Genomic DNA, 57,671 nt, shown 5'->3' with positions numbered 1-57,671 from the left:
AATACACGCACAGTGCCAGCAGCCGGGTATCGATGATTTGGCCGAATACGCTGCGTGGCGGCACTGATAGCCGCATCACCATGGTGCCCAGCCAGGTAAACCGCTCGCCGCGGAGTATGACCCGCGATGGCGCCTGGGCCTGGTTCCGGCTGTTGGAAGAGGCAAACATCACCAGCGTTAATGAGCGTGAGTTAGAGCTACGTTTTAATGTTGACGGTGGGGCTATGCGTTATCGCCTATTTACCGATAGCGCCCCCAACCCCTTTACCCGTTCGCCCGCCGCAGGCTTCCAGTTACCGTCGGCACTCTATGCAGAACGAGGGCCCTATGCTGACGAAACTTAAGCAGTGGCTCTCCCCCTCAGCTAGCACGACCCATGACCACCCAGGTGGTCATGTGGATAGCGACCCTGATGTTAATGGCCAAGCATCTTCCCGCGCGCTTGAAAGCGCCCGCGAGGGGGATATCGATAGTTTTATCGAAGCCGTCCAGCGTGCCGATGCAAAAGGGCATTCGCCCTGGGTGCTGCGTGACAAGGCCTACCTGGATACGCTGCGCCGTGCTCTGGAATTTACCTTGCATCGCCAGGTGTGGTTGCAGCGCGAGCAAGAGCACGTTGAGCACTGGCAGGGGCGTTTACTCGCCCTGCGCCATGGGGATGGCCCGCCCCTGGGGATGGTGTTGGCGTGCCGACCCGATGACGAAGCCGCCTGGCAACTGCGCTTCTTCTTTATCAGCCAAGAGTGGAAAGGCAGCGGCCATGGCGCACGCCTGCTGACCGCTGCGCGGCTGAGTCTAAGCGGTGTGCCGCTACAAACGCGGCTACCGCTCGCGTGCCACACGGCGATTCAAAGCCTGGAAGCGGCGGGGTTTCAGCGCATGTACGTCGATGCTTTTGAGGTGGCGAGCTACGAAGCGCCAGCGCAGTGGGATGAATAAAACAGCAGCGGAGGAACAGTAATGGGGCGAAATAGGGGAGTGGAGAGTCGCTTAATCATCACCCGGGACACTAAGCCGGTTGTATTGACCGATCAGGCAACGGTCTGCGGTGATCTTTTAACGAGCAGTGGCAGCAGAGAGGGATCTTACAATGGCTGATAATACGGGTCTTCAGTTTACCCTGACCCTTCCCGGGGCTTCTGACACGGCGGTGGTGAGCTTTACCCACCGCGAAGCGCTGTCGGAGACGTTTGCGCTCACCGTTGAGTTCGCCAGCCGCACCCACGACCTGTCGCCCAGCGACTGTTTGGATCAAAATGCCACGCTGACCATTTGGCAGGATGGCGAGCCGTTGCGCCGGGTGCATGGCATTATCGCTGAGCTGCATCGCGGCGATCGCGGGCACCGGCGCAGCTTTTACCGCGTGGAAATTCGCCCCGCCCTGTGGCGACTATCGCTACGGCATAACTCGCGTATCTTTCAAGACACCATCCCTCATGATGCAATCAAAACGTTAGCCAGCGAGCGCGGCCTCACCGATATCGAGTTTGCCACTACGCGTACTCCGCCCAACCGTGAGTTCTTGGTGCAATATCGCGAGACCGATCTGGCCTTTATCGAGCGCCTGGCCGCCGAAGAGGGCTGCTTCTATTTCCATGAGTTTGAGAACGCCGAAGGCGGAGCCCATCAGTTGGTGTTTGCCGATGCCACGGTGGTACTGCCTAACATCGGCGAGCGTACCTACCACGGCCGCGCCGGTGGCACGCCGCCCCGACGTCACTTGCGCAAGTTACGCCAGGTCAGCCGGGTACGCCCCGCCTCGGCCACACTCAAGGATTACAGCTTCAAGAACCCGCCTTACGCCCAGCTACACGAACACCAGGCGCCCAATCTAGGGGAGCACGCTCAGCGAGAGGATTACGAACACTACGACTACCCAGGGCGCTATAAAAAGGATGCCTCCGGCAAGCCCTTCACCCGCCATCGCCTAGAATCGCTGCGCGCTGACGCCACCACCGCCGAAGCCGAAAGTGACCTGCCTGAACTCGCCCCCGGCACCTGCTTTACTCTCACCGACCACGATATCGATAGCCTCAACCGTGCCTGGCAGGTGGTATCGGTGGTGCACCACGGCGAGCAACCCCAGGCGCTAGAAGAGGATGGCATGGCGCGGGGGGGTAATGGGGCCAGCTCAGCGCAAGCAGGCGAGCTGATGACCCGCTACCACAATGAAGTGGTGATCATGCCCCGGGATCAGACCTTCCGCCCGGTGCCCAACCCCAAGCCGCGGGTCGATGGCCCTCAAGTGGCCTTTGTGGTCGGGCCAGCAGGCGAAGAGATCTACTGCGACAAATATGGCCGGGTCAAAGTACAGTTTCCTTGGGATCGCTACTCCGCCTCTAACGAAACCGCCAGCTGCTGGGTGCGCGTCGCCCAGGGCTGGGCGGGCGGCGGTTACGGCAGCATGGCTATCCCCAGGATCGGGCATGAGGTCATTTTGTCGTTCTTGGAGGGAGACCCAGATCAGCCGCTCATCACGGGGCGCACCTACCACGCGGTTAACCGGCCGCCCTACCCACTGCCAGCCTACAAAACCCGCACGGTCATCCGCACCCAAAGCCACAAGGCGGACGGCTTTAACGAGCTGCGCTTTGAAGACGAAGCGGGCGAAGAGCAAATCTGGGTGCACGCCCAAAAAGACCTCGACCTGCTGACCCTTAACGACCGCACCGAGGACATCAAGCGCGATAGCACCCTGCATGTCTTTCGTGATCGCACCACCGATATCGACCGCGACGAAACCCGTACCGTCCACCGCCATGAAGTTCATACGGTGCATGGCAACGAGACCCATACCGTGGACGGTAACGAAACCTTTACCGTGCACAAGAACCGCCGCAAGACGGTGGATGGCAACGAAACCGACCGCATCGGCAAAAACTGGTCGAGCAAAGTCGGCAAGAACAAAACTGAAACCGTTGGTAAGGCGTACCTGCAGAACGTCGGCATGGGTCGCATGGAAAACGTCGGCCTGGGCTACAGCCTCAACGTCGGGGCGATAATGAATACCCTGGTCGGGCTCAGCAAGAGCACCCAGGTGGGGCTCAACCACTCGCTCAATGTCGGGCGCAACATCACCCTCAAGGCCGGCAACCAGATCACCCTGCAGGTAGGCAACAGCCGGCTGGTGCTCACAGAGGACGCCATCTACCTCGATGCGGGCGAGATCCACGTCAAGGCGGGCACCAAGGTGCATGTCGACGGCCCCGATGACGTACTGCTCAACACCGGCACGGCCCAACCCGCACCGGGAAGTGCCGAGGAAAGCGATGGCCCTGAACCAAGCGACGCTAAGTCGCCGGGGTGGTAGTACATGGCGCAAGTGATTAATCCAACGTCGTTCCCCCATGCGCTGTATCGCAAGCTCGGCCCGGGCGGCCTCGAGTACCAAGTACTGGCGGTTAGGGGCACCTTTCGTTTCACCGGCAACAACCGCCGCTTGGCGTTAGCCGAGACCCAACGGCCCATTCGCTGGCAAGAAACCTATGCCGCTGGCCCAGAGGGCGGGCAGGCACGTTACATCGTAGACGACAGCGACCTTATCATCGGCAAGCCCACGACGGATGTACACGTCCATGGGATCCTGCGCTCACCCACAGGCCAACCGCGCAGCGCTTGGCAAGTCAGAGTTCAGGTGGGCCCGGTGGACAAACGCCTGATCGTACGCGGGCCACGGGAGTTCCGTTGGCAGTTGATTGGCGGCTGGCGGGTGACGCAAGCCGAACCGGTCAGCGAAGTGCCGCTGGACTACCGCTATGCTTTCGGTGGCCACTACACGCCGGAAGCGCACGAGGTGGGCAATGACACCCTCGACGTCGCTGCTCGCACTCTCTACTACCCCGACAACCCAGTCGGGCGGGGTTGGCTGCCGAAGCGCGCAGACTATAAGCAGGCGCCAGGCGAGGTGGCGAAGTACCTCAGACCCGACCTTAACGCCGTCACGCGGCTGCCTGCGCCGCAGCTCGAAGACCCCGACTGGCCCGTGCATTCCCCCTTTGACCGCCTTCCCCCGGCGGGCTTTGGCCCTATCGCCCGGTGGTGGCAGCCACGCATCAATCGCCAGGGCACCCTCGATGAGGAGTGGCTCGCCCACCGCCACCCCCATTGGCCGGACGACTTCGACGCCCGCTTCTACAATAGCGCCCACCCCGACCTGATGGCTCCCGACTACCTGCGCGGCGATGAGCTAGTCATCCTCACCAACTGCTTGGCCGGTAGTCAACGTCTCCAGTCGGGCAATGTCAGCCTCTATAGCTATCGCACCCGTTTGCCCGGCCTTGCCATTAAAGCGCTGGCTGAACAGCAGAGTGGCAAACAGACGGTGACCCGCTTAGCGCTGGATACCGTAGGCATCGACCTGGATCTCAACGAACTGACGCTCACCTGGCGGGCGCTGTTTCCGCCCCAGGATCCGCTGCGCCGGATGGTCGTCGCCGCGACTGGGCTGCGTTCCCCGCGCACGGCATCCGCCGTGCTACCTGCCACCGGAGGAACACGCCATGTTGGATAACACCTTGACTATCTGCGGTGGGGGCTCGAATGGCTGAACCTGAAGACATCAGATTACCGACCCTGCGGGTTGTTATTGAGAGCGACGACCCCAGCGAGAACGAAGACGAGCTTCCTGATGGTAACAGCAGCACGCCAGCAGAATCCCAAGGAGAGCCGCTGAGCGGCCTCAGCCAGCACATCGCGAATTCCGATGGTGTATGGAAAGCAATTGCCAGCGCCCCCGACTTCTGCTGGGTGGGTAATAGTATTACGGCTTTCGACTCCAGCGCCACGCTGGACAACCCGGTGCGCTACTCCCCCAACGTGATCGCTGCCGGGCGTGAGGTTTATCGCGAGAGCGACCTGTTCCAAGGTGTTCAAGGCGATGCGGGCCGGCATGTGGTGTCGGGTACCTCTTTAGGTAGCGGCTGTGTGCTGATCCTCCAAGGCCAGCGTAACGTCAAGGTCAATGGCCTGCCGGTGGCTCGCCACGACAGCCCCTGCACGGTCAACTGCAACGCAGCCGGTATGGGCGGCACCCCTGGCTATCTGACCACCCAGCAACAGTCAGTCGACAGCTCCCCCGAGCAATCAGGCGAGGGCGGTCCCGGTTATAACCCTGGCGAAGAGGGTCTCCGTGTCATTAACGACAAATGGGAAGGCGTCAAGTCAGCGGCCAAAACCGCCTGGGAAATGTTACCGTTTACCGGTGACGAGGCTACCACCGGGGCCGCCCGTGATCGTGCGTGGCAAGGCGCCAAAGACACCTATGAAGCGGTGGACGTACTTACTGGGCCAGGCTTATTGGATCTACTCGACAGTGGGGTTGGCTACGTCACTGGTGACGCAGAGCGCGCTGGACGGTTCGGAGAAGAATGGAAGCGCACCGGAGAAGCCTACGGCGGGCTCTGGGACGCGGGGGTAGAAGCCTGGCAAGAAGCCGAAGAGCGTAACGGCACCTTCGGCGCCATGGAGATGAGCGCGGCGGTACTACTTGGCGAATTAGTAGGTGGGAAGGGCACCGGCGTGCTCAGAGGGGCGACTAAAATCCCCGACCTCGAGACGCCACCTCCTCCGCCTCCACCTAGCAAGGGGGTGCATGTAGAATCGCCTTCGGATAGGATTAGAAGGGATAGCGATGCAGGAGATACAAGCAATTCAAGAACGGCAAATTCTAATTTTGATGAGTCTGGAAATTTAACTCCAGAGGCACGAAAGCTTTACCAACGGCCATCAGGTTATCGCAAGGGTGTCAGGGAGCAAGTTTGGGAAAATGCGAGAGCGCCAGATGGTAATGTCTATGATCCTATAACTAAAGAGGCTCTGGATCCAAATCGCCCCTGGGATATGGGGCATAAACCTGGTTTCGAATTCCGAAAACATCAACAAAGTGCAGCAGAACGCGATTTAACGAGGCGTCAGTTCTTGAATGAACATAATACGCCGGGTCATTTCAGGCCCGAACATCCAAGTTCAAACCGTAGCCATAAAGGTGAAAATCTCACCGATGACTATTTTGGCTTTTAGATCTGAGAGAGGCTTTAAATGGCAAATATATCTGAAGAGAATAAACAAATTGCTAGAAGGCTTGCGGCAATTTTTGAAGGAAAACCTAGCGTAAATAGGTATTGGGATGAAGCAGAAAACTCTTTTGTTGACCTTGTCACGTGTGCAGATCAGCCCTGCGAGGGCGTGACATCTTACGGTACAGTTGGTTTGTCAGATCATCCTTTAATCCAAAACGGTACCGAATTTTCTGCCCGTTTGGAGTTGGTTGGTGCGTCAGCTAATTCGACTACTGTTTTCCCTAATATACTGACAACAGCGGCTTTCTACATTATCAATGAAAAATGGTTTTGTTGCCCAGGTGCGGTTTTGCAGAATGCAGTTGCTATGTATGAGTCGTCTCTGGATATGCAGCATCTAATATTTGTTTCTCCCTTTTTGTGGGATGATTTGCAAACAGTTCAATATGAAAACAAAACTGTAGCGTGGCTGTTAGCAGTTCCTATCTCGGAAAATGAGAGGCAATATGCAGAAGAGAAAGGAACCGATGCGTTGGAAGACTTATTTGAGCAGCACCAAATAGATATATACGATTTATCTAGGCTGTCACTTCTATAAATTTTCAGTGGATTTTGCTTGTTATTAGCAATAGTCAATATTATTGATCAGACCTCCTCTATGCTGTTCCCAACGAAACCACCAGTTGCTGGGTGCGCGTCGCCCAAGGCTGGGTGGGCGGCGGCTACGGCAGCATGGCGATCCCGCGGATTGGTCATGAGGTAATAATCTCATACTTGGAAGCTGACCCGGACCAGCCACTGATCACCGGGCGAACCTACCACGCGGTTAACCGGCCGCCTTATCCGCTACCGGCCTACAAAACCCGCACGGTCATCCGTACCCAGAGCCACAAGGCGGACGGCTTTAACGAGCTGCGCTTTGAGGACGAAGCGGGCGAAGAGCAAATCTGGGTGCACGCCCAAAAAGACCTCGATCTGCTGACCCTTAACGACCGCACCGAGGACATCAAACGCGACAGCACCCTGCATGTCTTTCGCGACCGCACCACCGACATCGACCGCGACGAAACCCGCACCGTTCATCGCCATGAAGTCCACACCGTGCATGGCAACGAGACCCATACCGTGGACGGTAATCAAACCTTTACCGTGCACAAGAACCGCCGCAAAACGGTGGATGGCAACGAAACCGACCGCATCGGTAAAAACTGGTCGAGCAAAGTCGGTAAGAACAAAACCGAAACCGTTGGCAAGGCGTACCTGCAGAACGTCGGCATGGGCTACAGCCTCAACGTCGGGGCGATCATGAACACCCTGGTCGGGCTCAGCAAGAGCACCCAGGTGGGGCTCAACCACTCGCTCAATGTCGGGCGCAACATCACCCTCAAGGCCGGCAAGCAGCTCACCCTGCAGGTAGGCAATAGTCGGCTAGTGCTCACAGAGGACGCCATCTACCTGGATGCCGGCGAGATCCACGTCAAGGCGGGCACCAAGGTGCATGTCGACGGCCCCGATGACGTCCTGCTCAACACCGGCACGGCCCAGCCCGCACCGGGAAGTGCCGAGGAAAGCGATGGCCCTGAACCAAGCGACGCTAAGTCGCCGGGGTGGTAGTACATGGCGCAAGTGATTAATCCAACGTCGTTCCCCCATGCGCTGTATCGCAAGCTCGGCCCCGGCGACCAAGAGTATGATGTGGTGGTGGTACGCGCCACCTACCAGTTCACCGAAGACAACTGGCCGCTGTTCGAAGCCAGCCACCAGCAGCCGATTCGCTGGCAGGCCACTCTAGAGGGCGACAACGACAACCTGTATGCCCAGGTCATCACCGACGACCGCGACGTGCTGCTCGGCAAACTCAGCACCGAAGTGCACGTGCATGGCACCCTGCGCTCGCCCACCGGGCAACCGCGCAGCACCTGGCAGGTGCGGGTACAGGTAGGCCCGTTGGACAAACGCCTGATCGTGCGTGGGCCACGGGAGTTCCGCTGGCAACTGCTCGGTGGCTGGCGGGTCACTGACCCCTCACCGGTGAGCGAAGTGCCGCTGGACTACCGCTACGCCTTCGGCGGCCACTACAGCCTGCCCGACGGGGACGCCCTCGCTAACACGCTCTACTACCCCGCCGGGCGGGGCTGGTTGCCATCACGCGCTGACTATAAGCGGGTGTCCAGCGAGGTCATCCGGTACCTCAAACCCGACCTTAACGCTGTGACACGGCTACCCGCACCCCAACTGGAAGACCCGGACTGGCTGGTCACCTCACCCTTTGACCGTCCGGCCCCGGCAAGCTTTGGGCCCATCGCCCCCTTGTGGGAGCCCCGGGTCAGTTATCAAGGCACCTTCGACAACCACTGGAAAACCCAGCGTTTGCCCTACTGGCCCGAAGACTTCGACTATCGCTTTCACCACAGCGCCCCGGCGGATCTGATCGCCCCCGACTACTTGCGTGGTGACGAACTGATGATCCTCACCGACATGAGCGAAAAGCCGCTGTTCACCCAGGCCCTGAAGAAGCTGGGCCCGCTGAGGCCGGACGAAGTCTATGGCTTTGAGCCTGCCCTAGTTGCAGGCGGTGAATGGTCCGTTAACAACCTGGCCAAACTGAACCTAGATATCCATCTGACCATCCTGCGCCAGATGGCCCCGCCGGAGATCCCGTTCTCCGGGGTGAAGGTCGATATAGATTAAACAAGGGAGATTTCTACAAATTGTTAAGCACTTTATTCTAAGAGGGAAAACTTCGAGTAGTTCTTTTTTCGTTCGATACGCCCCTGGGTGAGGGTTGCCTAAGCGGCGACTATGGCAGCATGGCGACCCACAGGATTGATCATGAGGTTATAATATCACATTTGGAGGCTGAACCGGGCCAGCCGCTGATCAGCGGGCGCACCTACCATGCGTCCAATACACCGTCTTACCCGCTTGCGCCAAAAAAACTCACACTGGCATCCGATTTACCAGTTTAAGAGGTGGAGTAGGACATAGTGCCAAGCTGCTGTGTGGCTCCAGCATCCATATATTCCATAAAGACATAAGCACCTCTCAACAAAGAATTTCCCGCACTCTACAGCTATCGTTAGGCTTATAACTATTGTCCATGTCTACCAAAAGCGCCTGTTTGTTAACAGGCGCTTTTGGTGCTGCTAAAGGTGAATGTATGTCTACAACGACGGTTGCTGCGCCGCAGAGCTATCGCGTGCCGCTGATAGCCACAGCGGCGATTGTGCTGGGTGCGTTGCTTATTGGGGTTGTCTTTGACGCCAACATTGGCCTGTTGATGATTGTCGGCGGGCTATTTGGCATGGTGCTGTATCACGCTGCCTTTGGTTTTACCTCAGCGTGGCGGGTATTTATTACTGAGCGGCGGGGGCGTGGCCTGCGTGCCCAAATGGTGATGCTGGCCATTGCCGTGGTGCTGTTTTTCCCTGCCCTGGGGGCGGGCACGCTGTTTGGTAACGAGGTGTCGGGCTTTGTGGCGCCTATTGGTATCTCCGTGCTTGTAGGGGCGTTCCTGTTCGGTGTGGGCATGCAGTTAGGCGGCGGCTGTGCCTCTGGCACGCTGTTTACCGCGGGCGGCGGTAACGCTCGTATGTTGATTACGCTGGTGTTCTTTATTGTCGGCTCGGTGATTGGCTCGGCGCATTTTGCCTGGTGGCAGAGCTTACCGGCTTTTCAACCGGTATCGCTGGTTAACGTCGCCGGGGTCAGTGGGGGGATCGCCATTAGCCTGGTGCTGTTTGCGGCTATTGCGGCGTTTACCTGGGTGATGGAGAAGCGTCGTCATGGTCAGTTAGAACAGGCGCCCATGGTCGATAAGCATGGCTATGAGCGTTGGTTGACTGGGCCTTGGCCGTTAGTGGCGGGCGCGGTGGCGTTGGCGCTGCTCAACTTTGCCACCTTGGCACTGGCAGGCCGCCCTTGGGGAATTACCTCTGCGTTTGCGCTGTGGGGTGCTAAAGGCTTTGAACTGGTGGGCGGCGATGTCAGCCAGTGGGGCTATTGGCAGTCCCCTGGCAACGCAGCGGCCCTTAAAGCCAGCGTATGGAGCGACATCACTACGGTAATGAATGTCGGTATTATGCTGGGCGCGCTGGCTGCCGCCAGCTTGGCGGGTCGCTTTGCACCTAACTTCAGAATCCCGTTGAAATCTATCTTGGCCGCGGTCATCGGCGGCATCTTGCTAGGTTATGGCGCGCGTTTGGCGTTTGGTTGCAATATTGGTGCTTACTTCAGCGGCATTGCCTCTGGCAGCCTTCACGGTTGGGTATGGCTGGTAGCGGCGTTTGCGGGCAACATGTTTGGCGTTAAGCTGCGGCCGTTCTTCTTCGCTGGCGTGGAGGGGCGCAAACCCACCGCTAAAACTTGCTAGGGCATCGTTAGATCACTAGTTAATCGCGCCATCACGCCTCGGTTTAGGCTTCCTAAACCGAGGCGTTTTTTTATCAACATGGTCGCTCTCTTCCACCTTTGTCGCAGGAGCATGTTACATTACGCTCAAACGCCGCAAACGCCCGATGTTGCTGCATTGCAGCAGTGATTGACATAAAAAAGAGAGTGCTTATGACTACCGAGAGTAGACGCCCCCTATACCTTCCTTACGCCGGTCCTTCTTTGCTCGAAATGCCGCTATTGAACAAAGGCAGCGCGTTTACTCAGCAGGAGCGCTTGGCGTTTAACCTGATTGGTTTGCTGCCGCAGAAGGTAGAAACTATTGAGGATCAGCTAGAGCGGGTCTACCGCCAGTACCAACAATGCCATAGCGACCTCGAAAAGCACATCCACCTGCGCGCCATTCAAGACGACAACGAAACACTCTATTTCCGTATGGTTTCCCAGCATCTTGAAGAGATGCTGCCGATTATTTACACCCCCACGGTAGGGCAGGCGTGTCAGGAATTTTCCAACATTTACCGTAACCACCGCGGCCTGTTTATTAGCTATCCTGACCGCGAACATATGGATGATATCCTGCGTAGCGCCACCAAAGATAACGTCAAAGTGATCGTAGTGACGGATGGTGAGCGCATTCTAGGCCTAGGCGACCAGGGCATCGGGGGCATGGGTATCCCGATTGGTAAACTGGCGTTGTATACCGCCTGTGGCGGCATTAGCCCCGCCTACACGCTGCCGATCATGATTGATGTGGGCACTAACAACAAAGCACTGCTGGATGATCCCATGTACATGGGCTGGCGCCACGAGCGAGTAGGGCAGGAAGAGTACGATGCTTTCATGGCAGAATTTATCGCTGCTGTGAAGCGCCGCTGGCCTAACGTACTGCTGCAGTTTGAAGACTTTGCCCAGGCCAATGCGGTGCCGCTGCTAGAGCGCTACCGCAACGAGCTTTGCTGCTTCAATGACGATGTGCAGGGTACTGCTTCTGTGGTAGTGGGTACGTTAATGGCGGCTTGTCAGGCCCGGGAAGAGACCATTGCCCAGCAGCGTGTGGTGTTTGTGGGTGGCGGATCGGCGGGGTGTGGAATCGCCGAGCAAGTGGTCGTAGCGATGGAAGCGGAGGGCTTGACCGAAAGCGAGGCCCGATCGCGCATTTATATTGTCGATCGCGAAGGCTTGATGACCAGCGATCAAGAGTGGCAGCGCGACTTCCAGCGCCGTTTAGCCCACGACCCTTCGCTAGTCGCCGAGTGGAATGGTCAAGGTCTGGAAGAGACGATTGCTCAGATCAAACCAACAGTGCTGATCGGTGTCTGCGGCCAGCGCGGTATCTTCACCGAGCAGGTGGTGCGCACCATGCACGCGGGTTGTGAGCACCCGGTCATCATGCCGCTGTCTAACCCTACTTCCCAGGCAGAGGCCGTGCCAGAGGATGTTATTCGCTGGACCGACGGCCAAGCCTTGGTAGCCACCGGTAGCCCCTTTGCGCCGGTGGTTTACAACGGCCGCACTTATCCGATTGCCCAGTGCAACAATGCCTATATCTTTCCAGGCATTGGGTTGGGCGTGATTGCTGCCAGTGCCAATCGAGTCACCGACGAGATGCTGATGAGCGCCTCGCGGGCGCTGGCCCGTGAAGCGCCGCTGGTTAAAGAGGGCAAGGGTGCTTTACTGCCGCCGCTATCGCGTATTCGCGATATCAGCAAGTCGATTGCTTTTGAAGTGGCTGCCCAGGCACAGCAGAATGGCGTGGCACTGAAAACCAGTGGTACGACGCTACGGGAACTGATTGAAAAGGCGTCCTGGTCGCCAGATTATCGCACCTATCGCCGTCGCGCTTTTTAATCACTCGGCTAAAAAAAGCCCCCACCGAGGTGGGGGCATGCAAGCATTGGTAGGTTTTACCCTTTTAGGCTGCGCCGATCATCTTGCGCAACACGTAGTGAAGGATACCACCGTGACGGTAGTAAGCCAGCTCGTTTACCGTATCAATTCGGCACTTGGCATCAACGCTACGTTCCCCGTCGGCATTTTTGATCACGATTTTGACCGTGCCACCTGGCGTCAGGTCGCTTAATCCGGCAATCGAAATCTCTTCATCGCCGGTTAACCCCAACGTTTTACGGCTTTCGCCTTCGGCAAACTGCAGCGGTACAACGCCCATGCCGATCAGGTTAGAGCGGTGAATACGTTCGAAGGATTCGGCAATCACCGCGCGAACGCCCAGCAAACGGGTGCCTTTGGCCGCCCAATCCCGTGAGGAGCCGGTGCCGTACTCTTTACCGGCGATCACGACGAGCGGTTTGCCTTCCTCTTTGTACTTCATGGCCGCATCGTAAATGGCCATCTGCTCGCCGCTGGGTACGTGGCGTGTTTCACCGCCGACCACACCGTCGAGCATCTCGTTTTTGATCCGCACGTTGGCGAAGGTGCCGCGCATCATGACTTCATGGTTACCCCGGCGTGAGCCGTAGGAGTTGAAGTCGACCGGCCTGACGCCGTGTTCTTGCAGATAGCGCCCGGCGGGGCTGTCAGGCTTGATGGCACCGGCAGGGGAGATATGGTCGGTGGTCACCGAATCACCCAGCATGGCAAGCACGCGGGCACTGTGCACATCTTCGATGGCATCCGGCTCGCGGCCCATGCCTTCAAAGAAGGGCGGGTGCTGAATGTAGGTGGATTCAGGCCACTGATAGACCTTGCTTTCTGACACGTCGATGGCTTTCCAGACATCGTCACCCTCAAACACCGCGCCGTACTCTTTACGGAACATGGCGGTGTTGACCTGCTCGACGGCGCTGGCAATCTCGGCCTGACTGGGCCAGATATCTTTGAGGTAGACCGGGTCGCCGTTGCTATCTTTGCCCAACGGCGCCTGGGTAAGGTCAAGCTGGACATTACCCGCCAGGGCGTAAGCCACCACCAGGGGCGGCGAGGCCAGCCAGTTGGTTTTGACCAACGGGTGTACACGGCCCTCAAAGTTACGGTTACCGGAGAGCACCGAGGCCACGGCAAGATCGCCGCTGTTGATCGCTTTTTCGATCTCATCAGGCAGCGGGCCGGAGTTACCGATACAGGTGGTGCAGCCGTAGCCGACGAGGTTGAAGCCCAGTGCATCCAAGTCATCGTTTAATTCAGCGGCTTCCAGATAATCGGTGACCACTTTGGAACCTGGTGCTAAGGAGGTTTTCACCCAGGGCTTCGTGGTTAACCCCTTTTCACGCGCTTTACGTGCCAGCAGCCCAGCGGCCATCATCACGCTGGGGTTGGAGGTGTTGGTGCACGAGGTAATCGCCGCAATCACCACCGCCCCGGGGTCAAGGCTGAAATCATGGTCATCAAGCGTAACGGCCTGGCTGGTGTCATGCTCGAAGCTGCGCCTCACCCCCACGGCGGTTTGGCCGCCTTCAGAAGAGAGTTCCCCCTTTGCGTTGGCATCCGCGTTGACGTCTTCCTGCATGAACTTGTCAAAGGCCGCCGCCATGTCTTTCAGCGCCACGCGATCCTGCGGACGTTTGGGGCCGGCCAAGCTGGCCTCTACCTTGGTCATGTCCAGTGCTAGGGCGTCGGTGAAGATCGGCTCGTCATTAGGTTCACGCCACAGCCCTTGGGCCTTGCTATAGGCTTCCACCAGGGCGACTTGCTCATCTTCACGCCCCGTCAGGCGCATATAGTTCAGGGTTTCTTCATCCACTGGGAAGAAACCACAGGTAGCACCATACTCGGGGGCCATATTGGCGATCGTGGCACGATCCGCCAGCGGCAGGTCTTTCAAACCATCGCCGTAGAACTCGACAAATTTACCCACCACGCCTTTTTTACGCAGCATCTCGGTAACGGTGAGTACCAGGTCAGTGGCGGTAATACCTTCGCGTAGCTTGCCGGTTAATTTAAAGCCAATCACTTCGGGGATCAGCATCGACACCGGCTGACCGAGCATGGCCGCTTCGGCTTCAATACCGCCCACGCCCCAGCCAAGCACGCCCAGGCCGTTGATCATGGTGGTGTGAGAGTCAGTGCCCACGAGGGTGTCGGGGTAGGCAAAGGTCTTGCCGTCTTCGTCCTTCGTCCATACCGTTCTGCCTAGGTACTCCAGGTTGACCTGGTGACAAATACCGGTACCGGGGGGAACGACGCTAAAGTTATCAAACGCCTGCTGGCCCCAGCGCAGAAACTCATAGCGCTCGCGGTTGCGCTGCATTTCGATATCGACGTTCTCTTGAAATGCAGCCGGGTTGCCGAACTTATCGACCATTACCGAGTGGTCGATAACGAGATCGACGGGGGAAAGCGGGTTGATCTTCGCCGGGTCTTCGCCCAGCTTTTCTACTGCGGCGCGCATGGAGGCTAAATCCACCACACCGGGCACGCCGGTAAAGTCCTGCATGAGTACCCGCGCCGGGCGGTAGCCGATTTCGCGGCTGGATTTGCCCTCGGCCTGCCAGTCGACCAGGGCCTGCATATCTTCCTGATCTACGCTTTCGTCGTCGGCGAAGCGCAGCTGGTTTTCGAGTAGAATCTTGAGCGTCTTGGGTAGCCGGTCAATGCTGCCCAGGGTCTCGGCCGCGTGGGGCAGGCTGTAGTAGTGATAGGTTTTACTACCAACCTCTAGGGTGTTTAGCGTATCGGGTATCTTGCTCATATCTCTCTCCTCTGGTTGCTGAGCGCAGCGCTCAGCATGACGGTCACGATCTTTCTTTAGTATAGATTTCCCCCCAGTATGGCGTTGATTTAGTAATAACACATGGGTCTTTGCACAGAGGCTTTCAAGGTTTCTTCGCCTAATAGCGTAGATGAAACCTTGCAATAGCTTGTACTTGGCACCATTTCAGGCAGACTCTGTGGCTAATTTTTTCAAAGCTATTAACACAGCTAGCGACAAAGCTATCAGTCAGATATTTACAAGGTGGTGTCATGGAAACTCGTCATGAGCGTTTGATTATTCTTGGATCCGGTCCCGCAGGCTATACGGCTGCCGTCTATGCTGCTCGGGCCAACCTGAAGCCGCTGCTAATTACCGGTATTCAGGCGGGTGGCCAACTGACCACCACAACCGATGTGGATAACTGGCCCGGCGACGCTCAAGGCGTACAGGGGCCGGAGTTGATGGAGCGCATGAAGCAGCACGCCGAACGTTTCAATACAGAGGTGCTGTTTGATCACATCAATGAGGTTAGCTTAAGCGAAAAACCGTTTACCTTAAAAGGCGATAGCGGTATTTATACTTGCGATGCGTTGATCGTGGCCACCGGCGCCAGTGCCCGTTACCTGGGTCTGCCCACTGAGCAGCAGTTTATGGGTCAAGGGGTGTCGGCCTGCGCTACCTGCGACGGTTTTTTCTACCGCAATCAGGAAGTCATTGTGGTGGGCGGCGGCAATACCGCCGTGGAAGAGGCGCTCTATCTCTCTAACATTGCTTCCAAAGTGACCCTGGTACACCGCCGTGACACGTTGCGGGCGGAAAAAATCCTCCAAGATAAGCTGTTCGAGAAAGCTGAGGCGGGCAAAATCGTTCTTGAGTGGTTCCAGGAAGTCGAAGAAGTGCTCGGCGATAACTCCGGTGTTACAGGCGTTCGGTTGAAATCCACTAAAGATGGTTCAAGCAAAGAGATCCATGCGCCTGGGCTGTTTATTGCCATTGGCCATAGCCCCAACACGGGGATCTTTGAAGGCCAGCTGGACATGAACGGCGGCTATATCAAAGTGCATTCAGGCCTTGAAGGGAATGCAACCGCGACTAGCGTGCCGGGCGTATTTGCCTGCGGCGACGTGATGGATCACATTTATCGTCAAGCAATCACTTCAGCTGGCAGCGGCTGCATGGCAGCGCTGGATGCCGAGCGCTATTTAGACGGTATTGCTTAAAACCATTGTCACAACGCCGTGAATGAGTTGAAGCGCCTAATGATTAACAGTCGATAGGCGCTTCATCAATCCTTAGCCGCCCTAATTGGCTAAGTACCAGCTTTTTACCCTTAGAGCCCACGGCGCCGCTGGTTGAGCAAATAGCAAAACTGCCGTTATAACCGCTGGTATAGCCCAGCGGGCTGTAACGGATACGCGACCAGCCCCGGTTGTAGGTCACTTGTGTGCCTTGTTGCGCGGGCACAATGCGCAAAATGTCTTCTTCAGTGATGCTATCGGTTTTATTACCCCACACAATCATAAGCTCTCCACCCCAGTCATTAGCGCAAGCCTCACGGTTCTGCGAGGCTGGGCAAAGCGTCAGCTGGCGGCGTTGGCTAATCGCTGTATTACGCGCGAACGAAAACGCACTCTGGAATCGATTGACCTCGCTAGTCTGTGCGGTACGCTCCCCCAATGCTTGAAAATTGGGTAGCCCCCAGGCGGCGATGATTCCAACCAACAGCAGGGTGATCAATAGCTCGAGCAGTGTAAACCCGCTTTCAGGTGTGGTGTGCGTCTTGACGTAAAAACTGCTCATCGCCTCTCCTCACTTGACCTTGTTATCGCCCGCGCTATGCTCACTCTCCTTTACCAGTAGCGAACATATCGTCGTTAATAGGTCATCCTAGGCGGCGCTACGCTTTTTTTATGTAAGCCAAAACGGACAATTTTGTGAGCGATTTCTTAATTATTGGCGGCGGCGTGATCGGTATGATGACAGCGCTGCAGTTAGCCGATGCCGGTCACCAGGTCACACTGGTTGATCGTGGTGAGTGCGGTAAAGAGGCATCCTGGGCGGGCGGTGGTATCGTTTCGCCGCTCTATCCCTGGCGATACGATACTGCGGTATCGCAACTTTCCCGCTGGTCTGAGGGGGTTTACCCCTCTTTGGCTCTGCGCTTATTGGAAGAAACCGGTATTGACCCCGAATATCGCCAAAAAGGGCTGCTCTACCTAAATGTGGACGATGACGATAAAGCGCTGCAATGGGCGCGCCAGCTGGGTAAACCACTAGAGCGGGTAGGGGCAGACTTTGTTCACGCAAAAGAGCCTGGTGTGGCAATGGCTAACGACAGCGCACTGTGGATGCCGACACTAGGTAGCGTGCGCAATCCACGGTTAGCCAAGGCTTTGAAGGCGCGGTTAGCGGCGATGCCCCAGGTAACGCTGAAAGAGCAGTGCGAGGTCAGTGGTTTTATTCAACAGGGTGGCAAAGTAGAGGGCATCGTTGAAGGCGTGGTGACGTCTCAGGGGCTGATAACGGCTGAACGCATTATTGTTTGCGGCGGCGCTTGGGCTGCGCAGCTCTTGTCGCAGTTGAATGTGCAGTTGCCGGTAAGACCCGTTAAAGGTCAGATGATCGCTTACCAAGCACCCAAAGGGTTGGTGCAGCGCGTGGTGTTAAAAGATGGACGCTATATTATTCCGCGTGCAGATGGCTTGCTATTGGTCGGTTCTACGCTGGAAGAGGTGGGTTTTGACAAGCGCACCGATGAGGCGGCATTGGCGTCGCTAAAACAGAGTGCTGAAGCTATTCTGCCCGCTTTGGCAACGTGCCCGGTAGCGCACCAGTGGGCCGGCCTGCGGCCTGGATCCCCAACGGGCATTCCCTTTATCGGCGCGCTGCCTGAATGGAGTAACGTCTTCGTCAATGCCGGGCACTATCGCAACGGTTTGGTGCTGGCGCCTGCCTCGACCCATTTACTGGTGGATCAACTGCTGGGGCGCGAGCCACTAATTGACCCCGCGCCTTACCAACTTACGCCAGAGCGGCTAATACAGGCTTAAGGTGTGCCGTCTTTATCCTGCTGCTCCTGCAGGTAGCGGTCGCGATGGGCGCTGGAGCAGAACCATTGCTCCTGGTCACGCAGTGCTTCGTCTTCAGGAACGTGGACCTCACACCAGCGGCAGCGCACCATTTTGCCACCCTCGTGGCGGTTGACTTTTTTATGCTGCGCTTCATGCTCAAGCTTACGTTGCCGGTATATGCCGTATAGCTTTAAACCGGCATAGAATATAACGGCGAAGATAATCAGCCGAATGATCAAGAGGTTCATCCTTTTGTGTCTCCCAAAGTGGGAATCTAGGCACAAGGCGTTAGGATAGACCCGCAGCCTTTGCCAGTTGGCGGCCCTTGCGGGACAATACGACTATGTCGGTGTAACCCTATTTTAAAGATTCTCAAGAGATTTTGACGCCCATGCAAGACTTAACGCTGGTAATGGCCCAACTCGATCCTCTGGTCGGGGATATTCCCGGCAATGCCGCACGCGCGATTGAAGCAGTGCGCGAAGCGCGGATTGAGCATGGGGCGGATATTGTTGTCTTTCCAGAGCTTTTTTTGTCAGGCTACCCACCGGAAGATCTGCTGCTGCGCCCCTCAATGGAAACCCGCCTGCGTGAAGCTCGTGCGCTAATGGCATCGAAGGTCGCCAGTGATGTGTTGGTGATCATTGGCTATCCCGGCGTGCGGGAAGGCCGCTGTTACAACTTGGCGGGCCTGCTTTACAACGGCCAGTGGGAAGCTGAGTACGCCAAGCAGGCGCTGCCTAACTACCAAGTGTTCGATGAGCAACGCTATTTCACGCCCGGCACTGAAACGCTGGTGTATGAGCATAAAGGCGCCAAACTGGGCATCGTGATCTGCGAAGACCTATGGGATGGCGCGCCGGTTAAGGCCGCTGCACAAGCGGGTGCTGAGGTACTGGTTTCCTTGCACGCCTCTCCCTATCACCAGGACAAGCCCGCGGAACGGCTGCGCCTGTTGGAGAAACACGCCCAGGATACGCAGCTTCCAATTGTGTATGTGAACACCATCGGTGGCCAAGATGAACTGGTCTTTGATGGCGGCTCTTGCTGCGTTGACGCCAGCGGTGAGCTGCAGGTGCTGGCACCGTATTGGCAGGCGGGCCTGATGCCAGTTCAGTTTTTGCAAACCAGCGCGACGGTCTGGGAACCCCAAGCCGGAGAGGTTGACCCCGAGGTAGAACCGGAAGAGAGCCTTTACTGTGCGTTAGTTACCGGGCTGCGCGATTACGTCAACAAGAGTGGTTTTGAGGGCGTTGTGTTGGGGCTTTCCGGCGGTATCGACTCAGCGCTTTCGCTGGCGATTGCGGTTGACGCACTGGGCCCTCAACGGGTGCAGGCGGTGATGATGCCGTACCACTACACCGCGGATATCTCCAAGCAGGATGCTGCAGAACAGGCCAAAATGCTCGGCGTCCACTATGAGATCATGCCGATCGAGCCCATGGTAGAAGCCTTTATGGGCACGCTGGCAGAGAGCTTCGCGGGAACTGAGCGAGATACCACCGAAGAGAACCTACAGTCCCGCTGTCGCGGCGTACTGCTGATGGCGATCTCCAATAAAAAAGGCTTGATGGTACTGACGACTGGTAACAAGAGCGAAATGGCGGTGGGCTACGCCACGCTGTATGGCGATATGGTGGGCGGTTTTAATGCCATCAAAGACGTGTATAAAACCTGGGTGTATCGCTTGGCTCGCTGGCGCAATACGCAATCACCTGCGATCCCCGAGCGGGTCATTGAGCGCCCACCCAGTGCGGAGCTGGCGCCGGATCAGCAGGATAGCGACTCTTTACCCGATTACGACGTGCTCGACGCTATCCTATTAAGCTATATCGAAGGCGACATGAGCGCTGAAGCGATCATCGCTGGTGGCTTTGACGCTGAAGACGTCTATAAAGTGGTGAAGCTGGTTGACCGCTGCGAGTATAAGCGCCGCCAGGCGCCCATTGGTGTCCGGGTGACGCCGCGGGGCTTTGGTCGCGACCGCCGCTATCCGATCGTCAATGGTTGGCAGCCCGGTGAGTAAGCCTTTATGACGGGGACTACCTCCGTATTAGGCGAGCATTGGTGGTGCAGCCAAACTGCGCTGTATCATCTCTGCAGCGGATACCGGCTTGCAAAAATAATATCCTTGGAAGGCATGACACTGGTGTTCGTTTAGGTGGCGCCAGTGTTCTTGGTTTTCGACACCTTCGGCGATAACCTGCAACCCGAGCGAACGCCCCATGGCAATAATGGTTTGTACGATGGCCTTATCGTCCGTGTCTTTATGCAGGTTGCGCACAAACGATTGATCGATTTTGATTTGATCTAAAGGGAGCCGTTTGAGGTACTGCAGCGACGAGTAGCCAGTGCCGAAATCGTCCAAGGAAAAGCTAACTCCCAGCGCTTTCAGCTGGTGCATGCGGGCAATGATGTCATCTATTTCGCCAATCATAGTACTTTCTGTCAGCTCCAGCTTTAGCCGGTGGGCCGGAGCACCGCTTTTGGTTAGCACGCCGCAAACGGTGTCCACGAAGTCGGGCTGTTGAAACTGTTTGGCGCTGACGTTGACTGCTAATGTTAGATGCTGCGTGTTTTCGTCATTTGCCCAGATGACTAACTGTTCACAGGCTGTTTCGAGTACCCAGTTGCCAATCGGCATGATTAGACCCGTTTCCTCAGCTAGGGGGATAAAAGTACCCGGCGAGACAAACCCATGACGCGGGTGTTGCCAGCGGATCAATGCTTCTGCGCCAATCGCCCGCCCAAGGCTGTCTACCTGCATTTGATAGACGAGTATAAATTCATCTCGCTCAATAGCCAGCCGCATATCATGCTCTAACTCAATGCGGGCTTCTAAATCGGCTTGTACCTTTGGGTCGTAAAAACGAATGTTATTGGGGCCTGATTTTTGGGCTAAGTGAACGGCAGCGTTGGTATATTGAAACAAGTTGTCGACCGTGTGCTCTGGCCCGTTAAACAATGCAATACCCATGCTCAAACTAAGAAAATGTTCTTGCCCTTCTAGCTGGAAAGGCTGATTGAGTTTGTGCTGTATCTGTTCGGCCAATGCCTCGGCTTTTTCGGCCGCTTTTAGGTGTTCTCCAGCCAGGCCGTCTAATATGACCATGAACTCATCGCCGCCAAGGCGGCCAATGGTGGCGCCTTCGACTTGTAGGTCGGTAAGGCGCTGGGCAATAAGCTTGAGGAGGTTATCGCCCACGCGATGGCCGCTGCTATCGTTGATGCGCTTGAAGTTATCCATCCCCAGATACACTAGCGCGCCAAATGTGCTGGCCTGTTGGTTGGTATCCAACGAATGCTGTAGATGCTCTTTCATCAAGCGCCAGTTAGGTAGTTTAGTTAGCGTGTCGTAATAGGCGAGCCGGTGAATCTTTTGCTCGGCTTCACGGCGCTGCTGCTCGGCATCCTTGAGCGCGATCAAAGCGCTGGCAATCCGCTTCAAGGGGCCGCTATGCTGCTGTCTCATCTGCTCAATAGCGTGGAAGTCCGGCAACGGCTGTCGGCGCTTAGAAAGCGATAAAATAGCGTCTCCCACTACCATCAACCGTTTATTGATGCGCCAGGAAGCAAAAAATGCTGCGCTGATAAGCACACCCATCATGGCAATGCCCAGCCAGATGGTGGTGCTATGAGAGCGTGTAAGTGCATCAAATGAAAGGTCATGACGCTCCTTGGCACGCAGGGTTAAGGCTTCGAATATTTGCTGGGAGAATAGCGTAAAGGTGTTGAAGTGGTTTTGCGCTTCTTTGAGGAAGAGGGCGGGGTCGCCCAGTTCTCGTGCTGCTGACTCATTGGCCATACTGACAAAACGCTGATATTGCCGGAACGCACTTTGAAGGGCGGCGGTACTGTCCTGGCTTAAGTCGATAAGCAGGGGGGAGGTCGCCAGGGTGTCCACGCTTTGGCCGATCTGGTTAAGCTCTTGCGCAATCTGACTGTAGGCCGTATAGCGTTGCGAAGTACTTAGCTTTGTTACTTCAGTGTCGATCAATAAAGCAGTGATACGTTGGTGTAAGTCGCTAAGCTGGCGATCAAAGGTCGCCATTTGAACCAAAGTGTCTAAATCATTGGTCTGTAAAAGGTTGCTTTGCTGCGACTGTTCTTCCAGCACCTTCATGGCGATTGTCAGCATCAGCAGGGCAGGTAGTACCACCATTAAAATAGGTAACAAAAAAACCATTAAAAGGCTTTGGGTGGATTTCATTACAACCTCGGGCAAGGCAATAAAGAACGGCTCCTAACCCTTAGGAGCCATTTCTCTCTACACTATAAACGGCCAAAATCGTTATTAGTTTAGAAGTTTTCCCACTTAGGTTCGCTTGGCTGAGGTTTCGCAGCCGCGAGTGTAGGTTTGTTAGTGCCTGGAATGCGTGCAGGTGCAGGTGCCAATGCAGTGTGCTGCGGCTGTGCATTTTGAAGGGTCTTCGGCAGCTTGAAGACTTCCATGGCATGCAGTAGAGAGTGGGCATTCTGACGTAGGTTATTGGCGGAGGTGGCGCTCTCTTGTACGAGTGCGGCGTTCTGCTGAGTGACTTGATCCATCTCGGTCACCGCCCGGCCCACTTCTTGTACACCGGTACTCTGCTCAGCACTGGCGTAACTAATCTCCTTCATGATACTGGTTACCCGCTCGATAGCCGCGACAATCTCTTCAGTCGATTTACTGGCTTCTTCAGCGCGCTCATTGCCGTGGTTTACCCGCTCAAGGTTGCTGGAAATCAGAGCGTTAATTTCGCGTGCCGCATCGGCACTGCGCTGGGCGAGCCTGCGTACCTCTTCCGCGACTACTGCGAACCCCCGGCCATGCTCGCCTGCACGGGCGGCTTCGACCGAGGCGTTAAGCGCCAGAATGTTGGTTTGGAAAGCAATTGCATCGATAGTGGAGATGATACCGGCAATTTCCTGTGAGCTTTTGTTGAGGTCATTCATGGTAGCAACGACCTGACTAACCGCTTCACCACCTTGCTTGGCTGTACTGGACGCGCTGGTAGCCTGTTGGCTGGCCTGCTCGGAATTATCAGCATTCAGTTTTACCGTGCTGTTGAGTTGCTCCATTGCCGAGGCCGTTTCCGCTAGTGCACTTGCCTGCTGCTCGGTGCGTGAAGAGAGGTCGTTATTGCCTTCAGCAATTTGCTCGCTGTTGCTGGCCACCGCCTCCGCTGAGGCGCGCACCTGGGTCACAATGGTTTGTAGCTGATGCGCCATCGCGACCTGTGACGCCATGATGCTGCGGGTGTCGCCCTTCTTAAGCTGCCCATGACTGGTTAGCTCGCCGCGGCCAATCGCTTCCGCAAACGCTTTGACTTCGTGGGGCTCTGCGCCCAGTTCACGCAGTAGCTGGCGGGATAAAAACACTGCAATCAAGCCGCCAACCAGTAAAGCGAACAGTGTTAGCCCCAGCATCTGCATCTGGAAGCCGGAGGCGGTATCGCGGGCTGTTACCGTGGTGGTGTCGTTCAGTGCTTGCTGAAGCTCGATAAACTGATTAATGCGATTAAGCCACTCGGCGTAAGCAGGCCCCGCTTCTTCGAGTAACAGTGTCTGTGCATCGGCAAATTGATCCTTTTGGCGAAACTCCATGACTTGCTGGGTGAGTGACAGGGTTGTGGCGGCTTGGGCGTCAATGCTGTCTAGAATGTTTCGCTCTTCTTGACCGCTGGGGTACTCGCTAGACACTTGATGTTCGCCTTCGGATGCCGTCACGTAGTCACTGCTTAGGCGCTCCATTTCACTGCGTAAAGCATCTAACCGAGTATCGTCTTGGGTGAGTACCACATCGCGCAGAGCAATGGCTCTATCATGCACGCTGCCGCGCATATCTACTGCAAACCCAAGCTTGGTACCGTTAACATCATTAATGGTCGTTAAGTCGCGATCAATTTGATTGACTTGGTAAATACCTACGGCTGTTAGCAAAACCAACAGCCCGAGTAAGGCAGAAAAACCGAGCGTTAAACGCGTGCTTATTTTGGTGTTGCTGGAACCGGCGTTAAGAAGTGGCATTGATTGCTCCCTTAGGCGCCGTTAAGACGCTTTATCATGTAAGACGAGCTAATTATGCCCTGTTGTACAATATTTGTATAGAAAATAGTGTTATCTGTATAATATTGCCATCCTGTTTTTATTTTCCCCTTTAAAGTTATTCGCTTACTGTTCTTTTTGAATAAAAAAAACCACGCCGAGGCGTGGTTTGGTAGGTAAGTGTTGTACAGCTTTTAGCGATTGAAAGCTCGCAATGGTTTAATCATTTTGACCTAAATGCTTGGGAACAAAGCGGCTGCCCTGCAATTGCTCATGATCAGGCGCGTTCTCGCGCAGTACTGCGAGGACTTCATTGGCGCGGTCATCCATGTCTAGGCCTTGATAGCCTTCCACCATGGTGGCTAGGGCATCCCGGGTAGCGTTCGACTCTGGGTAGTTTTCGATTACCCAGCGGCCGCGTTCAACCGCTGCTAGATAAGCGCCGCGGCGCAGGTAGTAATCGGCAACGTGCAGTTCATGGCGGGCCATCAACTCACGTAAGTAGACGATACGCTGCTGGGCATCAGCAGCGTATTCACTCTGCGGATAACGCTGAATCAGCTCGCGGAAGTCATTGTAGGCATCACGGGAAGCGCCCAAATCACGCTTGGAAATATCAATCAGGCGTAGGCGCTCCAGGCTGAAGCGGCCTGCTTGCCAGGCGGAAAGACCACGCAGGTAGTACGCGTAATCCACCTGGGGATGGTCAGGATGAAGGCGAATAAAGCGGCTAGCAGCTGCCCGGGCTTCTTCCCAATCGCTGTTTTCATAGTAGGCATAGATCAGCTCGAGCTGTGCTTGCTCAGCATGGACACCAAACGGGTAGCGGGTATCGAGTGCTTCTAAACGCTCTATCGCAATCGGGTAGCGGTTGCTGTCGAGGGCTGTGCGGGCCAGCTCATAGAGCTCACGCTCCTGAACCCCAGCAAATTCATCGTCCTCTTCTTCACTTGTATCGTTACTCGCACAGCCCGCTAGAAGGGCAAGGCTTAGGGCTAGAGCACCAAAGCGGTTGGCAGCTGAAATAACGCGCATCATCATCCTCGTTGCAAACAAGCCTCGATCACCAAAAAGCGACGATGGCCATAAGTAGAAATGGTAGAATAGGTCGCAGTCCGCCCACTATAAAACACCTCGGCTCAAAACGCAGGCTTAGCGACGTTTCGTCGGGTGTCGTCACAGCTTATTTTTCCATGTCAGGGCTGGGGGTTTTTGCGTCTAAAAAGAGGTTTTTCATGTCTCGAACAGTTGAAGACACGCAGCGCGTGCCCGCTACGTTGGCCGGTGCGCGATTAGACCAAGCGGCGGCTGAGTTGTTCAGCGATTACTCCCGCGAACGCTTAAAAGCGTGGATTAACGCTGGTGAGTTGACGGTGGACGGCGCGCAAGCCAAGCCGAAAGCCAAGCTGCATGGCCATGAAGTGTTGGCGCTTCAGGCCACCATCGAAGACGATACGCGCTTTGAAGCCCAGGACATTGCGCTGGATATCGTTTACGAAGACGACACGGTGATGGTCATCAACAAAGCTGCCGGTATGGTGGTGCATCCTGCCGCAGGCAACCCGGATGGCACACTATTGAATGCACTACTGCATCACCAGCCGTCGCTTGCCGAAGTGCCCCGGGCTGGCATTGTTCACCGTTTGGATAAAGATACGACCGGTTTGATGATGGTAGCGAAAACGCTGCCCGCCCAAACGGCTCTGGTTGAACAGTTGCAGGCGCGCAGTGTGTCGCGTCAGTACGATGCTGTGGTGATTGGTAAGCCGGTGTCGGGTAGTACCATTGACGCACCCATTGGTCGTCACCCTAAAGACCGTAAACGCCAGGCCGTGACGGCTTCGGGTAAACCTGCCATTACCCATTTTCGCGTGGTTGAGCGCTTCCGTGCTCACACTCATGTGCGCTGTAAGTTGGAAACGGGACGTACCCACCAAATTCGCGTGCACATGGCCCATGCTCGCTATCCGTTAATTGGTGACCCCATGTATGGTGGTCGTGCCAAATTACCACCGGGGGCTGCTGAGCCGCTGAAAGAGATCCTGCGTGAGTTCCCTCGTCAGGCCCTTCACGCGCGTAAGTTGATTTTCAAACATCCGGTAAGCGGCGAAACATTAACGTTTCAGGCAGACCTCCCTGATGATTTGTTAATGTTGTTGGATTACCTGCGCGAAGATAATGAGACTATGCGATGAGCGATGCCATTAATTTACGGCCAACGCTTTTAGTGCCCGACTGGCCAGCGCCGACCAACGTGCGTGCCTTTGTGACGACCCGTGAATCGGGGCCTAGCCAGGGTGATTTTGCCGCTTTCAATACCGCCTCCCATGTCGGCGATAATGCTGACCATGTGGCGTTGTGTCGTCGTTTGCTGCAAAAGGAAATTGGCGATGAGCGGCCTCTGTTGTGGCTGAACCAGACCCACGGCGCCCGTGTGCAGCAGTGTTATCAGCCCGAGGCTGCCGACGCGGATGCAGCCCTTGCGACCTCCAATGAGTACGCCTGCGTCGTACTGACGGCAGACTGCCTGCCGGTGATGTTCTGCAATCGAGCGGGTACCCAGGTGGCGGTTGCTCATGCCGGTTGGCGCGGTTTGGCGGGCGGTGTGCTGGAAGCAACCATTGCCGCGATGAACACTGACCCAGACGATATTCTGGTGTGGTTAGGGCCTGCTATCTCCAACGCTCAATTTGAGGTTGGCCCTGAGGTTTACGGCGCCTTTGTTGCCGTTCACCCGGATACCGCTGACGCCTTTGACCATAGCCCTTACCGGTTGGGGCATTATATGGCCGACTTATACCGGCTGGCGCGCTTTCGGTTAGAGGCACTGGGCGTCAATCACATAAGCGGCGGCCACTTCTGTACTGCCTGCGAGTCGCGCTTCTACTCCTTCCGTCGTGATGGTGGCAAAACCGGGCGAATGGCAAGCGTGATCTGGATCAATTAATGTGAATTAAAGCTTCCATAAGTCAGCGGTTTACACTGCCACCTCTTGAAAAGCATGGAACTGACGCCATTTAACTTGTCAAGCTAATAGTGATTTAGCACGTCTAATGACACGTTATCGGGTCACGCGGTGCGTCCAAACGCACGGCTACCCCAGGAGGAATTCCATGCGTTTTGATAAATTTACCGCCAAGCTTCAAAGTGCGATTGCCGAAGCGCAGTCGCTGGCCGTTGGCCGCGGTCATAATCAGCTAGACCCAGCGCACTTGCTGCTGGCCCTGCTTGACACCAAAGACACCGGTATTAAAGCCCTGATTGAAAAAGCCGAGGGCAATCCTTCGCGTCTGCGCGATGGGTTGGTGCAGCAGTTGGATAACCTACCCAAGGTGGGGCAGTTCGACGGCGAAGTGCAGCCATCGCGGGACTTCATCAAGCTTTTTAACTTAACCGATCGCGAAGCGCAGAAGCGCGGTGATCAGTTTATCGCCAGTGAACTCGTTCTATTGGCAGCGCTGGAAATGAATTCAGCGATTACCAAGCTGCTTAAAGACGCGGGGATTAACCGTAAATCTCTTGAAGCCGCCATTAATAGCCTGCGTGGCGGTGCTACCGTCGACGATGCCAACGCCGAAGATCAGCGCGAAGCGCTCAATAAATACACCATGGATCTTACCCAGCGCGCGCTGGACGGCAAGCTCGACCCGGTGATCGGCCGCGACGACGAAATTCGCCGTACGATTCAAGTGCTGCAGCGGCGTACCAAGAACAACCCGGTGTTAATCGGTGAGCCGGGGGTGGGTAAAACCGCCATTGTCGAGGGGTTGGCCCAGCGCATCGTTAACGGCGAAGTGCCGGAAGGCTTAAAAGAGAAGCGCGTGCTCTCGCTGGATATGGGCTCGCTATTGGCGGGTGCCAAATTCCGTGGCGAGTTTGAAGAGCGCTTGAAAGCGGTACTTAAGGAGCTTTCCCAGGAAGAAGGCCGGGTGATCCTGTTTATTGACGAGCTGCACACCATGGTCGGCGCAGGCAAAGCCGAAGGTGCGATGGACGCGGGCAATATGCTCAAGCCCGCCTTGGCCCGCGGCGAGCTGCACTGCGTGGGTGCGACCACCCTTGATGAGTACCGCAAGTACATTGAGAAAGACGCCGCCTTGGAGCGCCGCTTCCAGAAAGTGCTGGTTGATGAGCCTTCTGAAGAGGACACCGTGGCGATCCTGCGCGGCTTGAAAGAGCGCTACGAAGTGCACCACGGCGTGGATATTACCGACTCGGCGATTATTGCCGCAGCCAAGCTCTCGACCCGCTATATCACTGATCGTCAGTTGCCCGATAAGGCCATTGACCTGATCGACGAAGCCGCCTCGCGGATTCGTATGGAGCTGGACTCCAAGCCAGAGGCGATGGATCGCCTTGATCGCCGTCTGATCCAGCTCAAAATGGAGCGTGAGGCGCTTAAGAAAGAGACCGACGAGGCCACCAAAAAACGCCTGGAGGCACTCAATACCCAGATTCACGAGCTAGAGCGCGAATACGCGGATCTTGATGAAATCTGGAAAGCTGAGAAAGCCAGTATTCAAGGGGCTGCTCAGTTTAAAGCTGAGCTTGAGCAGGCACGCATTGACCTTGAACAGGCCCGTCGTCAGGGCGACTTAGGTCGGATGTCGGAAATTCAGTACGGTAAGATTCCAGAACTGGAGAAGAAGATTGCCGAAAGCGGGGAAGGTGAAGCGGACACCTCAAGCCATCAGTTGCTGCGTTCTAACGTCACTGAAGAAGAGATCGCCGAGGTGGTTTCCCGCTGGACGGGCATTCCGGTCTCCAAAATGCTGGAAGGCGAGCGCGATAAGCTCCTGCGTATGGAAGAGGCGTTGCACCAGCGGGTGATTGGCCAGGATGAGGCCGTTGAGGCGGTGGCCAATGCGGTACGCCGCTCCAGGGCCGGGCTTTCTGACCCTAATCGCCCCAACGGTTCGTTTCTGTTCCTCGGCCCCACCGGGGTGGGTAAAACCGAACTGTGTAAGTCGCTGGCGAACTTTCTGTTCGATACCGAAGAGGCGATGGTGCGTATCGATATGTCGGAGTTTATGGAGAAGCACTCCGTGGCCCGCTTGATCGGTGCGCCTCCTGGCTACGTCGGCTACGAAGAGGGTGGTTACCTAACCGAAGCCGTGCGCCGCAAGCCTTATTCGGTGCTTCTGCTGGATGAGGTGGAGAAAGCCCACCCGGATGTCTTCAATATCCTGCTGCAGGTATTGGAAGATGGCCGCTTAACCGATGGCCAGGGCCGCACGGTAGACTTCCGTAATACCGTGATCGTGATGACCTCCAACATGGGCTCGGACATTATCCAGCGTATGGGGGGCGACGTTAGTACTGATAAAGATAGCGATTATGAGTCGATGAAAAACATGGTCATGGAGGTGGTGGGTAACCACTTCCGGCCTGAACTCATTAACCGCATCGATGAAGTGGTGGTGTTCCACGCCCTGGGCCAAGAGCAGATTCAGGCCATTGCCGGTATTCAGCTTGAGCGTTTGAAAGTGCGCCTTGCCGAACACGACCTGAAACTTGAGGTCAGCCCAGAGGCCATGGCGCAACTGGCGGTGGTGGGCTTCGACCCCGTGTACGGGGCGCGGCCACTCAAGCGGGCGATTCAGAGCCGTATCGAGAACCCGCTGGCGCAAGACCTGCTGGGTGGCAAATTTGCCCCTGGTGATACCATCCATATCAACGCAGAAGAGGGTAAGTTGGTGTTTAGCTCATAATTGAGCCGTCACTTCGGGTAATTGAGTAGGTAAAAAGCCTCGCGAGCTTTGCTAGCGAGGCTTTTTTTTGGCTTCTCTTAGGGGGAGGTTATCAGACGTTAACTCGGGCGCCTGATAGATGAACCCTGCGTAGTTTGACGTCGTTACCTACCAAGTGTTTTTGCAGCTCTTCAAGAGAAACATTACGTGTTTCCGGCATCAGGATCAGCACGAATACTAATTGCAGCAACATCATGATGGCGAAGAAGGCGAACACCGGGCCACCACTAAAAGTGCCCAGTACCCAAGGCATGACCAGGGTAATCAAAGCTGCGAAGACCCAGTGGATTGAGCTGCCAAAGGATTGGCCGCGAGCACGCACATGGTTGGGGAACACCTCTGCAATGAAGACCCAGATCACCGCCCCCTGACTGATAGCATGGGCAGCAATAAACAGGGCCAGTAGCAGCGGCACCTCGATACCGCCCAGGGAATCGGTAAAGAAGGCACGTGAGATCAGAACTAATGACAACAGGTACCCTGCGGAACCGATGAACAGGAGTGTGCGCCGTCCGAACCGGTCGATCAGCGACATCCCGATCATGGTGAAGACCAGATTGACTAAACCAATGCCCGCGGTGGACAGCAGTGCCGCTTGGCTGCCGAGCTGAGCGGCCTCAAGCACGCGTGGCGCGTAGTAGATGATGAAGTTGATGCCCGATAACTGATTGAAGAAGGCGATCAGAAAGGCAAGTAGGATCGGCAGCCGATAGCGGCGAGAGAAGAAGCGTGCATTAGCGGAGCGCTCCTCGTTCTCGGCGGCTCGCATGGTGGCAATTTCCGCATCAACATCCACGTCTGGGTCGATCATCCGCAGCACGCGACTTGCTTCTTTGACGTCATTGCGCTTGAGGATGAGCCAGCGTGGGCTACGCGGAACACGGGTAATCATCAGAGTATAAATCAGAGCCGGAATGGCCTCGATGCCGAGCATCCAGCGCCAGGCGATATCCCCCTCTATCATACTGCCGATGACATAGTTGGAAACGAACGCCATGAGGATACCGAAGACGATATTGAACTGGTACATGGCCACCAGCACACCCCGATGTCGAGGTGGGGCAATCTCGGAAATATAAATCGGGGCGGCGACTGAAGAGACGCCCACACCAATGCCACCGATGAGGCGGAAGAGGGCGAAGACCCAGGGGTCGGTGGCCACAGCGGATCCTATCGCCGATACCAAGTACAGAACACCAATCAACAGCAGAGTCATGCGTCGACCAAGGTGGTCGGTAGGCCAGTTACCGAAGATGGCGCCAAGTACAGTGCCCCATAAAGCCATCGACATGATCAACAGACCATGCTGCAGATCACTGAGGCCCCAGAGTGCTTGAATGGGCTTGTCGGCCCCAGAAATTACTGCCGTATCAAAGCCGAACAGGAAGCCGGCTAGTGCCACGGTAACGGACCATTGCACAATGCGTGACATGAGCTTTTCCTCGCGCTACTTGTTGCTGTAGTAGGTCAGTTGGCTGACCCTTCGTTGTTTGATGAATCGATTCACCTAATAAGTGCTAACCGTCTCCAAATAGGCTGAATTTAGAAAGCCTATGAGAAGCAAGGAAATGCTGGCGATGTTTCCTCGGAGTTGCACTTCCAGGTAATGCTGTGAGTATCAGAAATAAACTTTAGATGAATCGTGTCACCTAAAATATTACACAGCCGCACAGACGATATGCGAATTTCTCGGCTTAGACATTGGTCTCGTGCGTCGAGAATCGTATTTGGATTACCGCAACTCTGAGCCGAAAAGGGGCTCATGGGCGCATTCAGCGAGTAATGGCGGTTGACAGGGTGGGGCTGCTAATGGAATCTTGTCAGTTCCTGATTTGCGGGCGCGGATCCAACGGGCAACCCCTAATTCCCGCGCGAAGGGTAGGCGAGAGCCTCTACCCGCCGAAGGACTTCCGGGCTTGGGCTAACCGCCCAACCTGGCCAACGCCCCGACACGGCGAACTGCCGTGTAAGGGAGCGGGTGATTTATGTCGACATAAGGCACCCTCTCCCGACAAGAGTGCAGGCCCTAACCGGGCCATCTGCCAGGGTTTGGCATCAGGTGCCGGCAAGGGCCGGCAGCGGCATACCGCCGCACTCGACACCGCAGGATGTCCTGCGGATCGCACTCGAGACCTCCAGGGGAGAAATACAGTGGAACTGCTTTCCGGCGCAGATATGATCGCCCGCTTCTTGCAAGATGAGGGCATCGAATACATTTATGGTTACCCCGGCGGTGCAGCGCTGCATATTTACGATGCACTCTTCCGCCAGGACAAAGTGAAGCACATTCTGGTGCGTCACGAACAAGCGGCTACTCACGCCGCCGATGGCTATGCCCGTGCATCAGGCAAGCCCGGCTGCGTACTGGTTACCTCAGGCCCCGGTGCCACCAACGCCGTCACCGGCATCGCCACCGCCTACATGGACTCCATTCCCATGGTAGTGCTGTGTGGCCAGGTGGCAAGTCATCTGATCGGTGAAGACGCCTTCCAGGAAACCGATATCGTCGGCGTGACGCGGCCCATCGTGAAGCACAGCTTCTCGATTCGTCACCCGTCTGAAATCCCGGAAGTGCTCAAAAAGGCGTTTTATTTAGCCGCTACAGGGCGTCCGGGCCCGGTGGTGGTCGATATCCCAAAAGATATGACGGCTCCCACTGAGCGTTATGAGTACATCTATCCGAAAAAGGTCAAGATGCGCTCGTACAACCCCGTCACGCGTGGCCACACAGGGCAGATCAAAAAAGCCGTTGAGATGATACTCAAAGCCAAGCGCCCGGTGTTCTATACCGGTGGCGGCGTGGTCACGGGCAAAGCCAGCGAAGGCTTGACTGATCTGGTCGAGCAGTTGGGCTACCCGATTACCACCACGCTGATGGGCATTGGCGCGTATCCTCAAAGTGACCGGCAATGTTTGGGTTGGCTGGGCATGCATGGTTCTTATGAGTCGAACATGGCCATGCACCACGCCGATCTGATCATTGCCATTGGGGCGCGCTTTGACGACCGCGTGACCAACAGCACATCGAAGTTCTGTCCCACAGCAAAGATCATTCACGTCGACGTTGATCCGAGCTCGATCTCTAAAACGGTACGTGCCGATGTACCGATCGTGGGCCCGGCCTCCAGCGTTATCAATGAGATGATCAGTTTGGTGCAGGGGCATAAAATTGCCCATCCTGAAGCACTGACTGAGTGGTGGGAAAAGATTGATGGCTGGCGTGCCGACCGTGAAGGCAAGCTTTATGAGCCTTCCAAGGTGGGTGAAGCGCTTAAGCCACAGGAAGTTATTGAAGCGCTTTGTCGGGTAACCCGAGGCGAAGCCTACGTGACTACCGATGTCGGTCAGCACCAGATGTTCGCAGCGCAGTACTACAAGTTTGATAAACCCAACCGACTGATCACCTCAGGTGGTTTGGGCACCATGGGCTTTGGTTTCCCCGCCGCCATGGGTATCAAGCAGAACTACCCGGATGATGACGTAGTGTGCGTCACCGGTGAAGGTAGCTTCCAGATGATGATGCAGGAGCTCTCCACCTGTAAGCAGTACGGGGTGGGCGTTAAGATCGTCAACCTTAACAATGCGTCGTTGGGTATGGTACGTCAGTGGCAGGACTTGAACTATAAGTCACGCCACGCGCACTCCTATATGGAGTCGCTGCCGGACTTCCATATGCTGATTGAGGCGTATGGGTTTACCGCCATTACCGTCAATACGCTTGATGAATTGGAGCCTGCACTGGAGCGTGCCTTTGCTGATAAGCACGAGCTGGTCTTTCTTGACGTGAAGGTCGACCCTTTTGAGCACGTCTATCCGATGCAGGTGCCGTTAGGTGCCATGCGCGACATGCTGCTGTCTAAAACGGAGCGTACCTGATGCGTCATATCATCTCGATTCTGTTAGAAAACGAACCGGGTGCGCTGTCACGTGTAGTCGGGCTGTTCTCCCAGCGTAACTTCAACATCGAAACGCTTAACGTGGCGCCTACGGAAGACCCGTCGCTCTCGCGCTTAACGGTCACTACCATAGGCGATGACCGGGTGATCGAGCAGATCACCAAGCACCTCAATAAGCTGATCGATGTGGTTAAGCTGGTGGATCTCACCGAAGGCAACCATATCGAGCGCGAGCTGATGTTGGTTAAAGTGAAAGCGCTAGGCGCGGCGCGTGATGAAGTGAAGCGCACGGTGGATATCTTCCGCGCGCAGATCGTCGACGTAACACCAAGCCTGTATACCGTGCAGATCACCGGTGATGCGGGCAAGCTTGATGCTTTCCTTCAGGCCATGGCGCCGGTGGGTATTCTTGAGGTCGCCCGTACTGGGGTCTCGGGTATTGCCCGGGGCGATAAGGTGTTGTCGCTTTAAGCACGAAAGTACTTAGCCTTTATAGTCAGCACTTAAATGTAAACATAAGCGTCGCTTCTTTCCCGGAGCGGCGCTTTTTAGTTATTAACCTGTTAGCGCTCGTTGATGCAGGCCACGCAGGGCATCAATGCAGCAATTGGCTGGCTGAGTGGCACTCACCGTGTAGAATGAAAGCGACTACGGTTCCCGTGACTTCTCTTTTAATGGATGAAAACTATGACACAGGACGCTCGCGACCAAGAGCACTCAAACTCTGATCAGTCAAACCCAGGCCAGCCAGGCTCGGCTCCGTCTGATAAAGCTGAGCAGCCAGACAGTGCTCATCAGTCAGACGTGGGCGACAATGAAGATTTGGCGGCTGCCTTTTTGCGTGAAACCGAAGTAGTCGAAGAGGCCGTAGAGGACGGTAAAAAGATTCGCCGTCGAGGCATCTATTTGCTGCCCAACCTATTTACCACTTCGGCGCTTTTTGCCGGTTTTTTTGCAGTAGTGGCGGGCATTAATGGTGAGTTTACCTCGGCTGCCGTTGCGATCTTTATTGCCATGGTACTGGACGGTCTGGATGGCCGTGTCGCCCGTATGACCAATACGCAAAGCGAATTCGGCGCTGAGTACGACAGCTTGGCTGACATGGTCTCCTTTGGTATGGCGCCCGCCTTAGTTGCCTTTACCTGGATTCTTCAGGACATCGGTAAGACGGGGTGGGTAGTGGCCTTTCTCTATGTTGCCTGCGCGGCGCTTCGCCTTGCGCGCTTTAACGTACAAATTGGTAGTGTTGATAAAAAGTGGTTTATCGGTTTGCCGAGCCCTTCTGCAGCCGCGCTAGTGGCGGCCAGTGTATGGACGTTCCATAGCTTTGATGCTGATGCCTTTGGTTTCAAACTATTGATGTTAGTAGTAGTAGCTGCGGCGGGTGTGTTGATGGTGAGTAATATCCGTTACTACAGCTTCAAGGATCTCGATTTTAAAAAGCCGGTACCTTTTGTTGTGCTGCTAGCCATAGTGCTGGCGTTTGTGTTGATCTCGGTCGAGCCTTCAGTGATGCTGTTATTGCTGTTTGGTACCTACGTGGCTTCAGGCCCTGTATTAGCCGTTATGCGTAAGGCTAAAACGAGTAGATAGTACTTTTCTCCACTTTTTTGACAGTTATTTCAAAACAGCCCTTGCCAACCCGTCAGCGAATCCGTAAAGTACGCATCCGCTGCCGGGGACGCCAAGCGTTACCAGCGGTGAATGAAGTGTAAAAGCTTCGGTTTGTCAAAGAGTTAGCGGTTTTGGATGTGGTCAGGTTTGCATCGAAAACAACGCCCTTGACAACCACCAGGAAATGCGTAGAATACGCCTTCCTCGCTGAGGCAAGCCAGTTCAACGGCAAGTCGAGTGGCCCAGTTGGTTTATTAGCTAGCCACCACAGCGAAACAGCTCTTTAACAATTTGATCAGGTAATTCATGTGGGCGCTTGCTGATGTTGGTGACAAATCATCAAATATCAAGGCAAGCGACTCAAGCAATAGGGTTTTAAAGGATTCGTCCTTTGGGATCTATTTTGAATGAATTCGTTTGAACCTTGAGCCAAGTTTGATCCGCTTTTGTTGCCCTCGGGTGACATGTAAGGATCACATAGATCTTAAACTGAAGAGTTTGATCATGGCTCAGATTGAACGCTGGCGGCTTTGAATGAATTCGTTTGAACCTTGAGCCAAGTTTGATCCGCTTTTGTTGCCCTCGGGTGACATGTAAGGATCACATAGATCTTAAACTGAAGAGTTTGATCATGGCTCAGATTGAACGCTGGCGGCAGGCCTAACACATGCAAGTCGAGCGGTAACAGATCTAGCTTGCTAGATGCTGACGAGCGGCGGACGGGTGAGTAATGCATAGGAATCTGCCCGATAGTGGGGGATAACCTGGGGAAACCCAGGCTAATACCGCATACGTCCTACGGGAGAAAGGGGGCTTCGGCTCCCGCTATTGGATGAGCCTATGTCGGATTAGCTAGTTGGTAAGGTAATGGCTTACCAAGGCAACGATCCGTAGCTGGTCTGAGAGGATGATCAGCCACATCGGGACTGAGACACGGCCCGAACTCCTACGGGAGGCAGCAGTGGGGAATATTGGACAATGGGGGCAACCCTGATCCAGCCATGCCGCGTGTGTGAAGAAGGCCCTCGGGTTGTAAAGCACTTTCAGCGAGGAAGAACGCCTATCGGTTAATACCCGGTAGGAAAGACATCACTCGCAGAAGAAGCACCGGCTAACTCCGTGCCAGCAGCCGCGGTAATACGGAGGGTGCAAGCGTTAATCGGAATTACTGGGCGTAAAGCGCGCGTAGGTGGCTTGATAAGCCGGTTGTGAAAGCCCCGGGCTCAACCTGGGAACGGCATCCGGAACTGTCAGGCTAGAGTGCAGGAGAGGAAGGTAGAATTCCCGGTGTAGCGGTGAAATGCGTAGAGATCGGGAGGAATACCAGTGGCGAAGGCGGCCTTCTGGACTGACACTGACACTGAGGTGCGAAAGCGTGGGTAGCAAACAGGATTAGATACCCTGGTAGTCCACGCCGTAAACGATGTCGACCAGCCGTTGGGTGCCTAGAGCACTTTGTGGCGAAGTTAACGCGATAAGTCGACCGCCTGGGGAGTACGGCCGCAAGGTTAAAACTCAAATGAATTGACGGGGGCCCGCACAAGCGGTGGAGCATGTGGTTTAATTCGATGCAACGCGAAGAACCTTACCTACCCTTGACATCTACAGAAGCCGGAAGAGATTCTGGTGTGCCTTCGGGAACTGTAAGACAGGTGCTGCATGGCTGTCGTCAGCTCGTGTTGTGAAATGTTGGGTTAAGTCCCGTAACGAGCGCAACCCTTGTCCTTATTTGCCAGCGAGTAATGTCGGGAACTCTAAGGAGACTGCCGGTGACAAACCGGAGGAAGGTGGGGACGACGTCAAGTCATCATGGCCCTTACGGGTAGGGCTACACACGTGCTACAATGGCCGGTACAAAGGGCTGCGAGCTCGCGAGAGTCAGCGAATCCCTTAAAGCCGGTCTCAGTCCGGATCGGAGTCTGCAACTCGACTCCGTGAAGTCGGAATCGCTAGTAATCGTGAATCAGAATGTCACGGTGAATACGTTCCCGGGCCTTGTACACACCGCCCGTCACACCATGGGAGTGGACTGCACCAGAAGTGGTTAGCCTAACGCAAGAGGGCGATCACCACGGTGTGGTTCATGACTGGGGTGAAGTCGTAACAAGGTAGCCGTAGGGGAACCTGCGGCTGGATCACCTCCTTAAACGATGCGTCACAGTCAGTAAGCGTCCACAATGAATTACCTGATCAGAATACTGTTGATACGCAGTGATAAGTGGCTCTGTTTTTTTCACGTTAAAAAGAAAAAATAGCTTTTAAGGTCTTAAAGGTCTTTTTCTTTTTTAATATGAAAGAACGCTTATCACTGCTTATAGCAGTCGCTCTTTAACAATGTATATCATGCTGACAAGAACACTTCGCAAGAAGTGCTTCTTAAATTGTGATACGTCTCAAGCGTATCCGGCAAAATGAAACGTGATCATTGCGAGTCCAGACTCCTTCGGGTTATAGGGTCAAGCAATGAAGCGCACACGGTGGATGCCTAGGCAGCCAGAGGCGATGAAAGACGTGGTAGCCTGCGATAAGGCTCGGTGAGGTGGCAACAACCTGTGACCCGGGCATTTCTGAATGGGGAAACCCACTCATCACAAGATGAGTATCGTGCACTGAATACATAGGTGTACGAGGCGAACCAGGGGAACTGAAACATCTAAGTACCCTGAGGAAAAGAAATCAACCGAGATTCCCCTAGTAGCGGCGAGCGAACGGGGACCAGCCCTTAAGCATGAGACTGATTAGGCGAACACGCTGGGAAGCGTGGCCGTAGCGGGTGATAGCCCCGTAGTCGAAAATCTGATCATGTGAAATCGAGTAGGTCGGGGCACGAGAAACCTTGACTGAAGACGGGGGGACCATCCTCCAAGGCTAAATACTCCTGGCTGACCGATAGTGAACCAGTACCGTGAGGGAAAGGCGAAAAGAACCCCGGAGAGGGGAGTGAAATAGATCCTGAAACCGTGTGCGTACAAGCAGTAGGAGCAGACTTGTTCTGTGACTGCGTACCTTTTGTATAATGGGTCAGCGACTTATATTCAGTGGCGAGGTTAACCGTATAGGGGAGCCGTAGGGAAACCGAGTCTTAACTGGGCGACACAGTCGCTGGATATAGACCCGAAACCGAGCGATCTATCCATGAGCAGGGTGAAGATTGAGTAACATCAATTGGAGGCCCGAACCAGGATCTGTTGAAAAAGATTTGGATGACTTGTGGATCGGAGTGAAAGGCTAATCAAGCTCGGAGATAGCTGGTTCTCCTCGAAAGCTATTTAGGTAGCGCCTCACGTAGTACCGCCGGGGGTAGAGCACTGTTTCGGCTAGGGGGTCATCCCGACTTACCAACCCGAGGCAAACTCCGAATACCGGTGAGTAGCGCGTGGGAGACACACGGCGGGTGCTAACGTCCGTCGTGAAAAGGGAAACAACCCAGACCGTCAGCTAAGGTCCCGAAATCCTGGTTAAGTGGGAAACGATGTGGGAAGGCTCAGACAGCTAGGAGGTTGGCTTAGAAGCAGCCATCCTTTAAAGAAAGCGTAATAGCTCACTAGTCGAGTCGGCCTGCGCGGAAGATGTAACGGGGCTAAACCAGGTACCGAAGCTACGGGTTCATCCTCTGGATGAGCGGTAGAGGAGCGTCGTGTAAGCCAATGAAGGTGAATTGAGAAGTTCGCTGGAGGTATCACGAGTGCGAATGCTGACATGAGTAACGATAAAGGGCGTGAAAAACGCCCTCGCCGGAAGACCAAGGGTTTCTGTTCGACGCTAATCGGAGCAGAGTGAGTCGGCCCCTAAGGCGAGGCCGAAAGGCGTAGTCGATGGGAAACGGGTCAATATTCCCGTACCGGACATGGTTGCGATGGGGGGACGAAGAAGGCTAGGTGAGCCAGGCGTTGGTAGTCCTGGTGAAAGTGAGTAGGCCGAGACCTTAGGTAAATCCGGGGTCTTAAAGCCGAGACACGAGACGAACTGACCACGGTCAGGAAGTCACTGATGCCACGCTTCCAGGAAAAGCCTCTAAGCTTCAGATCATGTGCGACCGTACCCCAAACCGACACAGGTGGTCAGGGTGAGAATCCCAAGGCGCTTGAGAGAACTCGGGTGAAGGAACTAGGCAAAATGGTGCCGTAACTTCGGGAGAAGGCACGCCGGCATAGGGTGAAGAGACTTGCTCTCCTAGCCCGAACCGGTCGAAGATACCAGGTGGCTGCAACTGTTTATTAAAAACACAGCACTCTGCTAACGCGCAAGCGGACGTATAGGGTGTGACGCCTGCCCGGTGCCGGAAGGTTAAATGATGGTGTTAGCCGCAAGGCGAAGCTCTTGATTGAAGCCCCGGTAAACGGCGGCCGTAACTATAACGGTCCTAAGGTAGCGAAATTCCTTGTCGGGTAAGTTCCGACCTGCACGAATGGCGTAATGATGGCCACGCTGTCTCCACCCGAGACTCAGTGAAATTGAAATCGCCGTGAAGATGCGGTGTACCCGCGGCTAGACGGAAAGACCCCGTGAACCTTTACTATAGCTTCACACTGGACGCTGATGTTGCCTGTGTAGGATAGCTGGGAGGCTTTGAACTCTGGACGCCAGTTCGGAGGGAGCCAACCTTGAAATACCAGCCTGGCATCATTGGCGTTCTCACTCAGGTCCGTTATCCGGATCGAGGACAGTGTGTGGTGGGTAGTTTGACTGGGGCGGTCTCCTCCTAAAGAGTAACGGAGGAGCACGAAGGTACCCTCAGCACGGTCGGACATCGTGCATTGAGTGCAAGAGCATAAGGGTGCTTGACTGCGAGACAGACACGTCGAGCAGGTGCGAAAGCAGGTTCTAGTGATCCGGTGGTTCTGTATGGAAGGGCCATCGCTCAACGGATAAAAGGTACTCCGGGGATAACAGGCTGATACCGCCCAAGAGTTCACATCGACGGCGGTGTTTGGCACCTCGATGTCGGCTCATCACATCCTGGGGCTGAAGTCGGTCCCAAGGGTATGGCTGTTCGCCATTTAAAGTGGTACGCGAGCTGGGTTTAGAACGTCGTGAGACAGTTCGGTCCCTATCTGCCGTGGGCGTTGGATGTTTGAGAAGGGCTGCTCCTAGTACGAGAGGACCGGAGTGGACGACCCTCTGGTGTTCCGGTTGTCACGCCAGTGGCATTGCCGGGTAGCTATGGTCGGACGGGATAACCGCTGAAAGCATCTAAGCGGGAAGCCCCCTTCAAGATGAGACATCCCTGAGGCCTAGAGCCTCCTGAAGGGCCCAGCGAGACCAGCTGGTTGATAGGCACGGTGTGGAAGCGCTGCAAGGCGTTGAGCTAACGTGTACTAATGGCCCGTGAGGCTTGACCCTATAACACCCAAGGGGTCTGGTCGCGATGATGACGACCACGGTGTGGTTCATGACTGGGGTGAAGTCGTAACAAGGTAGCCGTAGGGGAACCTGCGGCTGGATCACCTCCTTAAACGATGCGTCACAGTCAGTAAGCGTCCACAATGAATTACCTGATCAGAATACTGTTGATACGCAGTGATAAGTGGCTCTGTTTTTTTCACGTTAAAAAGAAAAAATAGCTTTTAAGGTCTTAAAGGTCTTTTTCTTTTTTAATATGAAAGAACGCTTATCACTGCTTATAGCAGTCGCTCTTTAACAATGTATATCATGCTGACAAGAACACTTCGCAAGAAGTGCTTCTTAAATTGTGATACGTCTCAAGCGTATCCGGCAAAATGAAACGTGATCATTGCGAGTCCAGACTCCTTCGGGTTATAGGGTCAAGCAATGAAGCGCACACGGTGGATGCCTAGGCAGCCAGAGGCGATGAAAGACGTGGTAGCCTGCGATAAGGCNCCGCTGAAAGCATCTAAGCGGGAAGCCCCCTTCAAGATGAGACATCCCTGAGGCCTAGAGCCTCCTGAAGGGCCCAGCGAGACCAGCTGGTTGATAGGCACGGTGTGGAAGCGCTGCAAGGCGTTGAGCTAACGTGTACTAATGGCCCGTGAGGCTTGACCCTATAACACCCAAGGGGTCTGGTCGCGATGATGACGAAGCATTAAAAAGCCGGATACGCAGCGTGTGGCCCAAGCGACATAACGCCAGGGCGACAGGCGATGAGATGCACACAATTAGCAAGCAACGCTAGAAAGCCTGCTCGTCAGCATGATGTACATTAACAGTTACGCCTGACGACCATAGCACGCGTGAACCACCTGATCCCTTGCCGAACTCAGAAGTGAAACCGCTTAGCGCCGATGGTAGTGTGGGGTCTCCCCATGCGAGAGTAGGTCATCGTCAGGCACTTCCTCACGCCTCACGCCTCACGCCTCACACCTCACACCTCACGCCTCACGCCTCACGCCTCACGCCTCACGCCTCACGCCTCACGCCTCACACCTCACACCTCACCCTTCACTAGAGAAGCATTTCTAACGCTTCAATCAGGCTATCCATCTCATCATCGGTGCCGATGGTGATGCGTAGGAAGTTGTTGAGGTCTGAGGTATTAAAATGGCGCACCAGAATGCCTCGCTCACGTAGGCCAGCAAATAGCTGCGCGCCTTCGTAATCAGGGTGCTGGGCGAGCACAAAGTTAGCCTTAGAGGGCAACACTTCAAAGCCCAAGGCTTCAAGGCGCCGGCGAGTGCGTTCACGGGTGGTAATAACACGCTTGCGGCAGGCTTCAAAATGGTCGATATCTTTGAGTGCGGCGATGCCTACTAAGCTTGCCAAACTATCTACAGGGTAAGAGTTAAAAGAGTCTTTTACCCGCAGCAGGCCATCGATCAACTCCTCTGAGCCCACCGCATAGCCTAGCCGCAAGCCTGCCAAACTGCGTGATTTAGAAAACGTACCGGTGACGAGAAGGTTAGGGTAGTGATCAATCAGCGCAACAGCACTCTCTGCGCCGAAATCGACATACGCCTCGTCCACAAGCACTACTCGATCAGTGACGCGCTTTAACAGCGCCTCGATAGTCGCAAGCGAATGCGCGTGGCCAGTAGGGGCGTTGGGGTTAGCGAAAATAACGCCGCTGCGGCTAGTATCCGCTCCAAGCGCATCAATATCGACTTCCCACTGCTTATTGAGCGGATGCTTTCGCAGCTCAACGCCATAAAGATTGGCGTACACGGGGTAGAAGCTATAGGTGATCGTGGGTACGTCTAGTGGTGCGCCATGGCGGAAAAATGCCTGAAAGGCAAACGCTAGCACCTCATCGGAACCATTACCGACAAACACTTGGCTACTCGCTACCTGAAACGTCTCCGCTAACGCTTCACGCAGCGCTGCAGAGGTTGGGTCAGGGTAGAGGCGTAGATGATCGGTCGCGTACTCGCGCAGTGCCTCACCGACGCCTGGGGCAGGTGGGTAAGGGTTTTCATTGGTATTGAGCTTTACAAGCTGCTCGCGTGGCTGCTCGCCGGGCACGTAAGGCGTAAGTTCGCGAACGGCCGGACTCCAGTATTGGCTCATGTGGGTAACCTGATTATCCTAGCAAGGTACACCATGGTCGCTTGAAGGCTAACTTAGCGCAAGCATTCGCATCGCTAGGGGTGTGCGTCGCACCTTGTAGCGGTTATGCTGTCATAAGTGCGCGTAAATAAATGTGATGTCCAACACGAGATTAAGGAGACACTCTATGCAACTTAAGAGTTTGCTGGCCGGTTCGGCCATGTTGGCACTGCTGGCTGGCTGTGCAAGCAGCCCCATGGAGCAGCAGCAAGAAGAGGCAGTTGCCGCACAGCAAAATTACCAAGGTTCATTACCTTGCCGCAATTGCGATGGTATCGATCTGGATGTCACGATGGTGGGTGAAGAGATGAGCGCGGCTGAAGAGCGTACCTTCACACTGAACGCTTCTTACCGTAACCACCCTCAAACACCGCCGGATGAAAACTACGCGGGTAACTGGGAAGTGCTAACCGGTACGCCTTCCGATCCGGACGCCACTGTTTACGAACTGACGCCAGATGGCGATGGTCAAATCTACTACTTCATGCGTATTGATGAGAGCACGTTGGAGTTGATTGACCCAGAGCGTCGCCGCTTTGAAAATGGTGAAATGCTGCAGCTAAAGCGTCAATAAGACGTTAGCCAGTAGTACAAAAGGCGGCCACTGGCCGCCTTTTGTGTTTGCTGGCACTCATGAATATAAAGTACGCGACAGTAAGTGATGAATACTAGCGGCAGCCAAGCGTAAGTTGCCACTTAGTGACAGCAACAGTAGGAGTGTAATGGCAGTGGCCAAAGCCAAAAGCGCCTTTGTGTGTACCGAGTGCGGCGCCGAATACCGTAAGTGGCAGGGGCAATGTAGCAGTTGCCAAGAGTGGAACACGCTTAGTGAAGTGCACTTGGCGAGCGCTCGCCCTGGCGGCGGCGCAGCCCCCGGTCGATCTGGTTACGCGGGTGATCTGTCACGCGAAGTGATCGACCTGGGCAATGTGGATCTTAGCGAAGTACCCCGCATGAGCTCCACTTTCGCAGAGTTTGATCGCGTGCTGGGCGGTGGGCTTGTGCCCGGCTCGGCGGTGCTTTTGGGTGGCAATCCTGGCGCGGGTAAATCGACCCTGCTATTGCAAACGGCCTGCAAGTTGGCCCAGCAGCGGCGTATCCTCTATGTAACCGGTGAGGAGTCGCTCTCCCAGGTAGCGATGCGTGCGCACCGCCTACAGTTGCCTACCAATGGCTTGAAAATGTTGGCCGAGACCAGCGTGGAAACCATCTTGGCGGTGTCTGAGCGGGAGAAGCCAGAGATTCTGGTGATTGACTCCATCCAAACCATGCATCTGGAAGATATCAGTTCTGCACCCGGTGGCGTTGCCCAGGTGCGCGAGTCAGCCGCGGCGCTAACGCGCTTCGCCAAAAAGACTAATACGGTTTTGCTACTGGTAGGCCACGTCACTAAGGACGGTTCGCTGGCGGGCCCTAAAGTGCTTGAGCATATGATTGATGCCTCGCTGCTATTAGAGGGGGGCGCCGACTCACGCTTTCGCACCCTGAGGGGACAGAAGAACCGCTTTGGCGCCGTCAACGAACTAGGTGTTTTCGCCATGCTTGAACAGGGCCTTAAAGAAGTTAAAAACCCCAGCGCGATCTTTCTTTCTCGCCAGGAGGAGCAGGCGCCAGGTAGTTTAGTCATGGTGGTCTGGGAAGGCACACGGCCGATTCTGGTAGAGGTACAGGCGCTGGTGGATGAGTCCGCGCTGGGCAACCCTCGCCGTGTCGCCGTCGGCGTTGATCAAAACCGCCTAGCCATGCTGCTGGCAGTACTTAACCGCCACGGTGGGTTGTTTACCGGTGACCAGGATGTGTTCTTGAATGTCGTCGGCGGTGTCAAAGTGCTCGAAACCAGCGCCGATCTGGCGGTGCTGCTAGCTGTGGTCTCTAGCCTGCAAAATCGCGCGCTACCCAAAGAGCTAGTGGTGTTTGGTGAGGTTGGATTATCGGGCGAGATACGCCCGGTGCCCAGCGGCCAAGAACGCATTGCCGAAGCGGCCAAGCACGGTTTTCTCCGCGCCATTGTACCGCGCGCTAACGCACCCAAGCAGGCGCCTAAGGGTATGGAAGTGATCGCTGTTGATAAACTCAGCGATGCGCTGGACGCCCTGTAGCCTGGACGATACTGGGTTAAACTGATGATATTCCCCAAGTGCCAAGGAGAGACACGATGAGTTCGATTCGCTTGACCCAATATAGCCACGGCGCGGGCTGTGGCTGCAAAATCGCCCCGGACGTGCTGGATGGCATTCTTGCCAAGGCGGGGCCAGCGGCGGGCCATAAGCGGCTTATCGTCGGCAATCAGGGACGAGAAGATGCGGCTGTCTACGATCTGGGCGATGGGCGGGGCATGATTGCCACTACGGATTTCTTTATGCCCATTGTCGACGACCCCTTCGATTTTGGCCGTATCGCGGCGACCAATGCCATCAGCGATGTTTACGCCATGGGCGGCACGCCGGTGATGGCGTTAGGTATTCTCGGCTGGCCGCTGGATAAGCTAAGCGCTGAAGTGGCTGGTGACGTAATGGCCGGCACCCAGGCGGTATGTCGCGAATTAGGCGTTGCCCTGGCGGGCGGTCACTCCATTGATGCGCCCGAGCCGATTTTCGGACTCGCGGTAAACGGCTTAGTCGACCTGGATAAGCTCAAGCTAAACAGCACCGCCAAGCCGGGTGATCTACTGTTTTTAACCAAGCCGTTAGGCGTGGGCATGCTAACCACAGCAGAGAAACGTGGCTTGCTGGAAATGGGCCACCATGGTCTTGCCCGTGAAACGATGCTCAAGCCCAATAGCATTGGTGTGAAGCTTGCCGATGTGAAAGGGGTGAACGCCATGACTGATGTCACTGGCTTCGGATTGGCGGGCCACCTTGCTGAAATGTGCCAGGCCAGTAACGTCATGGCCCAGATTGATTTCCGTAAGTTGCCTCGTTTGGCCGAGGCAGAGTCCTACCGCCGCCAAGGCGCTGTGCCTGGTGGTACGCTGCGCAATCGTGATGCGCTGGGGGAGAGCCTGCCGGCCATGGATGAAGCCCACTGGCAGTGGTTATGTGACCCCCAGACTTCCGGCGGCCTGCTGCTCAGCGTTGACCCCGCCTGGGAGGATGACGTTGAGCGTATTGGTCGCGAATTCGGCCTGTCGTTACAGTCATTCGGCGTCATGAAGGCGCGCCAGGGTAAAGCCTCCATCGAGGTGGTCGGGTGATACTGGCCACAACTCCAGCCACCACACCGGCGGTATTGGGTTTAATTAGAGAAGAGCGACCGCTAATAGATGTGCGCGCCCCGGTGGAGTTTGCCCAGGGCGCGCTGCCCGGTGCCGTCAATTTGCCCTTAATGGTCGATGACGAGCGTCATCAGGTGGGCATCGCTTATAAGAAGCATGGTCAAGCCGCGGCGATTGAACTAGGTGAGCGTTTAGTCAGCGGCGAGGTCAAGCAGGCTCGGGTCGCAGCGTGGCAGAAGTACTTAGCCGAATACCCAGATGCATTGATTTACTGCTTTCGCGGTGGACTGCGCTCGCAAATTGCTCAGCAGTGGCTGGAAGAGGCCGATATCTCAAGGCCACGGCTGGAGGGTGGCTGGAAGGCTATGCGCCAAGCGCTCTGTGAGCGCATTGATACGGCCGCGCTTCAGCCAATGCTGGTTGTTGCCGGGCTCACCGGGTGTGCAAAAACAGCGCTGATTAATCAGCTCGATAATGGCGTCGACCTGGAAGCTTATGCGCACCACAAAGGTTCTGCTTTTGGACGCAGACCTGAAGAGCCTGCTACTCAAATCAACTTTGAGCATGCGCTGGCCAAGCGGCTAATCGGGCTGATGGAAGGGCTGGTCATCGAAGATGAGTCCCGTCAGATTGGCAACGCCAATATTCCCTTGAACTTCTGGCGGGCGCAGCAGCAAGCGCCGCGGGTGCGTATCGAAATGCCGCTGGATTGGCGCCTTGCTCAGATTCAGCAGGACTATATTATCGACCTGGAGCAGGCCTATGCCGCTCGTCATGGGGCCTACCAGGGCTGGCAAATAATGCAGGCGCAGTTAAGTAATTCCCTTATCCGACTAGGAAAACGCTTGGGTAACGCGCGCCTTCAGCGCTTACAGCGGCTGCAGGCGCTGGCATTCAAAGAGCATGCCCAGGGCAACCCCCAATCCCATGAAGCCTGGCTTGCGCCGCTGCTCACCGAGTACTACGACCCGCTCTACCGCTACCATTTAGAGAAGCAGCGCGACGCTGCGCCGCCAGAGATTCATGTGGGCGATTGGGATAGCTGCCTAGAGGCCGCCAGGCAGTGGAACCGCTGACGGCCTTATAGCTTGTACTGTTACGCTGCTTTAAGCCACTGGGTCATCAGTCGGTCGAGCTGTGGCGCGAGGTGAATAAAGCGGTTGGGGTCTTCTAATATTTGGGCCGCATCCTGAACATAGCGGGTAGTGGAAGGTGACGCTTCAGGCCACTCGGCTGTGCCCAGTAGCTGTTTCACGCTAGCCGCAGTGGCTTCTAGGTGGCACAGCAGGCCGATGACACGACCTCTGTCCCATGCAAACCCTTGCAGCGGTGCAGCTTCGCTACCGCCTAGGGGCAGCGCATCGTCGGGTAAACTGAAGACATAGCGATGCCACATAAAAGCGCTGAATGTTTCGGGTAAATCCAGCAAGCTTTCCGGCGCTAGGGTGACTGTATGCCAGCCTGTTTCAGTATAGGTACCAGGCGCTACCACCGAGCCCAGTGCCTGGGCTATCCAGTGGGCGCCTACGCCAATACCCAACAGCGGTTTTTGGCCATCCAAATAGCGGTTGATGAGCTTATCTTCGGCTTTAAACCACGCCGGTGGATGGCTGAGTAGCTCTTCTGGGCCATCAAGTATAATCAGTGCATCAGACTCGTTTGGGCGGGGCGTTAGCTCGCCTGCGTAGAGATGAAAAACGGTGTAACTATGGCCCATACTGGTTAGCCAATCGGTTAAACGGGCGGGGCCATGGTCAGGGCCGTGCTGTAGCAGATGAATATGCATGGTAATCTCCTCGCCGGCCGTACAATCATCAAAGCGCTGGGGATCGCCCCAAGCGTAGAGAGACGATAACGTACCCGATAACTTTCACCAATATCCCACGTCAAGCGATCCAGGAAATCAGTATGGTGTCGAAACCTCAGGGCTTTTACCAACGGTTACAAGAACTCCCACTACCTGCCCAGCAAGCCTTCATGGCGGCGTTGTGTGAGCGTTTGCTGCCTAACTATATGCTTTATCAGCAAACCACCGGCCAGGGTGATAGCCATACGCTAGGCACCGTGCTGAGTTTGGTCTGGGAGCGGCTTAATGTGCCCAATGCCAGTATCGACTTTGCCCGCCAAGCGGAAAAGCTAGCCGAGTGTGAGCCGCCCGAAGAGGATGACAGCTTTGGTGCCCGGCGCGCCCTGGATGCAGTAGTGTCGGTCTCAGCGCTGCTGGACACCCTGCAAGGCGACTCCCCAGAGGCCGTGCTGGATGTTAGCCGCACATCCCGAGCGGGCGTACGCGCTTTTATAGAGCTTACTGAAGGCGAGGTTGACGCGCAGAAGCTAGCGCTGATTATTCGCGACCATCCGTTGATGGACGACGAAAACGATTTTCAGGATGCCGTATTGGAAGCCGTCAGCGAACCGCTGGATAAGGCGTCGCTGAAAGAGGTGCGTGAATTAGGTCGCAATGGTGGCATCAGCAATCTGGGTTTATCGCTAGACGACGTTGAGGAGTAGCGACTAAAAGCGCACCCCTGCGGTTATCATCATGCCTGCGGTGCCGAAAATGATCAGGTCTGATTCAAACCGGCCCCATTGCACGCCGATACTGGGGAGTGCGGCCGGGGCGATTTCCAAGTGATTGAGCGGAATTTTGTCGCGATACTCGCCTTTATAGCCGCGCAGGAGTCCGCCAGTGAGTTTGGCGCGCACGTTTATCCCCTGATCGGTTTGCCAAAGAGGGAACTCCCGCCCCGCATAGAAGTACCAAGAGGGCTGATCGAAGGAGTTTTTGAACCAAGCCCCGCCCGCTAACCAGTGATTCGGATTATGCAGTTCAATGCTAACCAGGTCTTGTTGGTTAGTGTGTTCCGGGTCGGGGCTGAAGTGGCGGGTATAAAGGCTGGTTTGCACCAGGGTGTGATCCCACTCCAACGACGGTGGCCAATCAGGTAGCGAGAATGCGGTAGCAGGCATACTAAACAGCAAGCCTGCTAGCCATCCCATCCATGGATGTGAGCGAAACATTCGAAGCTCCTGGTTGATAGAGGGCATTTTAAAGCCGCATTTCGATACCGCGTTCGGCCATATAGCGCTTAGCTTCAGGGATGGTGTATTCGCCAAAATGGAAAATACTGGCGGCCAGCACTGCATCGGCACCACCTTTGAGTACGCCATCCACCAGGTGATCCAGGTTGCCCACACCGCCTGAGGCTATCACCGGAACGCTCACCGCTTCGGAAATCGCGTGGGTCACGCCCAGGTCAAAGCCAATCTTGGTGCCGTCGCGATCCATGCTGGTGAGCAGTAGTTCGCCCGCCCCGAACTCAACCATCTTCTTCGCCCATTCAACGGCGTCAAGGCCTGTTGGGCGGCGGCCGCCGTGAGTGAAAATCTCCCAGCGGGGCGTTTCACCCTCTTCAGAGACCCGCTTGGCGTCAATGGCCACCACAATGCACTGGCTACCAAAACGCTCGGCGGCTTCGCGCACAAACTCAGGGTTGTTGACCGCCGCGGTGTTGATCGAGACTTTGTCTGCCCCGGCGTTCAGCATAGTGCGAATGTCGTCACAGCTGCGAATGCCGCCGCCGACGGTTAGCGGAATAAACACTTCGCCAGCAATGCGTTCAACCATCTCCACCGTCGTGTCGCGGTCTTCGTGGCTAGCGGTAATGTCGAGAAAGGTGATTTCATCGGCGCCCTGCTGGTTATAGCGCTGGGCAATCTCCACCGGATCACCGGCATCGCGAATACCGACAAAATTAACGCCTTTGACCACGCGCCCGGCGTCTACGTCCAGGCAGGGGATAATGCGTTTGGTAAGGCTCATGAACTGCCTCCCGTCAGTTGGTCGCTCAGCCGCTGAGCTTCGGCAACATCCAGGCTGCCTTCGTAAATTGCCCGACCGGTAATAGCGCCCAGGATACCGCTATCAGCAACCTCGCAGAGTGCTTTGATATCGTCCAGGTTGGTCACTCCACCGGAGGCAATCACCGGCAAACCGCCTTCGCGAGCAAGCGCCGCGGTGGCTTCCACATTGACGCCTTGCATCATGCCGTCGCGGGCAATGTCGGTGTAGACAATGCTGGAGACGCCGTCGTTGGCGAAACGCTTGGCAAGCTCAGTGGCTTTTACCGTGGAGACCTCTGCCCAGCCGTCGGTGGCGACATAGCCATCTTTGGCATCAAGTCCAACGATCACATGGCCGGGAAAAGCGCGGCACATCTCGCCCACAAAAGCGGGTTCTTTAACTGCCTTGGTGCCGATAATCACATAAGAGACACCGGCGCTTAAGTAGTGCTCGATGGTTTCCGCACTGCGAATGCCGCCACCAATTTGAATCGGCAGATCCGGGTAAGCGCGGGCGATAGCCGTCACGGCGTCACCGTTCACTGGTTTGCCTTCAAAGGCGCCGTTCAAGTCCACCAGGTGCAGGCGACGGGCGCCAGCCTCTACCCAGCGCGCCGCCATGGCCACCGGGTCATCGCCGTAAGACGTCGCGTCTTCCATGCGGCCCTGCTTCAATCGAACACACTGGCCGTCTTTGAGATCAATAGCGGGAATTACCAACATACAAAATCCTCTCAGGGCGTCCAGGTGACAAAGTTTTCAAGCAGGCGAAGGCCCGCGCGAGAGCTTTTTTCGGGGTGAAACTGCACCGCGAAGGTCGCGTCACGGCCAATGGCCACGTGGGCGGTTACCTTGCCGTATTGGGTCGTACCAAATACTTGTGCATCTTCATCGGCATTAACGTAGTAGCTATGCACGAAGTAGAAGTGTTCGTGATTATCAATACCTGCCCAGAGTGGGTGTTCATGGTGCTGCTCTACCACGTTCCAGCCCATGTGCGGTACTTTCAAGCGCTGCTCGTGGGCGTCGCGCATATCGCCAGGGAAACGATCTACACTGCCTTTAAAGAACCCCAGGCACTCTACGCCGCCATTCTCTTCGCTGCGCTCCAGTAGCATCTGCTGGCCCACGCAGATACCCAGCAGCGGTTTGGCCTGGCGGGTTAAGATATCCTCCACCAACCCGCGTAACTCGGTGCGCTCAAGTTCGCCAACGCAGTCGCGAATGGCCCCTTGGCCCGGTAGCACTAAACGCGTTGCGCCGAGGATACGGCGCGGGTCGCGGGTAATGACGACATTCTCATGGGTCACATGCTCCAGCGCTTTGGCTACAGAATGAAGATTGCCCATTCCATAGTCGATTACAGCAATGGTCATGAAGCGCTCCTTGGAGAAGTGGACAAAATAGGGCTAACGGCAAAGCCCGTGGCATCGCGCAGGCTACAGCGCAGCATCATAAGCTCCCTTTGGTGGAGGGCATTTGGCCTGCCATGCGCGGGTCTTCCATCACGGCCATGCGGAGTGCTCTGCCAAAGGCCTTGAAGATCGTTTCCGCCTGATGGTGAGCATTAAAGCCTTTGATGTTGTCGATATGCAGCGTCACGCGGGCGTGATTGACAAAGCCTTGGAAAAACTCCCAGAACAACTGAGTGTCCAGGCTACCGATAGTGTCGCGGGTGAATTCAACATCCATAAACAGACCTGGCCGACCGGAAAAGTCGATCACTACCCGGGAGAGTGCTTCATCAAGAGGAACATAGGCGTGACCATAACGGTAAATACCGCGTTTATCGCCAATTGCTTCAAAAAAAGCTTGGCCTAGCGTAATACCCAGGTCTTCTACGGTATGGTGGTCGTCAATATGCAGGTCGCCAGTGGCATTGATGTCGAGATCGATCATCCCGTGGCGAGCAACTTGATCAAGCATATGATCCAGGAACGGAACGCCGGTTTGGCAGCTAAGATGGCCTTCGCCGTCGAGATTGACGCTGACCTTGATCTGCGTTTCGTTGGTGTCACGGCTAACCGTGGCAATACGCGCTGACATGTTGCATCTCCTGCGCTGAAGCGCACTCTGAGGGATGGCTGGTGGCGATCATCAACTTACCACTGATTTGATCGGCCTGTGGCGAAGCGACCATTATAGTGAATCGGCGCCCTCATCCGCTACAATGCGCGAAATGTAGCCGCAATCAATTGCGGCAGAAATAGCAGCCAGGCTGCTTTGGCGAAGAGGATTTCACCATGCCGGTGACACTGCACCATGTCGACCAGGCCCGTTGGGAAGCCGATGAGCAGGTGCGCCTTGATCTTATGCGCATCTATCAGGATGCGCCCCAAGAGCGTATGCCCACCCCAACGGTTGAGCCATTTATTGAGCAACATTTTGCAGGCCAGCACTTTTTTGCCTGTGCACTCTTCAACGATCGGCTGCTGGGGGCCGTCGCCGTTCAGGAGGGCGCAGACCGGGCGTGGTGGCTATCTGAGCTCTGCGTGCGCAAAACCACCCGTCGCCGTGGCGTCGGTTCGCGCTTGATGGCGCTGCTTGGCGAGCAAGCCAAGCAGGAAGGCCGTGTCCTGCGCATTGAAACGTCCACTTTACCACTGGCCGACCGCGTGCTGCTCTCCAAGCTAGGTTACCGGCCAATGGCCAATCCAGAAACGCCGGCAGCGGGTATGCCCGCCACCAGTGATTTTGTTGAGTTAGACCCACAAGGGAAAGGGTAATGAAACAGCTATTACGTATCTTGCTGGCAGCAGTCGGCATTCTCGCCATCGTTGCGGTCGCCGCCGTGGTCTACGTGACCACCTTTCTGGATCCAGAAGACTTCAAGCCCCGTTTAACTGCTGTCGTGGAGGAGCAAACGGGACTCAACTTGGCGTTGGAAGGCCCGATTACCTGGTCATTCTACCCGCGTATCGGCGTCAGTGTAGAGAAAGCCCGCGCCTGGTTGCCCGAGCAGGCTGAAGAGAGCGCTGCCTTTGCGGCTATTGACCGCGCCGAGGTGAGCGTGGCATTCGGCCCGCTACTGCGCGGGGAAATTGCCGTTGACGGCCTAACCCTGGACGGTATGCGCCTTAACTTAGAGCGCGATGAACAGGGTGAGGGTAACTGGGAGCCCTTGTTAGAGCGCCTTTCTGAGCACAATGAAAGCGCGGCTGAAACGGTGCTGGCGCCCGCCAGTGCTGGCCCCAATGCGGACGCCGGTAGCTTAGCCGTGGTGTTGAGTATTGCCAGCGTTGAAGTGAAAAACGCCGACATTCGCTTCCGCGATGCGCAAACCCAAGCACTGTGGCGTATGCAGCAACTGAATATCTCGGGTAGTAACGTTAACCCGCTGCGCGCCTTTCCGCTGAAGGCTATGTTCACACTGACCAAGCATAACCGGCTCGATGCCGAGGTATTGGAGCGTGCCCCTGATCTGACCAGCGATATCAATCTTGAAACACGCGTGCGGCTTGGGTTGGCAGATAAGCTTTTCGCCCTGGAAAATATGGCACTGACCACTCGAACCACCAAGGGGGCAGAGAGGGAGCCACAGCAGCTGAGTTTGAAGGCCGCCGAGTTGGTTGCCCGTATGGGCGAGCAGCAGCTCACCATTAAAGAGGGGCTGCTCGAAACGGGCCTGCGTAAGGCGGATAACTGGCAGGGCAGCTTGGCGTTGGCGCTCGCCTTTGGCCTGGAGGGCGACTGGCAGGCACAAACGGCGCAGTTGAAAGACTTGCAGCTTACCGGGCCGGATGGCTTAAGGGTGAGCGGCCACCTTAATATTGAGCAGTTGCGCGATGCTCCCCGTTATCGTGGTCAGCTAACCGCTGCCCCCTTTACGCTACGCCCCTGGCTTGCCCGTGCTGGCGTTACCCTAACCACCGCGGGCGAGGCTGCGCTCAGCGATGTAGCCATGACCAGTCCTATCGAAGGTGATGCCGAGCAATTCTCTTTGCCTAGCCTCTCGTTGGTCGTCGACGACAGCACCTTTACCGGCGAGCTGACGGCGGCGCTGAATGGCTCACGCCTGGCGTTCGATTTAGCCGGTGACCAACTAGACCTTGATCGCTATCTTCCCGGTGAGGCCACCGCCAAACAGGCGAGTCGCGGCTTGCTACGCAAAGCCTTTGCTCAGGAAAACAACACATTAGTGCCGCAATCGTTGCTCAGCGGGCTGGCGTTAGAGGGCGACCTGAGCGTGGATACGCTTATTTTTGCGGGCCTGACCTTCAACAATCCACGCTTGCAACTGCGTGGCGACGACGGCGTTCATCGGCTAACGGCGTTTGAGTCAGGCTTCTATGAGGGTGAACTCAGCGCTACCGGCCAGGTTGATGCTACGGATTCCATCCTTGAGTGGGCGCTATCGCCGACTATTAACAACGTTCAGGTGGCGCCGTTGATTGAAGCGATCAGTGAAAAAGAGGAGGCATCACCACTGCGCGGTCGCTTTAATTTAACCGGGGATGTCACCAGTCAGGGCAATACCCGTGAAGCGCTTATCGGCAACCTCAATGGCGCGCTTAATGCTCGTCTAAACGAAGGCGCCATTTTAAATACCAACATTTCCAAGCAAATGTGTGAACTGGTTGCCCAGTTAGAGGGGCAGGGCACTTTGCGGGATTGGCACACCGATACTCGCTTTGAGCGTTTTGATGCTACCTTCCAAATCAGTAACGGCTTAGTGGAGAGTGACGACCTGCTGATCACCCTGCCCGGCATCGATGTGCGTGGAGAAGGCGAACTGGATCTTGCCAGCTTGAACTTTGATACTCGTGCGAATGCCCGCTTGGTCGACACCGCCGACGCGGCCTGTGAAGTTAACCCGCGCCTAGAACAACTGCCGCTGCCCGTACGCTGTGAAGGTAATCTTGGCGATGAACGCACCGAGTGGTGCCGGTTCGACCGTGAGATGTTCCAGACCGCCGTGGTTGACCTGCTGCGCAACGAGGCGGGTGATCGTGTTAATGAAGAGCTGGAGGAGCGTCTAGGCGACTCTTTAGATGAGCTAGATGAACGCCTTGGCGAAGGTGCTGCTCAAGAACTTCGTGATGGTCTACGCAGCCTGTTTAACTGAGCATCGACGCAGGATGTGAAGTGACGCATTTATCGAAACAGTAAGTGCTGCGCCGGCCTAAACGCCGGCGCTTTTTTATTGGCACTGGTGCCTGCCCATTTCTGTTTCATATACCCATTTCTGTTTAAGGAGCGTGCATGGCAGATATGCCCACGCCGCGGCTAGCGGCAAACGAATTCCAACAACGCTTACTGGATTGGTTTGACCGCTACGGCCGTCACGACTTACCGTGGCAGTCGCCGCGTAGCGCCTACCGTGTGTGGGTGTCGGAAATCATGCTGCAGCAAACCCAGGTTGCCACCGTTATCGGCTATTTTGAGCGTTTTATGGCGCGCTTTCCTACCCTGGAGAGTCTCGCTAAGGCCCCGCAGGATGAAGTGCTGCACCTCTGGACGGGCCTTGGTTACTATGCCCGTGCTCGCAACTTGCATAAAGCTGCCCAGGTTGCGTTAGCGGAGCACAATGGCGAGCTGCCGACGGAGAGTATCGACGCATTAGTCGCTTTGCCTGGTATTGGCCGCTCCACCGCTGGCGCTATCATTGCCCAAAGCACAGGGCAGCGGGCGGCTATTTTAGATGGCAATGTAAAGCGCTCGCTCACTCGTTTGCATGCGCTGCCCGGCTGGCCGGGCAAGCCCGATGTGGAGAGAAAGCTGTGGGCGCTGGCGGAGTATTACACCCCAGCAGAGCGCCTGGCGGATTACACCCAGGCGATGATGGATTTTGGCGCCACGCTATGTAAACGCAGCAAACCGGACTGCCTTAGCTGCCCATTTAACGATGTCTGTTTGGCCTACGCCCAAGGCGAACCAAAGCGCTACCCAGAATCCAAACCCAAAAAGGCGCTGCCCACACGACAAACGATCATGCTGATGCTGCGTGACCCGGAAGGCAGGATATGGCTTGAGAAACGCCCTCCCAGCGGTCTGTGGGGCGGGTTATGGAGTTTGCCGCAGTTTGAGAAGTACAGCGAGCTCAATGACTGGCTTGAAGACAACGCCGTTAACCCTAAGCGGGGAACTACATCGCCTAGCTTTTACCACACCTTCAGCCATTTTCGCTTAGAGATTACCCCGCAGCCGGTGAGCTGCGATAGGCTGGGCGGTGTTCGTGAAAGCGGCGTATGGTACGACGTTAACCATCCGCCTGAACTGGGCCTTGCTGCTCCCGTTAAAGCGCTGCTCAGCCAGCTAACGCCCTTTAGCCTCAATCCGACACCAGGGCACGCTTAAGCGTTTGCTAGCTGATTGGATGAGATCATTGAATGAAGTTGCAGAACCAGGAGCACGTTATGAGCAATACCGTTTTTTGCCGCAAGTACCAAAAAGAGTTGGAAGCACTGCCATTCCCACCTTTGCCGGGTAAGCAGGGGCAGGAGATTCAGGCCACCGTTTCCAAGCCCGCTTGGGAAGCCTGGCAGGCGTTGCAAACCCGCCTGATCAATGAAAAGCACCTCAACATGCTCGACCCCGAATCCCGTGCGTATCTAATGGAGCAGATGCAGCGCTTCCTGGACAACCAGGAAACCGACCAAGCCGAAGGCTATGTACCGCCCTCGCAGGCATGAATAGCTGGCATAAAGAGAGAGGAGGCTACTTCTAGTGGCGGGTGGTTTGGTCGAGCAACTGGCTTGTAATCAGTGGCTCTAGGTATGGGTGTATCGAAGGCCGAGCCAGAGATGGCGTAGTAAAAAAGACCTCTAAGCATCGGTATCGCAAGAAAGTTTCACAAAGGTGTTGACGGAAAGCGGCGTTTTTAGTTTAATACGCACCGTTGGCAGCGGCCAGATAGCTCAGTTGGTAGAGCAGGGGATTGAAAATCCCCGTGTCGGCGGTTCGATTCCGTCTCTGGCCACCACACTGCTGGGGTATCGCCAAGTGGTAAGGCACCGCTTTTTGGTAGCGGCATTCCCAGGTTCGAATCCTGGTACCCCAGCCATTGCCAACAAGATTTCTTGTTGATTGCAGAGCCTAACAGCGAAGCAATCAAGTTCTCAAGGAAACGTGAAGCGCCGACATAGCTCAGTTGGTAGAGCAACTGACTTGTAATCAGTAGGTCCCGGGTTCGACTCCTGGTGTCGGCACCACTGAAAAGTGGTTAAAAGCAACATGTTAGAGACTCAAAAAGGCTACCTTCAAAGGTGGCCTTTTTTGTTTTATTCCCCAAATTCTGCATCTGCGTACTGTTTCTTTCAAGACCACTTCTGCCTGTTCTTATCAGATTGGCAAATCGTATCTGAGTAGTCGAAATGACCTGATTTGTTGGCGGCCTTCAGCAGATTCTATAAAATCCTTCATCCTCGACTGTCTGGTTTTCACGGCTATACAAGCATGGGAAGCCTGAGTGCACCTTCGTGCAGCATAAATTCTTATGTGTGTATCAAAAAGAGGCGAAGCACCTACATTAAAGGTGTTCAAAAGCCGCTATTGTGGCATGTTGTTTAATTGGCACGTTTGTTGCTTTAGTTTTTTTATAGTTGTTTAGTGGTAATGGCCTTCGACTTAAGAATAGCGTCAATGAGTTGACAAAGTCGATTAGGGGTCACAATACTAAGTTTAGTAATTGACATATTGTGCGTCGGCATACACCGAAAAGGCACAGAGCAATAGGGCTCCCATCGTTACCGTCAGG

Annotated in this window: 41 protein-coding genes, 3 tRNA genes, 3 rRNA genes and 1 pseudogene (1 of these 48 running past the window's edge); 34 read left to right on the top strand and 14 right to left on the bottom strand. The window is 55.5% G+C overall.

Going from position 1 to position 57,671, the window contains the following annotated elements:
* The 10 genes and pseudogenes from tssM to YERSI8AC_RS19295 form a co-directional block, all read left to right on the top strand.
* Positions 1-344: the 3' portion of a type VI secretion system membrane subunit TssM gene (tssM, locus tag YERSI8AC_RS19340; protein WP_159177324.1), read on the top strand. 3,307 nt of this gene lie to the left of the window's left edge; the window shows 344 of its 3,651 coding nt (coding positions 3,308-3,651); the start codon falls outside the window, past its left edge; it ends in the stop codon at positions 342-344.
* The gene (locus YERSI8AC_RS19335; RefSeq protein ID WP_022522002.1) at positions 328-939 is read left to right on the top strand and encodes a GNAT family N-acetyltransferase; all 612 of its coding nucleotides are present in this window, start codon (positions 328-330) and stop codon (positions 937-939) included. The genes tssM and YERSI8AC_RS19335 overlap by 17 nt, the downstream gene beginning before the upstream one ends.
* Before the next feature lie 151 nt (positions 940-1,090).
* Positions 1,091-3,310 (top strand): type VI secretion system Vgr family protein, encoded by a 2,220-nt coding sequence (tssI, locus tag YERSI8AC_RS19330; protein WP_089691643.1) that lies wholly within the window; start codon positions 1,091-1,093, stop codon positions 3,308-3,310.
* 3 nt (positions 3,311-3,313) lie between these two features.
* Entirely contained in the window at positions 3,314-4,510 is a 1,197-nt protein-coding gene (locus YERSI8AC_RS19325; RefSeq protein ID WP_159177323.1) for a DUF2169 family type VI secretion system accessory protein, read from the top strand.
* A 29-nt stretch (positions 4,511-4,539) separates the two neighbouring features.
* A complete protein-coding gene (locus YERSI8AC_RS19320; RefSeq protein WP_022522005.1) occupies positions 4,540-6,018 on the top strand; it encodes an HNH/ENDO VII family nuclease in 1,479 nt (492 codons plus the stop codon).
* Between the two features lie 18 nt (positions 6,019-6,036).
* On the top strand, positions 6,037-6,615 hold the full coding sequence (locus YERSI8AC_RS19315) for a suppressor of fused domain protein (protein WP_022522006.1): 579 nt from the start codon (positions 6,037-6,039) through the stop codon (positions 6,613-6,615).
* A 59-nt stretch (positions 6,616-6,674) separates the two neighbouring features.
* A pseudogene (locus YERSI8AC_RS19310) lies at positions 6,675-7,388 on the top strand (type VI secretion system Vgr family protein); the annotation flags it as partial.
* A gap of 246 nt (positions 7,389-7,634) precedes the next feature.
* Complete coding sequence (locus YERSI8AC_RS19305) at positions 7,635-8,708, top strand: DUF2169 domain-containing protein (protein WP_022522008.1); 1,074 nt, start codon at positions 7,635-7,637, stop codon at positions 8,706-8,708.
* 469 nt (positions 8,709-9,177) lie between these two features.
* The gene (locus YERSI8AC_RS19300) at positions 9,178-10,389 is read left to right on the top strand and encodes a YeeE/YedE family protein (RefSeq protein ID WP_022522009.1); all 1,212 of its coding nucleotides are present in this window, start codon (positions 9,178-9,180) and stop codon (positions 10,387-10,389) included.
* Positions 10,390-10,580: 191 nt separating this feature from the next.
* On the top strand, positions 10,581-12,260 hold the full coding sequence (locus YERSI8AC_RS19295; protein WP_022522010.1) for an NAD-dependent malic enzyme: 1,680 nt from the start codon (positions 10,581-10,583) through the stop codon (positions 12,258-12,260).
* Between the two features lie 64 nt (positions 12,261-12,324).
* On the opposite strand, the gene acnA is transcribed toward YERSI8AC_RS19295, so the two are convergent.
* Complete coding sequence (acnA, locus tag YERSI8AC_RS19290) at positions 12,325-15,057, bottom strand: aconitate hydratase AcnA (protein WP_022522011.1); 2,733 nt, start codon at positions 15,055-15,057, stop codon at positions 12,325-12,327.
* A 272-nt stretch (positions 15,058-15,329) separates the two neighbouring features.
* On the opposite strand from acnA, the gene trxB reads away from it, so the two are divergent.
* Positions 15,330-16,280 (top strand): thioredoxin-disulfide reductase, encoded by a 951-nt coding sequence (trxB, locus tag YERSI8AC_RS19285; protein ID WP_159177322.1) that lies wholly within the window; start codon positions 15,330-15,332, stop codon positions 16,278-16,280.
* Positions 16,281-16,323: 43 nt separating this feature from the next.
* Here the strand turns inward: trxB and YERSI8AC_RS19280 are convergent, their stop codons facing one another.
* Complete coding sequence (locus tag YERSI8AC_RS19280; RefSeq protein WP_022522013.1) at positions 16,324-16,860, bottom strand: GspH/FimT family pseudopilin; 537 nt, start codon at positions 16,858-16,860, stop codon at positions 16,324-16,326.
* Between the two features lie 134 nt (positions 16,861-16,994).
* On the opposite strand from YERSI8AC_RS19280, the gene thiO reads away from it, so the two are divergent.
* Positions 16,995-18,110 (top strand): glycine oxidase ThiO, encoded by a 1,116-nt coding sequence (thiO, locus tag YERSI8AC_RS19275; RefSeq protein WP_022522014.1) that lies wholly within the window; start codon positions 16,995-16,997, stop codon positions 18,108-18,110.
* Here thiO and YERSI8AC_RS19270 read toward each other — a convergent pair.
* Positions 18,107-18,379, bottom strand: a complete 273-nt coding sequence (locus YERSI8AC_RS19270) for a PP0621 family protein (protein ID WP_022522015.1) — start codon at positions 18,377-18,379, stop codon at positions 18,107-18,109. The genes thiO and YERSI8AC_RS19270 overlap by 4 nt on opposite strands.
* Before the next feature lie 143 nt (positions 18,380-18,522).
* Here YERSI8AC_RS19270 and YERSI8AC_RS19265 point away from each other — a divergent pair, with 143 nt between their 5' ends.
* On the top strand, positions 18,523-20,157 hold the full coding sequence (locus YERSI8AC_RS19265) for an NAD+ synthase (protein ID WP_022522016.1): 1,635 nt from the start codon (positions 18,523-18,525) through the stop codon (positions 20,155-20,157).
* Between the two features lie 27 nt (positions 20,158-20,184).
* Here YERSI8AC_RS19265 and YERSI8AC_RS19260 read toward each other — a convergent pair whose 3' ends face one another.
* The 3 genes from YERSI8AC_RS19260 to YERSI8AC_RS19250 form a co-directional block, all read right to left on the bottom strand.
* The gene (locus tag YERSI8AC_RS19260; RefSeq protein ID WP_022522017.1) at positions 20,185-22,341 is read right to left on the bottom strand and encodes a putative bifunctional diguanylate cyclase/phosphodiesterase; all 2,157 of its coding nucleotides are present in this window, start codon (positions 22,339-22,341) and stop codon (positions 20,185-20,187) included.
* 89 nt (positions 22,342-22,430) lie between these two features.
* A complete protein-coding gene (locus YERSI8AC_RS19255) occupies positions 22,431-24,140 on the bottom strand; it encodes a methyl-accepting chemotaxis protein (RefSeq protein WP_022522018.1) in 1,710 nt (569 codons plus the stop codon).
* Positions 24,141-24,377: 237 nt separating this feature from the next.
* Entirely contained in the window at positions 24,378-25,193 is an 816-nt protein-coding gene (locus tag YERSI8AC_RS19250; RefSeq protein WP_022522020.1) for an outer membrane protein assembly factor BamD, read from the bottom strand.
* A gap of 200 nt (positions 25,194-25,393) precedes the next feature.
* On the opposite strand from YERSI8AC_RS19250, the gene rluD reads away from it, so the two are divergent.
* The 3 genes from rluD (at position 25,394) to clpB (ending at position 29,869) form a co-directional block, all read left to right on the top strand.
* A complete protein-coding gene (gene rluD / locus YERSI8AC_RS19245) occupies positions 25,394-26,353 on the top strand; it encodes a 23S rRNA pseudouridine(1911/1915/1917) synthase RluD (RefSeq protein ID WP_009287556.1) in 960 nt (319 codons plus the stop codon).
* Positions 26,350-27,105 (top strand): peptidoglycan editing factor PgeF, encoded by a 756-nt coding sequence (gene pgeF / locus YERSI8AC_RS19240; protein ID WP_009287557.1) that lies wholly within the window; start codon positions 26,350-26,352, stop codon positions 27,103-27,105. Before rluD ends, pgeF begins: the two co-directional genes overlap by 4 nt.
* A 166-nt stretch (positions 27,106-27,271) precedes the next feature.
* Positions 27,272-29,869: an ATP-dependent chaperone ClpB gene (gene clpB, locus YERSI8AC_RS19235; RefSeq protein ID WP_022522021.1), complete on the top strand. Its 2,598-nt coding sequence runs from the start codon at positions 27,272-27,274 to the stop codon at positions 29,867-29,869.
* A 91-nt stretch (positions 29,870-29,960) separates the two neighbouring features.
* Here the strand turns inward: clpB and YERSI8AC_RS19230 are convergent, their stop codons facing one another.
* A complete protein-coding gene (locus YERSI8AC_RS19230) occupies positions 29,961-31,340 on the bottom strand; it encodes a sugar porter family MFS transporter (protein ID WP_022522022.1) in 1,380 nt (459 codons plus the stop codon).
* A 719-nt stretch (positions 31,341-32,059) separates the two neighbouring features.
* Here YERSI8AC_RS19230 and YERSI8AC_RS19225 point away from each other — a divergent pair.
* From YERSI8AC_RS19225 to rrf, 6 genes are all read left to right on the top strand, one after another.
* The gene (locus YERSI8AC_RS19225) at positions 32,060-33,784 is read left to right on the top strand and encodes an acetolactate synthase 3 large subunit (protein ID WP_053856978.1); all 1,725 of its coding nucleotides are present in this window, start codon (positions 32,060-32,062) and stop codon (positions 33,782-33,784) included.
* Positions 33,784-34,275, top strand: a complete 492-nt coding sequence (gene ilvN, locus YERSI8AC_RS19220) for an acetolactate synthase small subunit (protein WP_009287561.1) — start codon at positions 33,784-33,786, stop codon at positions 34,273-34,275. The genes YERSI8AC_RS19225 and ilvN overlap by 1 nt, the downstream gene beginning before the upstream one ends.
* A gap of 216 nt (positions 34,276-34,491) precedes the next feature.
* Entirely contained in the window at positions 34,492-35,397 is a 906-nt protein-coding gene (pssA, locus tag YERSI8AC_RS19215; protein ID WP_022522025.1) for a CDP-diacylglycerol--serine O-phosphatidyltransferase, read from the top strand.
* Positions 35,398-36,031: 634 nt separating this feature from the next.
* Positions 36,032-37,564: ribosomal RNA gene (locus tag YERSI8AC_RS19210) — 16S ribosomal RNA — on the top strand.
* Positions 37,565-37,872: 308 nt separating this feature from the next.
* A 23S ribosomal RNA gene (locus YERSI8AC_RS19205) occupies positions 37,873-40,761 on the top strand.
* A gap of 829 nt (positions 40,762-41,590) precedes the next feature.
* Positions 41,591-41,706 (top strand): 5S ribosomal RNA (gene rrf, locus YERSI8AC_RS19200).
* Together the 16S, 23S and 5S rRNA genes form the textbook arrangement of a ribosomal RNA operon.
* Before the next feature lie 114 nt (positions 41,707-41,820).
* Here rrf and hisC read toward each other — a convergent pair.
* Positions 41,821-42,879 (bottom strand): histidinol-phosphate transaminase, encoded by a 1,059-nt coding sequence (gene hisC / locus YERSI8AC_RS19195; protein WP_159177321.1) that lies wholly within the window; start codon positions 42,877-42,879, stop codon positions 41,821-41,823.
* A 166-nt stretch (positions 42,880-43,045) separates the two neighbouring features.
* Between hisC and YERSI8AC_RS19190 the strand changes: the two genes are divergently transcribed.
* The 4 genes from YERSI8AC_RS19190 to mnmH all read left to right on the top strand — a co-directional run bounded on the left by YERSI8AC_RS19190 (position 43,046) and on the right by mnmH (position 47,208).
* Positions 43,046-43,492, top strand: a complete 447-nt coding sequence (locus tag YERSI8AC_RS19190; protein WP_159177320.1) for a copper resistance protein NlpE N-terminal domain-containing protein — start codon at positions 43,046-43,048, stop codon at positions 43,490-43,492.
* A gap of 154 nt (positions 43,493-43,646) precedes the next feature.
* Entirely contained in the window at positions 43,647-45,017 is a 1,371-nt protein-coding gene (radA, locus tag YERSI8AC_RS19185; RefSeq protein WP_053857190.1) for a DNA repair protein RadA, read from the top strand.
* Between the two features lie 56 nt (positions 45,018-45,073).
* Positions 45,074-46,111 carry a selenide, water dikinase SelD gene (gene selD / locus YERSI8AC_RS19180; RefSeq protein WP_159177319.1) on the top strand — a complete coding sequence of 346 codons (1,038 nt, stop codon included), beginning with the start codon at positions 45,074-45,076 and terminating at the stop codon, positions 46,109-46,111.
* A complete protein-coding gene (mnmH, locus tag YERSI8AC_RS19175) occupies positions 46,108-47,208 on the top strand; it encodes a tRNA 2-selenouridine(34) synthase MnmH (RefSeq protein WP_022522030.1) in 1,101 nt (366 codons plus the stop codon). Before selD ends, mnmH begins: the two co-directional genes overlap by 4 nt.
* Positions 47,209-47,228: 20 nt before the next feature.
* Here mnmH and YERSI8AC_RS19170 read toward each other — a convergent pair whose 3' ends face one another.
* Complete coding sequence (locus tag YERSI8AC_RS19170) at positions 47,229-47,918, bottom strand: type 1 glutamine amidotransferase (protein WP_022522031.1); 690 nt, start codon at positions 47,916-47,918, stop codon at positions 47,229-47,231.
* 122 nt (positions 47,919-48,040) lie between these two features.
* Between YERSI8AC_RS19170 and YERSI8AC_RS19165 the strand changes: the two genes are divergently transcribed.
* Positions 48,041-48,643: a YjaG family protein gene (locus YERSI8AC_RS19165; protein WP_022522032.1), complete on the top strand. Its 603-nt coding sequence runs from the start codon at positions 48,041-48,043 to the stop codon at positions 48,641-48,643.
* Between the two features lie 3 nt (positions 48,644-48,646).
* Here the strand turns inward: YERSI8AC_RS19165 and YERSI8AC_RS19160 are convergent, their stop codons facing one another.
* The 5 genes from YERSI8AC_RS19160 to hisB form a co-directional block, all read right to left on the bottom strand.
* Positions 48,647-49,153, bottom strand: coding sequence for a hypothetical protein (locus YERSI8AC_RS19160; protein ID WP_022522033.1), 507 nt, complete (start codon positions 49,151-49,153; stop codon positions 48,647-48,649).
* 28 nt (positions 49,154-49,181) lie between these two features.
* Positions 49,182-49,955, bottom strand: coding sequence for an imidazole glycerol phosphate synthase subunit HisF (gene hisF / locus YERSI8AC_RS19155; RefSeq protein ID WP_022522034.1), 774 nt, complete (start codon positions 49,953-49,955; stop codon positions 49,182-49,184).
* The gene (hisA, locus tag YERSI8AC_RS19150; RefSeq protein ID WP_022522035.1) at positions 49,952-50,698 is read right to left on the bottom strand and encodes a 1-(5-phosphoribosyl)-5-[(5-phosphoribosylamino)methylideneamino]imidazole-4-carboxamide isomerase; all 747 of its coding nucleotides are present in this window, start codon (positions 50,696-50,698) and stop codon (positions 49,952-49,954) included. Before hisA ends, hisF begins: the two co-directional genes overlap by 4 nt.
* A gap of 11 nt (positions 50,699-50,709) precedes the next feature.
* Positions 50,710-51,351: an imidazole glycerol phosphate synthase subunit HisH gene (gene hisH, locus YERSI8AC_RS19145; protein WP_022522036.1), complete on the bottom strand. Its 642-nt coding sequence runs from the start codon at positions 51,349-51,351 to the stop codon at positions 50,710-50,712.
* A 76-nt stretch (positions 51,352-51,427) separates the two neighbouring features.
* The gene (hisB, locus tag YERSI8AC_RS19140) at positions 51,428-52,021 is read right to left on the bottom strand and encodes an imidazoleglycerol-phosphate dehydratase HisB (RefSeq protein WP_027958866.1); all 594 of its coding nucleotides are present in this window, start codon (positions 52,019-52,021) and stop codon (positions 51,428-51,430) included.
* 197 nt (positions 52,022-52,218) lie between these two features.
* On the opposite strand from hisB, the gene YERSI8AC_RS19135 reads away from it, so the two are divergent.
* From YERSI8AC_RS19135 to YERSI8AC_RS19105, 7 genes are all read left to right on the top strand, one after another.
* On the top strand, positions 52,219-52,701 hold the full coding sequence (locus YERSI8AC_RS19135; protein WP_009288590.1) for a GNAT family N-acetyltransferase: 483 nt from the start codon (positions 52,219-52,221) through the stop codon (positions 52,699-52,701).
* Positions 52,701-55,040: an AsmA family protein gene (locus YERSI8AC_RS19130; protein ID WP_138799835.1), complete on the top strand. Its 2,340-nt coding sequence runs from the start codon at positions 52,701-52,703 to the stop codon at positions 55,038-55,040. The genes YERSI8AC_RS19135 and YERSI8AC_RS19130 overlap by 1 nt, the downstream gene beginning before the upstream one ends.
* A 137-nt stretch (positions 55,041-55,177) precedes the next feature.
* A complete protein-coding gene (gene mutY / locus YERSI8AC_RS19125) occupies positions 55,178-56,272 on the top strand; it encodes an A/G-specific adenine glycosylase (RefSeq protein WP_022522038.1) in 1,095 nt (364 codons plus the stop codon).
* A 59-nt stretch (positions 56,273-56,331) separates the two neighbouring features.
* Entirely contained in the window at positions 56,332-56,607 is a 276-nt protein-coding gene (locus tag YERSI8AC_RS19120) for an oxidative damage protection protein (RefSeq protein WP_022522039.1), read from the top strand.
* 214 nt (positions 56,608-56,821) lie between these two features.
* Positions 56,822-56,897 (top strand) — tRNA-Phe (locus YERSI8AC_RS19115).
* A 6-nt stretch (positions 56,898-56,903) separates the two neighbouring features.
* Positions 56,904-56,978: transfer RNA gene (locus YERSI8AC_RS19110), tRNA-Gln, on the top strand.
* A 72-nt stretch (positions 56,979-57,050) separates the two neighbouring features.
* A tRNA-Thr gene (locus YERSI8AC_RS19105) sits at positions 57,051-57,126 on the top strand.
* Positions 57,127-57,671: the final 545 nt, after the last annotated feature.

The sequence above is a fragment of the Halomonas sp. 113 genome (assembly GCF_904067645.1).
GTDB lineage: Bacteria > Pseudomonadota > Gammaproteobacteria > Pseudomonadales > Halomonadaceae > Vreelandella > Vreelandella titanicae.
The sequence above is the reverse complement of the archived record's forward strand: the minus strand, read 5'-3'. Positions and strand labels throughout refer to the sequence as shown.

Coding starts and splice junctions, on each gene's coding strand:
- YERSI8AC_RS19335 (WP_022522002.1), top strand. CDS start 328: ATGCTGACGAAACTTAAGCAGTGGCTCTCCCCCTCAGCTAGCACGACC.
- YERSI8AC_RS19255 (WP_022522018.1), bottom strand. CDS start 24,140: ATGCCACTTCTTAACGCCGGTTCCAGCAACACCAAAATAAGCACGCGT.
- selD (WP_159177319.1), top strand. CDS start 45,074: ATGAGTTCGATTCGCTTGACCCAATATAGCCACGGCGCGGGCTGTGGC.
- YERSI8AC_RS19230 (WP_022522022.1), bottom strand. CDS start 31,340: ATGTCACGCATTGTGCAATGGTCCGTTACCGTGGCACTAGCCGGCTTC.
- YERSI8AC_RS19135 (WP_009288590.1), top strand. CDS start 52,219: ATGCCGGTGACACTGCACCATGTCGACCAGGCCCGTTGGGAAGCCGAT.
- pgeF (WP_009287557.1), top strand. CDS start 26,350: ATGAGCGATGCCATTAATTTACGGCCAACGCTTTTAGTGCCCGACTGG.
- YERSI8AC_RS19325 (WP_159177323.1), top strand. CDS start 3,314: ATGGCGCAAGTGATTAATCCAACGTCGTTCCCCCATGCGCTGTATCGC.
- YERSI8AC_RS19320 (WP_022522005.1), top strand. CDS start 4,540: ATGGCTGAACCTGAAGACATCAGATTACCGACCCTGCGGGTTGTTATT.
- YERSI8AC_RS19120 (WP_022522039.1), top strand. CDS start 56,332: ATGAGCAATACCGTTTTTTGCCGCAAGTACCAAAAAGAGTTGGAAGCA.
- clpB (WP_022522021.1), top strand. CDS start 27,272: ATGCGTTTTGATAAATTTACCGCCAAGCTTCAAAGTGCGATTGCCGAA.
- mutY (WP_022522038.1), top strand. CDS start 55,178: ATGGCAGATATGCCCACGCCGCGGCTAGCGGCAAACGAATTCCAACAA.
- YERSI8AC_RS19190 (WP_159177320.1), top strand. CDS start 43,046: ATGCAACTTAAGAGTTTGCTGGCCGGTTCGGCCATGTTGGCACTGCTG.
- YERSI8AC_RS19300 (WP_022522009.1), top strand. CDS start 9,178: ATGTCTACAACGACGGTTGCTGCGCCGCAGAGCTATCGCGTGCCGCTG.
- hisF (WP_022522034.1), bottom strand. CDS start 49,955: ATGAGCCTTACCAAACGCATTATCCCCTGCCTGGACGTAGACGCCGGG.
- YERSI8AC_RS19295 (WP_022522010.1), top strand. CDS start 10,581: ATGACTACCGAGAGTAGACGCCCCCTATACCTTCCTTACGCCGGTCCT.
- rluD (WP_009287556.1), top strand. CDS start 25,394: ATGTCTCGAACAGTTGAAGACACGCAGCGCGTGCCCGCTACGTTGGCC.
- hisH (WP_022522036.1), bottom strand. CDS start 51,351: ATGACCATTGCTGTAATCGACTATGGAATGGGCAATCTTCATTCTGTA.
- ilvN (WP_009287561.1), top strand. CDS start 33,784: ATGCGTCATATCATCTCGATTCTGTTAGAAAACGAACCGGGTGCGCTG.
- hisC (WP_159177321.1), bottom strand. CDS start 42,879: ATGAGCCAATACTGGAGTCCGGCCGTTCGCGAACTTACGCCTTACGTG.
- acnA (WP_022522011.1), bottom strand. CDS start 15,057: ATGAGCAAGATACCCGATACGCTAAACACCCTAGAGGTTGGTAGTAAA.
- YERSI8AC_RS19260 (WP_022522017.1), bottom strand. CDS start 22,341: ATGAAATCCACCCAAAGCCTTTTAATGGTTTTTTTGTTACCTATTTTA.
- tssI (WP_089691643.1), top strand. CDS start 1,091: ATGGCTGATAATACGGGTCTTCAGTTTACCCTGACCCTTCCCGGGGCT.
- YERSI8AC_RS19160 (WP_022522033.1), bottom strand. CDS start 49,153: ATGTTTCGCTCACATCCATGGATGGGATGGCTAGCAGGCTTGCTGTTT.
- YERSI8AC_RS19280 (WP_022522013.1), bottom strand. CDS start 16,860: ATGAGCAGTTTTTACGTCAAGACGCACACCACACCTGAAAGCGGGTTT.
- pssA (WP_022522025.1), top strand. CDS start 34,492: ATGACACAGGACGCTCGCGACCAAGAGCACTCAAACTCTGATCAGTCA.
- YERSI8AC_RS19315 (WP_022522006.1), top strand. CDS start 6,037: ATGGCAAATATATCTGAAGAGAATAAACAAATTGCTAGAAGGCTTGCG.
- YERSI8AC_RS19265 (WP_022522016.1), top strand. CDS start 18,523: ATGCAAGACTTAACGCTGGTAATGGCCCAACTCGATCCTCTGGTCGGG.
- YERSI8AC_RS19170 (WP_022522031.1), bottom strand. CDS start 47,918: ATGCATATTCATCTGCTACAGCACGGCCCTGACCATGGCCCCGCCCGT.
- YERSI8AC_RS19305 (WP_022522008.1), top strand. CDS start 7,635: ATGGCGCAAGTGATTAATCCAACGTCGTTCCCCCATGCGCTGTATCGC.
- YERSI8AC_RS19270 (WP_022522015.1), bottom strand. CDS start 18,379: ATGAACCTCTTGATCATTCGGCTGATTATCTTCGCCGTTATATTCTAT.
- hisB (WP_027958866.1), bottom strand. CDS start 52,021: ATGTCAGCGCGTATTGCCACGGTTAGCCGTGACACCAACGAAACGCAG.
- YERSI8AC_RS19250 (WP_022522020.1), bottom strand. CDS start 25,193: ATGCGCGTTATTTCAGCTGCCAACCGCTTTGGTGCTCTAGCCCTAAGC.
- trxB (WP_159177322.1), top strand. CDS start 15,330: ATGGAAACTCGTCATGAGCGTTTGATTATTCTTGGATCCGGTCCCGCA.
- hisA (WP_022522035.1), bottom strand. CDS start 50,698: ATGTTGGTAATTCCCGCTATTGATCTCAAAGACGGCCAGTGTGTTCGA.
- YERSI8AC_RS19165 (WP_022522032.1), top strand. CDS start 48,041: ATGGTGTCGAAACCTCAGGGCTTTTACCAACGGTTACAAGAACTCCCA.
- YERSI8AC_RS19130 (WP_138799835.1), top strand. CDS start 52,701: ATGAAACAGCTATTACGTATCTTGCTGGCAGCAGTCGGCATTCTCGCC.